The following is a 57671-nucleotide window of genomic DNA, read 5'->3' on the forward strand; positions in this document are numbered from 1 at the left end:
TTAATAACAGTAGTTTTACCTAAAAGTAAAAATACATTTTCTACTACTTGAGGTTTAAAACCTAAATAACTAAATGTTACTTTATAAGGCCCACCTACTCTTAAATTAATAACAGTAAATCTACCATTATCTTGGGCAGTTGTACCTGTTAATGTACCTGTAGGCTCATGTAAAACTGATATTGTTGCTCCTAAAAGCGGTTCACCAGCATTGTCTGTAACTAGTCCTTTAATTTTAGAGGTAGTAACTTGGGCACTTGAGTAACCAATTACTAATAAAATTAAAGATAACATTAAACGCAATCTTTTTTTCATTTTATGATTTTATTTGAATTTATCACAAAAATAAGCCATAAAAAAAACACCTGCTTAAAAGCAAGTGTTTATTTCTTAACAAATAGTTAACAAATTTGTAACTATTCTGCAACTACTTCAAAAGTAATATCTGCAACTACAGCTCTGTGTAATCTTACAGAAGCTTCGTATTTACCTAATCTTTTTACAGAACCACCAACAACTTTAATAAATTTTTTGTCTAATTCTGTACCAGCTTTTGTTAATGCAGCAGCTAAATCTATGTTGTTTACAGAACCAAATAATTTGTCTCCAGAACCAGTTTTAGATGCAATTTTAATTTCATATCCTTTAATTGTTTCTGCAATTGCGTTAGCGTCTTCAATTAATTTAGCTTCTTTATAAGCACGTTGTTTTAAATTCTCTGCTAAAACTTTCTTTGCAGATGAAGTTGCTAAAACAGCTTGCCCTGTTGGGATTAAAAAGTTTCTACCATAACCGTTTTTAACAGATACAACATCATCTTTAAATCCTAAATTTTCTACGTCTTGTCTTAATATCAATTCCATTTCTCTAGGTATTTATTATTTTAACATATCACCAACGTAAGGCATTAACGCTAAATGACGCGCTCTTTTAATTGCTTGCGCAACTTTACGTTGATATTTTAATGATGTTCCTGTTAAACGTCTTGGCAAAATTTTACCTTGTTCGTTTACTAAATACATTAAGAAATCTGCATCTTTATAATCGATATATTTGATACCTTTTTTCTTAAATCTACAGTATTTAGCTTCTTTTTTAGTTTCTATATCTAATGGCGTTAAATATCTAACGTCAGCAGATTTACCACCTTTTGCTTGTTGTTCTATTGATGCCATTTCTTATTTTTTTGAAGATTTAACTCTTTCACTTCTAACTTTAGCCCAAGCTGCAGCATGTTTGTCTAATCTAACAGAAAGGTAACGCATAACGCTATCATCTCTTCTAAATTCTAACTCAAATGCAGCAATCTCTTCACCAGCTACTTTGTACTCTAATAAGTGGTAAAAACCACTTTTTTTCTTTTGAATTGGATAAGCTAATTTTTTTAAGCCCCAATCTTCTTTAGAAATCATTTCGGCACCTTTAGAAACCAAATAGTCCTCGAACTTTTGTACTGTTTCCTTTATCTGAGTATCAGATAAAACGGGATTCAAAATGAAAACAGTTTCGTAATGATTCATAATTAAAAATTTATTGTTTAATTTTAAGGGTGCAAATATACTAACTTTTTTGTATTTATAGCATCTTTTTTATGTTTTAAAATTCTTATTTTTAAAACCTTAAATTACTCTCCTAATTTTTAAAAAATGGAAATACCAGAAATACCCGATTTAATTCATTACGCAATACCCTTTTTTGCTTTTACAGTTCTTTTAGAAATAATTTTAACTGTAAAGGTTAAACTCGAAGATTATGAATTTAAAGATGCAGGAACATCTATATTAATGGGTTTAGGTAATGTTTTTGTTGGTTTATTTACTAAAGGAATTATTTTAGCTTGCTTTATATTTTTATATAAATATAGACTTTTTACAATTCAATTTACTTGGTGGTCTTGGTTAATTATTTTATTTGCTGAAGATTTTTGTTATTATTGGAATCATAGAATTGCACATGAAAGCAGATTCTTTTGGGCTAGTCATGTGGTTCATCATTCATCAGAAAAATATAATTTAAGTACTGCTTTAAGACAAACTTGGACAGGTAGTTTTTATACATTTATCTTTTGGTTTCCTTTAGTTTTAATTGGTTTTCATCCTATAATGGTAATTGTACAGATGTCTATCAGTTTAATATATCAATATTGGATTCATACAGAAATGATTAATAAAATGCCAAAATGGTTCGAAGCCATTTTTAACACACCAAGTCATCATAGAGTACATCATGCTACAAATGCACAATATTTAGACAGAAATCATGCTGGTATTTTTATTATTTGGGATAAACTTTTTGGCACTTTTGAACCCGAAGTTGAAAAACCTATTTATGGTTTGGTTACAAACATTAACACTTATAATCCTATTAAAATTGCTTTTTTAGAATGGAAAAATATGTTTAAAGATTTTTATCAATCAAAAACATCACTTATAAATAAATTAAAATATTTGATAAAACCACCTGGATGGAAACATGATGGAACAGGAGTTTTATCTACAGATCTTAGAAAAGATTGGGAAGAAAATAGTGGAAAAAGAAAAAAGAGGTAAACATCACATAAACCTCTTTTTTACAATAAAAACCAAAAATAATTAATCAAAAATACCTTCTAATTCTTTATATACTATTTTACCATTTACAATATTTAATCCTTTGGCTAGGGTTTTGTCTGCTTCACAAGCTTTTTCCCAACCTAGATTTGCTATTTTTAAAATGTAAGTAAGTGTAACGTTTGTTAATGCCATTGTAGATGTATAAGGCACAGCTCCTGGCATATTTGCAACACAATAATGTACTACATCATCTATAATATATGTAGGATCTTCATGTGTTGTTGCTTTTGTGGTTTCGAAACAACCTCCTTGATCTACAGCTACATCTACAACTACTGTTCCTGGACGCATTTCTTTAAGCATATCTTTTGTGATTAGTTTAGGTGCTTTACCTCCTTTTACTAAAACACCACCCACAATTAAATCGTGTGTTTTTATATGTTCTCTTATACTATATTCGCTAGAAAAAGCAGTAACTACGTGGTTTGGTAATACATCATTTACATAACGTAAACGTTTCATATTAATATCCATAATAGTAACATGTGCACCTAAACCTGCTGCCATTTTTGCTGCTTGTACTCCAACAACTCCAGCTCCTAAAACTAATACTTTACCTGGTTTTACACCTGGTACACCACCTAATAAGATTCCACGACCTTTTATAGGTTTTTCTAAATATTTTGCTCCTTGTTGTATAGACATTCTACCTGCCACTTCTGACATTGGTGTTAACAAAGGCAAACTACCATCTTCATCTTCTACAGTTTCGTAAGCAATACAAGTAGCTTTACTTTTAAGCATTGCTTTTGTAAGTGGCTCACTTGATGCAAAATGAAAATAAGTGAAAACAATCTGATTTTCTTTTATTAAAGGATACTCTAAAGCAATTGGCTCTTTTACTTTAACAATCATATCACTTTGATTGTAGATATCTTCTATTGTTGGTAAAATTGTAGCACCTACTCTTACATAATCTTTATCAAAAAAACCACTACCTGCACCTGCATTAGATTGTACATATACTGTATGATTGTTTTTAGTCAATGAAAAAACTCCTGCAGGCGTCATTCCAACTCTGCTTTCGTTATTTTTAATTTCTGTAGGGATCCCTATTATCATCAAATTTTATAAAAATAATTATGGTGTAAATTTAAAACCTTTTTGTTTTATTTTAAACAAAAAGGTTTTAAAAAGTTATTTTTATGATAATGACATAATCTTAACATCAAAATAATAAAATGATAAAATTTACTTATATTTTTTAAAAATTATATGTTTTATAGTGAAAATATGTAATCAAAATAGATTATTATCATCGATATTAATTCAAATCTAAACGTATTCCCATAGAAAAGTTTCTTGTTTCGGTATTTTTAAACAACGGATTTAAATCATACTTTACATAAAAACTTGTATTTTTATAACCTATATAACTACTTAAACCGTAGTTAAAAACATTCATATTAAAATTATCGTATTGTAACTGTTCAACTTCTACATTAGTAATGTCTCTATACTCTAAATATTGTCTTGTACCTAGTTTAAAGCCAACAAAACCACCAACTCCTAAACGCACACCTCTATTTGTTCTATCTCTTACTCTGCCATCATCATAAGTTCTATTTTTAGAAAAATCTAATTCTAAATGCATAGGAAAGTTCATTTGTACGTGACGTAATCTACTTTCTGATAATTGATTACTGAAGTTTTCAATTTCTGTAACATCTCCGTTTTTAACGTGAATTTTATTATCTTTTAAACGTAAGTTGTTCCAAAGAAAAGAGAAACCGTATTTAAAATATAATTTTGATGGTTGTCTAGAAAATCGGGTTTTCCAAGTCCACCCTAATTCGTAAAAATGCGATTGCCATAATTTATATTCTGAATCATCTAAAGAAGACAAATCGTTATCATTTAAAACATTATTTAATCCCATTGCAAAAACAAATTGAGTTGTGGTACTTCTTTGTTTCTTATTTTTAGTTTTCCATCTTTCTTTTCTTCTATTATTGCGTTCTTCTAAATCGCCCTCAGAAATATTAAGCCTAAAAACTTTACTACCAATAGTAAAAACATTGTCTTCATCTTCGTCTGTAATTGATTCTTCTACATCTTCTGAAGTAGCAATTTTACCATTCGTTTTATCTTGCACTAAAAGTTGTAATAAACGCTCTTGCTCACCAACTAATTTTTCAATTCGTCTTGCATGATAAGCAGCAACTTCTTTCTTAAGCGTTTCTGCAGTGGTTTTTGTGATTTCTCCTTTTTCTAACTTTTTATCAATATCGATAACTTTTACTTTTAAAGAATCTTTTTGTTGTTTGGTAATTCTTTCTATTCTTTTTGATATTTTACTTACTTCTTTCTCGAATGTTTTTTCTTGAGATTGGGCAATAGTTGTACATAACAACACTAGTATTAGTAGTATTCTTTTCATTTTTAATGGGTTTTAAAGATTTTGTTTTTTTCTGTTTTTGTTAAATGAAGTTATAATAAAGTAATCTGTTAATTAATTATTAGATTGCTTATTAAACTCACATTGATAAACTATTTAATCGTTTCTACTGGCAATTGCTGATGCAATATCTGTAACTCTTCTTTTTAATGATTTCATAAAGTTATTCTGAAAATCATCATCATCTATTGTGCGTTCTACTTCTGCTAAAATAGTATTCGGATTTACTTTTATGTTCGATTTTTTGAGCTCATTTTTAATCGTTCTAAGTACATCTTCTCTATTCACATTGTATTTTGCATAATATTCTTTTACTTCTCTTGGGCTGTGTGTAACTGCATATAATAAATCGTCTGCGTTTATTTTTATAGTGCTATTTGGGTCTTGTTCTAAGATTTTTATTTTATTTATTGAAGATTTTTCTATTTCTGTAGAATTTACATCCTTATTTTCAATATCAACTTTTGCAATAACTGTTTGTTCTTTTTTAGTATTGCTATTTTTTTTATGTTGATATTTTTCTCTCTTAACAATTACCTTTTCAGTATTTTTTTTGTTATCAAATTCTACCTCTTTTTGTTTTACTAAAGCTTCTTCAACAGGAATTTCATTAATAAATTTCTCTATTTTTTTATCAATCAAATTAGTATCAATAGGTGATATTACAATTTCCTCTTTTGGTATAATTTCTTCTGTATCATCAGAAAACATTTTAATACCTATTGTAACCAATAACAAAATACTTGCTGCTGCACCTATATAAAAAAACCAGCCTATTTTCTTTTGTTTTGGTTGTTCGTCTAATTGTACAGACAAACGTTCCCAAGCAGAAGCTGATGGCTTAAAAGTTCTGTTCTCGAACTTTTGTTTTACGTCTTTATCTATTTTATTTGTCTTCATTAATTACTTTATTCATTTTAATATAATTCTGTTGCAATAATTTACGTGCTTTAAATAATTGCGATTTTGATGTACTAACAGAAATACCTAATTGCACTGCTATTTCTGAATGTTTAAAACCTTCTATGGCGAATAAATTAAACACCATTTTATAACCTTCTGGTAATTGATCTATCAGTTTTTGAATATCTTCTACAGAAGTATTTTCTAAACTTTCTGTGGCTGCATCATTAAAAACATAATCTTCATCAGATAAATCGATTCTATTTTTTTTTCTGAGATAAGAAATACATGTATTTACCATAATTCTTCTTACCCAACCTTCAAAACTACCTTCGTGTTTAAATCTGTGTAAGTTTGTAAAAACTTTTAAAAAGCCTTGTAACATTAAATCTTCTGCGTGATGTAAATCTTTTACATACTGCCTACAAACACCTAACATTTTAGGCGAATGCTGCTCAAACAATTGTTGCTGCGCTTCTCTGTTATTATTAACCGCTTTTTTTATGAGCGATTTTTCTTGATTATGCAATTTTATAATTTTCAAGCCTCTTCAGTTAGTTTTTATTGCCTTACAAATATAAAGACTACAAAGTTTTTAAAAAGGTTGCTTTGGGTGTTAAAAAAAATCATTTTTTTTCAGATTATTTAAAATGGGTATAAAATTTGATACATTTATAACCAATAAGTAATTACAACTATGAAAAACAAACTTACCTTATTATTACTCCTAGTTCCTTTTTATTTTTTTGCACAAACAACCAATAATACTAATTTTAAAACTATTTCTGGTTTTATAAAACATAAAGACAAGGCACTTTCTAATGTAACTATTTTTGTAGAAAACACAATGCGTTATGCAATTTCTGATACAAATGGTTTTTATACTATTAAAGCTAAAATTGGTGAAACCTTAAGTTATAGTTATTCAGGATATTTAAAAACTTACGTTATCGTTGAAGATGTTTCTGAAACGTTGAATATTAATATGATTATTGAAAACAAATCATCTAAACTTAGCTTTAATTCCAACCCAAAATTGGGTGATGTAAATATTGGAGAAAATGTTCCTGAATTTGGAGTTATTAAAATTGATGGAAAATCTTTAAACAAATATGCTACTTCATTAACAAGAGCTCTTGTAGAAAAACTAACTTTTTTTTACATAAAATTTAATAAATATGGAGAAGAAACACTCTATTTAAAAGGCAAGGAATTTAATGGTTCTGCTGTTTGGTTGATTGATAATTATGAATTTGATATTCCTTTTCCTATTCTAATATCAGAAGTAAAAGAAATTATTGTAATGAACTCTGAAAAAAACAATCCAGTAATTAGAGTTAGTACGAACATAGATTACAAAAAGTTAAAGAATATCGATTTTAACAATTATTTTTTTACTGAGGATGATTTTTATAGTTATGATGCTAAAAAAGTCAAGAAATTAAAAAACATATATCCTTTTTTAGATAAATACAAGAAAATTTCTAAAGAAAAAGAAGCACTAGAATTATTTGAAAACACTTATAAAAAGGACAAAAATAATAAAGATTATTTCTTAAATCTTTACAAATATTTTAAAGATAAAAAATTCGATAATACATTTTTATCAGAAATACTATCAACGTATGAAGAGGAAGCTAATAATAATCCAGAAACTCTAAAGGCAATTGCTTATAAATATCAAGAAATAAATGAAGATAAAAAAGCTATTGAAGTTTATAAAAAAATTATAAAACTAAGACCTAACTACTTACAATCTTTTAGAGATTTAGCGAATGCATTTTTAGAACAAAAAGAATATAATGAGTTTTGGAAAACCTATCATTACTTTTTGAATAAAGGCTATAAAGTTAAAGAAGATGATATAGGTGAAATTATTGCATCAGAAATTATAACTGTATATAATTTGGATATCGAAAACGATAATAATCGTAAGAAAATTAAGATTGAAAACCCAAATAAGAATGTAAAAAGTGATGTTAGACTTGTTTTTGAATGGAATACAACTGAAGCTGAATTTATAATAGAATTTGTGAACCCCTATTTAGCAACTTATAAAATTGAAAATTCCTTTAAAGAAAATCAAAGTTTGATAAAAGATCAAAAAATAAAAGGATATACTTCTAAAGAAATTTTTATTGATAAATTAATTCCAGGATTTTACTTAGTAAACCTAACTTATTTAGGCAATAAACAAGAAAAACCTACTACTTTTAAAATTACAACTTATTATAATTGGGGAAAAGAAAATCAATCTAAAAAGATTAAAGTATTTGATTTTTCAAATTACAATGTAAAACATCAGCTAATAAAATTAAGTAGAAAATACTTATAAAGTATTACTGAAACCAATATTAATTACTAAGCTAACATTCTATAATTAGTTAAAAAAAACAATTATTAATTGCAACTTTTAGAGCTTTAAGATAAAAATTTTCTAGTAAGCATCAACATCCATAATAAAACGAATTGGTCTAAAATCTTTAACAGCTTCGAACGTGTTTTTAATTTTTGCAACTTGATTTTTAGTGTTTGCTAAACTTTGTTTTGGCGGAATTTTGATTACAATATTTTTAATATACTGATTTCTAATTCTAGAAACTGCTGGCGCTGTTGGTCCTAAAACGTGCTCACCAAAAGAAGCATACAAAGCTTTAAAAAGCCAATTTACTCCACTTTCTACTTTATTATAATCTCTATGTTTTAGGGTTATTTTTATCAATCTATAATAAGGAGGATATTTAAACTGCCAACGTTCTTGCAATTGTTCTTTATACATTTCTGTATAATTTGTGGTTGAAACTTGCTGTAATATTTGATGATAAGGATTGTAGGTTTGTATAGCCACATTTCCTTGTTTTTTATATCTACCAGCTCTACCAGAAACTTGTACCATCATTTGATAGGCTCTTTCATGGGCTCTAAAATCTGGGAAATTTAGCATAGTATCAGCATTTAAAACTCCAACAAGGGTTACATTATCAAAATCTAATCCTTTAGATAACATTTGTGTACCCACTAAAACATCAATTTCTCGAGCTTCGAAAGCACCAATTATTTTTTGATAACCGAATTTACCACGAGTTGTATCTAAATCCATTCTTCCTATTTTGTAATCAGGAAACAATTCTTTTAATTCTAATTCAATTTGCTCTGTACCAAAACCTTTGGTGTCTAAAGTATTACTACCACAAGCAGAACAAGAATTTGGCATTGCTCTTTGATAACTACAATAATGGCAACGTAACTCGTGTCTGAATTTATGAAATGTTAAACTAACATCACAATTTGGGCATTGAGGAGCCACTCCACAAGTTTTACATTCTACAATTGGTGAATATCCACGTCTATTTTGAAATAAGATTACTTGTTCTTTTTCGTCTAAAGCCCCTTGAATTAATTTTAACAAACGATCAGAAAAATGACCTGTCATTTCCTTTTTCTTCTGTTTATCTTTTACGTCAATCAATTCAATTTTTGGTAATTGTACATTTCCATGACGTCTATTTAATTCTACAAAACCATATTTGTTTTGTTGAGCATTAAAATAACTTTCTAAAGAAGGTGTTGCTGAGCCTAATAAAATTTTTGCTTGATGCATTTTTGCCAAAACAATAGCTGCATCTCTAGCATTATATCTTGGTGATGGCTCAAATTGTTTATAAGAAGTTTCATGTTCTTCATCAACAACAATTAATCCTAAATTAGAAAAAGGTAGAAAAATAGATGATCTTGCTCCTAAAATAATTTGCGCTTTTGATTTATTTTCAAGCACGTTATTCCACACTTCTACTCTTTCGTTCATAGAATATTTAGAATGAAAAACAGAAATTTGTTCTCCGAAATAAAATTGCAAACGTGTTATAATTTGGGTAGTTAAAGCAATTTCTGGCAATAAAAACAAAACCTGTTTGCCATTATCTATAACTTCTTGAATTAATTTTGTGTAAATCTCAGTTTTACCAGAACTCGTAATTCCATGTAAAAGTGTAACATCTTTTTTTATAAAAGTTTCTTTTATCTCTAAATAGGCTTTTTCTTGAAACTCATTTAAAGTTTTAAGTGAATTAGTATCACCTTTAAAACTAATTCTATCTGTTTGAATTTGGTAAAACTCAAAGATATTTTTATCTACTAAAGATTTTAAAACTGCTGATGAAACGTTTGCTTTTGTTTCTAAATCTTTAGCTTTTATTGGCTTTTTTGTAGTTGATAATTGAAAGAACGTTAAGACTGCTTCTCTCTGTTTTTTGGCTCTCGATAATTCTTCTAATAAAGAATTTAAGGAATTATCAGAAGTATAAGCTGCATGTAAACGAACATATTTCACCAATTTAGGTTTGTACTGTTCGTAAATTTTTTCTTGAATATAAATCGCCGATTTTTTAATCAACTCATTAACAATTGGCATTACTTTTTTCTTACCTAAAATATCTGCAACTTGATGAATTGTTAATTGAGATTGATGTTGCAAAGCTTCAAAAATTAAAAACTCATCATCCCCTAATTCATTTTCATTAATAAAAGCCTCGTTTTTATAAACAATGGTTTCGCTTTCTAATAAAAAAGCAGAAGGTAAAGAAGCTCTATAAACATCACCTAAAGCACACATATAATAATTAGCAATCCATTGCCAGTGTTTTAATTGATGTTCGTTTACCAAAGGTTTATCATCTAAAATTTGATGAATATCTTTAGCTTCGTATAATATTGGTGCTTTTTGATGAATATTAAAAACTAAACCCGTAAAAAGCTTCGTTTTACCAAAAGAAACAGCAACTCGCATTCCTTTTTTTAAAAAGTTATATTCTTCATCAGTAACAGAATACGTAAAAGTCTTCTGAATTGGTATAGGTAATATGACGTCTATATAATTGATATTGTAAAATCTTTAACATTTAAAAAATCAAAATTAAATAAAAAATAGTACCTTTATACAAAATAATTTAGCAATTAATCCCCCAAAAACATGACTGCTGAAAACTGGAAAAATAAAGGTAAATTCGTTACCATAGAAAACAAAAAAGTATTTGTAATAGATGAAGGTGATAAACCTGGTACTCTTGCTATACTTCATGGATATCCAACTTCTTCTTACGATTATCATAGAATAATACCTGAACTTGCAAAGTATTTTAGGATTGTGGTGCACGACCATTTAGGTTTTGGTTTTTCTGATAAACCAGATTCTTTAACCTATTCTTTAATAGATCAAGCTGATATCGCCTTACAACTTTGGAACAAATTAGGCTTAAAAAGTGTAACTATTTTAGCACATGATTATGGTACATCTATAGCTAAAGAAATTTTGGCTCGTAAAAACCATAATTTAATTCCTATTAGAATTAACAAAATGTATTTGTGTAGTAGCAGTATGAGACTAGAGCATTTACATTTAAGAAACATAGACAAACTACTTAAAGACAGAAAATTAGGTAGATACATTTCTAGACTTACAAGTTATGGTTATCGTAAAATAAAAAGAAAGTTTAAGAAAGATAACATCAATTATCAAATTCAAAAAGATTACGATATAAAAGATATGTGGAATCAATTAAATTCTACTGAAGGACAAAAAGAAGTTCATTTTTTAAGTAATTTTATTAACGAACGTTATACTTATTGGCACAGATGGACAAATGCTTTAAAAGAAGCTAAAATACCAGTTAAAATTTTCTGGGAAAAAACTGATCCTGTTGCTATTAAAGAAATTGCTATTGTTTTAGCTACTGAAGATGTTAGCAAATATTTAGTTTGGATAGAAAATGTGAAACATTATTCTATTATAGAAACACCAAATAGTTGGATTAAATTAGTCTTTGATTATCAAAATATAGATAAACCTGTTTTTTAAATTTTATAAAATATTTTAATGGAAACAAAAGAATGGGCTCAGAAAGGTAAAATGGTTTCTGTACTTAATACAAAGGTATTTGTTATTGATGAAGGTAATAGCGAAGAAACTTTAGTATTACAGCATGGCTATGCAACTTCATCTATAGATTATTATAAAGTTTTACCAGAATTAAGTAAGCATTATAGAGTAGTAATACAAGATTTTGTAGGATTTGGCTTTTCTGATAAACCTTCAAATTATTATTTTAATATTTTACAACAAACAGATATTTGCTTAGAGTTATGGAGAATTTTAGATCTTAAAAACATAACTCTTGTTGGGCATAATTATAGTACACAAATTGCTTTAGAGGTGTTAACCAGACAAAGAACAAAACTTATACAAATTGAAGTAAAAAAAGTTGTAATTTTAAATAGTATAATCTCTTTTGATCATAATAATTTAGATAAAGTAAGCTTACATCCTTTAGAACAATTTTCTAATAAAATATTATTAATGCTAAATTCGTTTTCGTTTTACAAAATGAAAATTAAAGATTTCTTTTATGAAAATGATAGTATTTCTGATGAAGAAATTAAAGCTAAATGGGTATTAATAGAACATAAAAACGGAAGAGAAATCATAGATTATTTACCCAGTTATATAACAGAAAGTAAATTATTATGGCGCAGATGGTTTAATACCTTACAAGTAAACACAACACCTGCAAAGATAATTTCTGGTAAAAATGATATAATTTTTAATGAAAATGAAGCAACTCGTTTTTCTGAAGAGTTTAAAAATAGTACTTTACATTTTATTGATAATTGTGGGCACTACCCTATGTTAGAAAAACCACAGGATTTTATACAATCAATAATATCTTAAAATAACTTAATTTACGCTATTAAATTGAATAAGTTATAGAGAGATAGGTAAAGATTATTTTTATAAAAAAAAGCTCAAGAAAATAAATTCTTGAGCTTATATTTTACTAAATAAAAAACATTATTTACAATCTACTTAACAAATCATTCTTTTTAGAAGTAAATTCATCTTCAGATAAAATTCCTTTGTCTTTTAAACTAGCTAATTTTTCTATTTTACCAAAAATATCTTCCTCAAAGAAACTATTGTCTTCTTCTAAATTTGATATTTGCTGATTATTAGGTTTAACGATATCTTCTTCAACTAATAAAGGTAATGGTTCTGATTGTTTAACCGTTTCTTGAACACCAGAAACAATTGGCAAAGTACTTAAATCTACTGTACCAAATTGACTAGTAAAGGTTACTGAATAATTACCTCCTTGTTGTTGACCTACTCCACCAATATTGTTGTTTAAAGTATCGAAAATAGTAACTTTTCCATTTTGCTGAATTGCCAAACGATTAATATTGTTAAAAATAGCATAACTAGTTCCGTTTTGACTACCTGTTGAATTAGGGTAACCTAAATCTCCCCACCAATTTCCAGAAAAACCACCTTGCTGATTTTCTAATCTTGGTAAAGGTTTATATTGTATTGCTCCTTGCTGAATAAAGTTCGATAATTCTGCACAAAGTCCGTCTACAGTATATTTAAGTTGGTTATTAAACATATCACCAACCATAGTCATACCTCCTAACATCCATTGGCCACCACCACCTAATTCTTGTATATTAAATTGCGCCATTGTTCCATTACTATTCATTAAACAATGAGTTAGATCTGTAACTGCGTTTGAACTAATTCCGTATTTATTTGCAACGTTTAACATGTTTTGAAAACTTGCGTCTGTGAAAATTGCATTCATTTTTTATGAGATTTTATTTCTTTTTTTTTATTAAAAATTGCTTCACAATTTTAGTGACAAAGGTAGACTATAGTATTTGTATAAGTCATTAAAATACATTAAGTTTTTAAAATATTTGTTTGATTTTAAACTAGTTAAGACAAAGTAAAACTAATTAAAATGTATTGTAAACAGTCTAATAAATAAGTAATTCTATACTTTTTAGGGTAATATTGAACATATATTATATTTTATAAAATTTTGTTCTTAACATCCATAAAAAAAGCTCAAGTTTTAACTTGAGCTTTTTAATATATTATAAAATATTTTATTAGTAAAACTGCTTACTAAAAAAATGTTTTTAACTTATGCTTTAAAATTAATCTTACGCATACGTAAGCTTTCTGGAGTAACTTCTAAATACTCATCAGCTTTAATGTATTCCATATTTTCTTCTAAAGAGAAATCAATTTTCGGAGCAATTTTCATAGCATCATCTGTACCAGATTTACGCATGTTTGTTAATTGCTTTCCTTTAATTAAGTTTACAGCCATATCATCTGATTTAGAGTTTTCTCCAATAACCTGACCAACATAAATTTCTTGGTTAATATCAATAAAGAAAACACCTCTATCTTGTAAACGGTTTAATGCATAAGCTGTTGCTTTACCTGCTGCAGAAGAAACGATTGCTCCTTTTACTTCTTCAGTAAAATCTCCTTTATAGGGACCATATTCACTAAATCTATGGTTAATAATAGCTGTACCACCAGTAGCAGTTAAAATTTTATTTCTTAAACCAATTAAACCTCTAGAAGGAATTGAAAATTCTAAATGTTGTAAATCTCCTTTTGGTTCCATTACTAACATATCTCCTTTTCTAAGAGATACTAAGTTAATTGCTTTAGAAGCCATTTCTTCTGGTACATCAATAGACAATGTTTCCATTGGCTCATGTTTCTTACCATCTATTTCTTTTAAAATTACTTGTGGTCTACCCACTTGCAATTCATAACCTTCTCTACGCATTGTTTCAATCAATACAGATAAGTGTAAAACTCCACGTCCAAAAACGTTAAATTTATCTTCACTATCAGTAGTTTCTACTTTTAATGCAAGGTTTTTTTCTAATTCTTTAAATAAACGATCTCTTAAGTGACGAGATGTTACAAATTTACCTTCTTTACCAAAGAAAGGAGAGTTGTTAATTGTAAACAACATACTCATAGTAGGTTGATCTATTTCTGTTCTTGGTAATGCTTCTGGGTTTTCTAAATCAGCAATTGTATCACCAATTTCAAAACCTTCAACACCTGTAATTGCACAAATATCTCCACAAGGTACTTTATCTACTTGAACTTTACCCATTCCTTCGAATACGTGTAATTCTTTAATTCTTACTTTTTTAGTAGAACCGTCAGCTTTACATAACATGTAATCTTTACCAACTTCTAAGTCTCCTCTAAAAATACGTCCAATTGCAATCCTTCCTGTAAATTTAGAAAAATCTAAAGAAGTAATTTGCATTTGTGCAGTACCTTCATTGTATTTAGTTGCAGGAATAGATTCTAATACAGCATCTAATAAAGGTACAATATCTGTAGTTTCGTTTTGCCAATCTGTACTCATCCAATTGTTCTTTGCAGAACCATAAATTGTAGTAAAGTCTAATTGCTCTTCTGTAGCTTCTAAAGCAAACATTAAGTCAAAAACTTTTTCATGAACGATATCAGGAGTACAGTTTTCTTTATCTACTTTATTTACTACAACAATAGGAGTTAATCCTAATTCTAAGGCTTTACCTAATACAAAACGAGTTTGTGGCATTGGTCCTTCAAATGCATCAACTAATAACAAAACACCATCAGCCATTTTTAATACACGCTCTACTTCTCCACCAAAATCGGCGTGACCAGGAGTATCAATTACGTTAATTTTTGTGTTTTTATAATTTACAGAAACGTTTTTAGAAAGAATAGTAATTCCTCTTTCTCTTTCTAAATCATTGTTATCTAACAATAAATCTGTACGTTCTTTACGTTCGTCTAAAATTTTTGCTTGATCTATAATTTTATCTACTAACGTTGTTTTTCCGTGATCAACGTGTGCAATAATTGCGATGTTTCTGATTTGCATGCTTAAATTCTTAAATTTCGTGCAAAAGTAGTTGATTAAATGTAATTTATTACTATTCTAGATGTTATTTTTGAGTTGTTATATTTTAAAGACTAAAAATAGTAGTGAATAATTAGGATAAATTTTAAAAACATCCATTTTTTAAGTTATAAAATGTACTTTTTTTATCATTTTTCCCTAAAATATCGATTGCTTTTTTACTTCTAATTCCAGATGCACAATAAACAACAGTTGGTTTTTGAGTATCAATCTCATCTAATCTATCATCCAATTCGCTTAATGGAATATTTTTACCTCCAATATTATAGTCTTCGTGTTCGTATTCTTCACGTACATCTAATAAATTGTAGTTTTCTAAATTATTCTCAACCTCATCTAAATTAATTTCATTTTCTATTGATTTTATTCCACAGAAAAAATCATAATCTTCTTCTAATTTAGTGATGTTGGCATTTTCTGATTTCTCAAATTTTAATTTTAACTGACGCATTGTTAACGTGTCATAAATAAGAACTTTGTTTGTTAACACCTCTCCTATTTCACAAATCATTTTAATGACTTCGTTTGCCTGAAAACTACCTATAATTCCTGGTAAAACTCCTAAAACTCCTATTTCTGAACAGTTTGGAGATTCATTTGGTTTTGGTGGAGTTGGATACAAACATCTATAACTTGCACTTTCTTTATAATTAAATACACTCACTTGACCTTCGAACTTAAAAATAGCTCCGTAAACCAAAGGTTTTTTAGTGATAATTGATGCATCATTTGTTAAATATCGAGTAGAAAAATTATCACTTCCATCTACAATAATATCAAATTTTTCAAATAAAGAAATTGCATTTTCTCTTGTTAACTTTTCTTGATATACATCGAATTTTACAAACGGATTTAATTTTGATAATCTTTTTGAAGCAGTTACTGCCTTAGAAAATCCAATATCATCAATAGTATATAAAATTTGACGTTGTAAATTACTTTGATCAACAACATCATCATCTATAATTCCGATTGTTCCTACTCCTGCAGCAGTTAAATATTGTAAAACTGGACAACCTAAACCACCAGCTCCAATCACCAAAACTTTTGCTTTTTTAAGTTTTAATTGTCCTTTCTCTCCTATTTTATCTAAAATAAGATGACGATTGTATTGCTTTTTTTCTTCGGATGTTAGCATTTCTATTTTGATTAAAACTCGTAATTTATAATTTGATATCAGTAATTAAGAACTAAAATGTTCCCAATCTTTCCAAACCACTTCTAAACCTCTGCTTTTTAACATTTCTACTACTTTTTCTGTACTTCTTTCATCCGAAATTTCGAATTGCTCTAAAGATTGTGGTTCTACTGCATAACCCCCAGGATTTGTTTTAGACTCTGCACTGATGGATGTAATGCCCAAATTAACAATATTATTTCTAAAAATTTCACTTTCTCTGGTAGACATTGATAATTCTACATCTTCATCTAACAAACGAAAAGCACAAATTAATTGTACCAAATCTGAATCTGTCATTTCAACTTTTGGATCTAAACCTCCTGAATGTGGACGTAATCTGGGAAAAGAAATCGAATACTTAGTTTTCCAATATGTTTTTTGCAAATATTGTAAATGCAAAGCTGTAAAAAAACTATCTGCTCTCCAATCTTCCAATCCAAATAAAGCGCCTAAACCAATTTTATGCACTCCAGCCTTTCCTAAACGATCTGGAGTGTCTAAACGATAATCAAAATTCGATTTTTTTCCTTTTGGATGATGTTTTTTATACTCATCTCTATGATAGGTTTCTTGATACACCAAAACCGCATACAAACCATTTTGTATTAAAAGTTCATATTCATCTTGATCTAAAGGCTGAACTTCTATAGTAATATTAGAAAAATGAGAACGGATTAATCTAATTGCGTTATTAATATAATCTACACCCACTTTTTGATTGGCTTCTCCAGTAACTAATAAAATATGATCGTAACCTTTGTGCTTTAAAAATGAAACTTCCTTTAAAATTTCTGCATCTGTTAACGTTCTTCTCGGAATTTTATTTGTCAAACTAAAACCACAATAAGTGCAAATATTCTGACACTCGTTACTCAAATACATTGGTGCATACATTTGCATCGTATTTCCGAATCTTTTTTTGGTTAAAACCTTACTTTTATAAGCCATTTCTTCTAAAAAAGGTTTGGCTGCAGGAGAAATTAATGCTTTAAAATCTTCTAAATCTCGCTTCTCTTTTGCTAAAGCTTGTTTTACCTCAACTTCTGTTTTATTAAAAATACTTTGTAATATAAAATCCCAATTGTAAGTATCAAAAAGTGTTTTAAAATGACTCATCTTTTAATTTAAAAAACTAGTTAATGGACTACTGGCTTCTGCTTGCTCTTTAATTGGTGCTAGTTTTGCTTCAAAAGCCATTCTACCAGATTCAACAGCCATTTTAAATGATTTTGCCATCGAAATCGGATTTTGAGAAACCGCAATTGCAGTATTTACTAAAACTGCATCTGCACCAATTTCCATAGCGTGAGCTGCGTGAGAAGGCGAACCAATACCAGCATCTACAATAACTGGCACATTAGATTGTTCTATAATTATCTCTAAAAAATCTTGTGTTTTTAAACCTTTATTACTCCCAATTGGTGCACCTAAAGGCATCACACATTGCACACCTACTTCTTCTAATCGCTTACACAAAACAGGATCTGCGTGAATGTATGGCATAACCACAAACCCCAACTTCACCAATTCTTCTGCTGCTTTTAAAGTTTCTATAGCATCTGGTAATAAATATCTTGGGTCTGGATGAATTTCTAATTTTACCCAATTTGTTTCTAAAGCTTCTCTTGATAATTCAGCTGCAAAAACAGCTTCGTTAGCAGTTCTAACTCCAGATGTATTTGGCAATAAATTGATGTGCTTATGATTTAAATGTGTTAAAATATCATCTTCATTATTTGTAACATCTACTCGTTTTAAAGCAACTGTTATCAATTCACTTTCAGATGCTAATAAAGACTCCCTCATTAATTGAGAAGAACTAAATTTTCCTGTTCCTGTAAACAAACGAGATGTAAATTCTTTATCGGCTATTTTTAATTTTTGATTCATATTTTTATTTTTTTATCAATCATCTAGCAAACTTCTTTTTGCTCTTTTTGATTATTTATAATTTGATAAAATTTTGAAATTGTATGGATATCTTTTGTAATTGCTCCAGACACAGCAACACCATAAATACCTGTTTTTATAATTTCTGAAACATCTTTTAGTTCAATTCCTCCAATAGCAATTATGGGTGTTTTTGTTTGCAGTTTGTCTAATATCTTTTGATATCCTAAAACACCTAAAACCGGACTTAATTTTTCTTTTGTTTTGGTAAATTGATAAGGACCTAAACCTATATAATCTACTTTTTTATCTAATAAAATTTTACAATCTTCAACTGTATTTGCGGTTCCGCCAATTATAAAAGAGCTTCCTAAAAACTCACGAACTTTTAACGAACATTCATCATTTTTACCCAAATGAACTCCGTCTGCATTTACTGCTTTTGCAATTTTGTAATAATCGTTAATAATTAATTTTGTTTGATATTTTGATGTTATTTCTCTCGCTTTTTTGGCAGTTTCTAAAATAACATCAACTTCCATATTCTTTAATCGTAATTGCACCCAATCTGCACCAGCAATACACGCTTTTTCTAGATTACTTAAATGTTCTTCTGATGTTTTTCCTTGAGTGATATAGTGTAATTTACTAATCATTAATTTTGATAATTATGTATTCCTAATAAAGTTTTATTTGAACTTAAAAACTGTTCTGTATATAATTTTGCATTTTTACAAGCATCTTCTAAAGGAATATCTTTCGATAAATTTGCAGCTAAAGCTGATGATAAAACACAACCACTACCGTGTTTTTCGAATTTAGAATCCGTAGTTATTGGTGGAATATTTAGTTTTACAATTTTACTGTAATACACTTCATCCCAACCGACTTTATCTTTTCTATGACCACCTTTTAAATAAATATTTGTTTTTTCTGATATAAAATCGATGGTTTCTTCTATTGATTTATCAGGAAATAAATCTTTTATTTCGTTGTAATTTGGCGTAATAAAATGACAGTTTTGTAATACTTTTTCAAAAACCAGTAAATCTTGTTTTGAATGAAAACTAAACCCTGCACTTGCCTTTAAGATTGGATCTAAAACTATTTTTATTTCAGAATTATTCTTCTTTAAGAGCAATACAACTTCTAATAAAATTTCCCAAGATTGAATGATTCCTATTTTTACTATTGAAATTGAAAACCGTTCGAAAAGCAATTCAATTTGATTTAAAATAACTTGTTTATCTATCCAAATACAGTTTTTAAATTCAATGTCATTTTGAACTGTAACTGCTGTACAAACAGACAATCCGTATACATTGTGTGCTTCAAATGTTTTTATATCTGAAGTGATTCCAGCTCCACTTGATGGGTCTAAACCTGCAATGGTTAATATGTAGTTTTTTTGATTCAAATTTTTAAGCTTTTAGTTTTTAATTTTTAATCCTGAAATAGATTATTGTTTTGTAAATATGTTCTCGATACATTTTTATTTCGTTTTAACTCAATAAAAACACTCGAACTGACAGATCAAAATCATACTAACGAGTAAAACTTTTCTTTTATACTTTTAAAACTCTCTACAGGATTTTCTACATTCCAAACGCCACCTAAAACTCCTATACCATTAAAACCTAATTGTATAGTTTCTTGGATGGTTTCTGTATTAATTCCGCCCATACCAACAATTGTTTTATTAATATGATTGACATCAAAACCTCTACCTTGATAACCAACTTTTGAAATTGAAGAAAAAACAGGACTCAATAAATGATAATCGAAAATTAAATTACAAGCTTCTAAATCTTCTGGTTCGTGAAAAGAGCTGCTTATTGTTTTACCATTCATATTTAAACCTTTAAAATATCCAATTCCTTTTTCTAAACAATCTCTCCTTTTTTGCTCTTGAAAATGAATACCTTTTAAATTGAAATCATTAATTAATTCATGATAAAAATGCACTACAATTCTATTGTGATATTGTTTGTCTATTTGATGTAAATATGCACAATGTTCTTCGTAATTTTTATCTGGTTTTCTAAAATGATAACATTGTAAACCCTCTTTAAATAATTGATGTACTAATTCAATTTCATTCGGAATGTCTTGTTCTGGAGTAATTAGAATTATCATAACTGTTTTGTTTTGAGTTAGGGATTGAAGTGGCATCCTTTTTTGTTTTTTCTACAAAAAAGATATAACGTAAAGCCCGACCACGCTTTTTTTTCAAAAGCGTGGGAACTTCCTAAAAATTTTACAAATACACTTCTGATCCTTTTTCTTTAAATTCTCTCGATTTTTCTTCCATTCCTTTTTGAAAAATTTCGTTGTTCTCATCAATTTCATTTTCAGCTGCAAAATCACGCACTTCTTGCGATATTTTCATAGAACAAAATTTTGGTCCGCACATAGAACAGAAATGCGCAATTTTTGCGCCAGCAGCTGGTAAAGTTTCATCATGGTATTCGCGAGCACGCTCTGGATCTAATCCTAAATTGAATTGATCTTCCCAACGAAACTCAAAACGCGCCATACTTAATGCATTGTCTCTGTGCTGAGCTCCTGGATGCCCTTTTGCCAAATCTGCAGCGTGCGCTGCTAGTTTATAAGTAACAACTCCCACACGAACATCTTCTTTATTTGGCAAACCTAAATGTTCTTTTGGTGTTACGTAACACAACATTGCGCAACCATACCAACCAATCATTGCTGCTCCTATTCCAGATGTTATATGATCGTAACCTGGTGCAATATCAGTTGTTAAAGGCCCTAAAGTGTAAAAAGGAGCTTCGTCACAAACTTCGATTTGCTTTTCCATATTTTCTTTAATCATATGCATTGGCACGTGACCTGGACCTTCTATAAAACACTGAACTTCGTGCTTACGAGCAATTTGTGTTAATTCTCCTAAAGTTTCTAATTCAGCAAACTGCGCTTCGTCATTAGCATCTGCTACAGAACCTGGTCGTAAACCATCACCTAAAGAAAAAGCAACATCATATTGTTTTAAAATTTCGCAAATATCTTCGAAATGCGTATATAAAAAGCTCTCTTTATGATGTGCCAAACACCATTTTGCCATAATAGAACCTCCTCTAGAAACAATACCTGTTACACGTTTTGCTGTCATTGGCACATAGCGCAATAAAACGCCTGCATGAATTGTAAAATAATCCACTCCTTGTTCTGCTTGCTCTATTAAAGTGTCTTTAAAAATTTCCCAAGTTAAATCTTCTGCAACTCCGTTTACTTTTTCTAAAGCTTGATAAATAGGAACTGTACCCACAGGAACAGGCGAATTGCGAACAATCCACTCACGAGTTTCATGAATATTTTGTCCTGTAGATAGATCCATAATATTATCTGCACCCCATCTGCAAGCCCAAACTGCTTTTTCTACTTCTTCTTCTATGGATGATGTAGTTGCTGAATTACCAATATTTGCATTAATTTTCACCAAAAAGTTTCTACCTAAAATCATAGGTTCTGCTTCTGGATGATTGATGTTTGATGGAATAACTGCACGACCTCTTGCAACTTCACTTCTTACAAATTCTGGTGTTATTTTCTCAGGAATTGATGCTCCAAAATGTTCTCCTTTGTGTTGTTTTCTAATTTCAGTCATTTCATCAATTCGTTGATTTTCACGAATTGCAATGTATTCCATTTCTGGAGTAATAATTCCTTTTTTAGCGTAATGTAATTGTGTTACATTTTGTCCTTTTTTAGCACGCATTGGCTTTTTTAAATGACCAAAACGCATGTGATCTAGACTTTTATCATTTAAACGTTCATTGCAATATTTTGATGAAAATGCATCTAATTGTTCAACATCATTTCTATCTAAAATCCATTGTTCTCTAATTCTTTCTATTCCATTATGAACATTGATTTCTTTACTTGGGTCTGTGTATGGCCCAGAAGTATCGTAAACGGTAACAGGTTCGTTTGGGGTTTTCTTTTTCGTCATAGAATCTGTGGTATCGCTCAAGGAAATTTCTCGCATTGCCACGTTAATTTGTGGATGTAATTTTCCTTGAACATAGATTTTTTTCGAATTCGGAAACGGATTTCTTGTTACTTGTCCTTTTTTTGGAGCAGTGTCTTTATTCTTCATATTATATTTTAAAAGGTGTTGTTTGTTTTATATTGAAACCATTCTACATTATTTTAATTTTGTTCAGCTCTTGTGAATTTTGCGATTTCAAAAAGTTCTCGATACAATTTTTCGTACCTCAAAATCACTCGAACTGACATTTTCGAATATTTAATTATCAGTAGATTTATCCACCTTGGGTAGATTTAATAATTAAAACAACATCTTCTTGTTGAAGAATTTTAGCACTCCAATCTATTTTTTTCACAACACTATTATTTATAGCAATAGCAATGCCATTGGTAGTGATTTTTAAATCATCAACCAGTTTTTGTAATGTAGTTTTGTTGGAAATTTCGTGACGTTCGTTGTTTACTTTTATATACATCGTACTTGATTTTTAAAGTAAACTCTAGAAGAAAGATAGATACATAACTGTACAACAAAATGTACAAGCACGCATTTAAGAATGACTTTTTCCTACGTTGGTATTAACCAAATCAGGTTCTAAGGATATTTCTCAAACTAGATAACTAGCTACTCCTAAAGTTTAATAATTCAAATATATTATATTATTATGATATATTTTATAAAGTTGATTTTTTATTTTTATCTCCAGGTAAATCATCTTGAAATGCAGAAGGTAAAATATCTGGAATTAATTTGATTAAAAGCGGTAATAATAATGCACCTCCTGGTAATAAAAATACAGCCAAAGCAGGTATTGCTTTACAAATATCTAACAACTGAATTCTAATTTTTTCTTTTTCTTCTGATGACAAATTAGAGTGCGTAGATTTTTTTATAAGCGCAACAGCTTCTTTGCTTTGTCTTAATTCTTGATCAAGTCTAAGCTTATTTCTAATAAGTAACTGTTTTAACTCTTCTATGCTAGTCATTATAATTTTCTTCTCTTTCTTTCTGTTTTAAGTAAATTTAATTCTCTGCTGGTTTGCCCAGCTACAGAAGTATTTTCTTCTGCTCTTCTAATTAAATACGGCATCACATCTCTAACAGGACCAAAAGGTAGGTATTTTGCCACATTATAACCTTGATTTGCCAAATTATAACTGATATGATCGCTCATACCAAAAAGCTGTCCAAACCAAAGACGATTGTCATTAACTTTTATATCATATTTTTTTGCCAAATCCATTAATAAATAAGAACTTTCTTCATTATGTGTACCTGCAAAAACAGCCATTTTCGAGTGTTCTATCATATATTTTATGGCAGCATCATAATTAATATCTGTTGTATCTTTATCTTTACAAATTGGTGATGGATATCCTTTTTCTTGAGCTCTTTCTCGCTCTTTTTCCATGTAAGCACCACGCACTACTTTCATACCAATGTAAAAACCTTTCTCTTGTGCTTTTTTATGCAGCGCTTTAAGATAATCCATTCTATCATGCCTGTACATTTGTAAAGTATTAAAAACAATGGCTTTTTCTTTATTATAAGTAGCCATTAATTCTTCAATCAACTCATCAGCAGCTTTTTGCATCCAGCTTTCTTCTGCATCAATTAATAAAGGCACATCTTTTTCTACAGCAATTTTACATACTTTATGAAAACGATCTTCTACTCTTTTCCATTCTTCTTTTTCTTCGGATGTTAAATCGATACCTTCTGATATTTTTTGATACAATCCAAATCTTCCAAAACCTGATGGTTTAAATACAGCATAAGGAATGGATTTTTTTTCTTCACAAAAATTAATAATTCTAAGAATTTTATTCAAAGCACCATCAAAACTAACCTCTTCGTCTTTACCTTCTACAGAATAATCTAACACACTATGCACTTTTCCATTATCGAACATATTATCGATAATTGGCAAACAATCGTCTTCTGTTACACCTCCACAAAAATGATCAAAAACTGTAGAACGAATTAAACCTTCAATAGGTAAATGGGCTTTTAATGCAAAATTTGTAACTGCACTACCAATTCTTACCATTGGCTGACTTTGTATCATTCTAAATAAAAAATAAGCACGCTCTAATTGAGAATCTGATTTTAAAGCGAAAGCAACTTCTGTGTTGTCGAAAAGTTTCATAATTTGAATTTTACTGAAAACAAAGATAGTTGAAGAGTGCAAATAATTCAATTATTTATTTTTAATTTGCATACTTAATAAATATACCAATGCAAACCATACAAGCAGTTTCCTATCCTGTTCATTTTCAAGAAGAAAGTTACAACGCACTTTCTAATTTAATCGAAAAAAATAATTATTCTACGATCTTTATTTTGGTTGATGAAAATACTTTAGAGCATTGTTATCCGAAGTTTATCCCCAATTTAACTACGGATAAAAAGATTGAATTGATTGAAATTGAGTCTGGAGAAATCAACAAAAATTTAGAAACTTGCATTGGTGTTTGGAATGCAATTACAGATTTAGGTGGAGATCGAAAAAGTTTATTGATTACTTTAGGTGGTGGAGTTATTACAGACTTAGGTGGTTTTGTGGCTTCTTGTTTTAAACGCGGAATCGATTTTGTAAACATACCAACAACCTTATTATCTATGGTTGATGCTTCTGTAGGTGGCAAAACTGGTGTAGATTTAGGTGTTTTAAAAAACCAGATTGGCTTGTTTGCAAATCCGGAAATGGTTATTGTTGATAATGTATATTTAGAAACGGTTGCACCAAGAGAAATAAAATCAGGTACTGCAGAAATTATTAAATATGGTGTAACTTATGACATCAACTTATTTAATCAAATAAAAGATAACAAAGACTTAAATATTAGCGATTTAATTTTTAGATCTGTAGAAATTAAAAATGAAGTTGTTTTACAAGATCCTAAAGAAAAAAACTTAAGAAAAATCTTAAATTTCGGGCATACTTTAGGGCATGCAATAGAATCTTTTTACCTTGAATCTGAAGACAAAGAAAACTTAACTCATGGTGAGGCCATTGCAATTGGTATGGTTTGCGAATGCTACATGTCTTCTAAATTATTAGGTTTATCAGAAGAAAAAGTGAATGATGTTAAAGAAGTTGTTGTTTCTATTTATGATAAAATAATGTTGTTAAAAGAAGATTTTTCATCAATCTTAGATTTATTAAAACACGATAAGAAAAACGTAAACGGACAAGTAAACTTTGTGCTTTTAAACGATTTTGAAGACTTTAAAATTGATTGTAAAGTGCCTGAAGAATTAATTATTGAGAGTATGGAATTTTATAATCAATAATACTTTTGATTAAAAATTTTGAATTTTATAACATACAAAAAGACCTTTCAATTATACAATTGAAAGGTCTTTTTAATTTAACCAACTAAATTTTTAAAACTCTCGTTTACCAAATTCGCTATCAATAAACTTCGATTTATTTTTAGCAGCATTAAATGTATAAGACAGATTTAGTGTAACCATATCTACTTCATAAACATAATTTGTGCTTGTGTAAAATTGATTAGCTCTCGATGTTGTAATACGTTGTTCGTTTGTATTTAACAAGCCCATATCTATATTTTGCCATTGTAAAGTAGCTGTTAATCGATCGTCCATAAACTTTTTTCGAAAAGTTAAATTTGGTGAGTAAAAACGAGAATCTTCACCCATTGCTGTATTTCTATCCGATAAATAATTAAAGGTGAATTGCAAAGATGCATTTTCCCAGAAATTATAAGTTGAGTTTAAATTGATAGAATAAATTGTTGATTTAGAATCGATATCATAATTTCTTTCTATACCATCTCTGTGTCTAAAATTTAGAACGCCATCAATATCATAATTATACACATTTACGCCTATAAAATTAGTCCAATTGTCAGTTGGTTTTAAAGTTGCACCCACTTCTAAACCTAACGAATTGCTTTTACCAACATTAGAATAAACTCGGTTGATAATGCTATCTATAACTTGTCCATTTTCCTCGTAAGCCAAAGTATTTACACGATTTATAACATTATCTACATGTCTAAAATAAGCAGTTGCATACACAGAATTACCGCCTTTTAATTTTTTAGTTACACCTAATTCAACCAAATCTATAAACTCTGGTAATAAAGTATTATCACCTTGTTCAAAAACTTCAGAATGTTCACGTTCTGCAAAACTATTCATTTTAAAAGTAGTGGTTCTTTCTACTCTTTTGCTGTAAGCCGTTTTAATATTTGTTTTTTCATCAATTTTATATTGTAAAGATGCAGAAGGAAAAAGTTTTACAAAATCGTAATTATAAACATTTTCTGTGGTTTCACTTTGCAAAGCTTCTTTATATTCTCTGTCCATAGATTCTACACGAACACCAGCAGCATAATCCCATTTGCTTTTAGAAGCAGAAACTTGTGCATAACCAGAATGAATACTTCTTTTTAAACTAACATCACTCGAAAATTCTGGTACTAAAACTCCATCTCTTTCATAAACAAATTTACCTGTATGATCTAAATCTCTGTATTGATAACCAGTTTCTAAAGTACCAAAAGAAAAAGGTTTCCATTTATAATCTAAATTAAAACGAGCTCCATACAAAGGATTATCATTGGTGTTGTATTCTCTTTGGTAAACGATTTCATTATCTGGATGCCCTAAATTGTCATTCTCTGTTGGACCACCTAAAAAAGTATATTCGTATAAAATTGATGTAGAAATTTTAGATTGATTATCAAATTGATGTGCATAATCAAAACTACCTAAAGCAAAATCACCTTTTCGAATCCTTAAATTATGATTGTAATACGCAAAAGTATAATCTCTTGTAGATCCGCCAATTGGTGAAATGGAATGATTATCATAATACACAATATCTGCCAAACGTTCTTTTGTACGTTTTCCTGCAAAAAATCCTAAAGAATAACTATCAGATGTGTTGGGTGTATAATCAATATTAAAACGACCATTGTATGTAACTTCATCAAAACTACGCTCGCCATCAGAAGGCAAAAATGTAGTTTTATTTTCTGCTGCATTTACAATGAACATATCTCCTTCTCTTCTACCAGCTTTATCATTTCTCTGGTAACTAGCACCAACAGAAACATTAAAATGATCTGTTCTGTTATTTACAGTTATGTCAATTCCATATCTTTTTGCAGCAACTTTTGTATCGTAATCTTCTATTGATGGGAAACCACCTTTTACATTTACTTGTGCAAAAGTTCCGTTAATTGCCCCTTTTTTAGTGATGATATTTAAAATACCTCCTTTACCTTCAGGATCGTATTTTGCAGAAGGAGCTGTAATTAACTCAACAGTTTCTAATGCATTTGCTGGTAATTGTGCTAAAATAGCACTGGTATCTCCTTGCGTTGGCTTACCATTTATTAAAACTGTAAAACCTTTACTACCTCTTACACTTATTTCGCCTAAACCATCAATAGTTACAGAAGGTAGATTTTTAACAACATCTACTGCATTACCACCCACTGTATTTTGAAACTTTTTAGTATCAAAAACCTGTCTGTCAATTTTGTGTAAAACTGCTTTTTTTTCTGATTTTATAACCACTTCATTCAACTGATTGCTAGCACCTAAAGATAATTTAATTACCCCTAAATCTTTCTTTTCTCCTTTTTTATTGATGTTGATTGATGCTATTGTTTTTAATTGATAACCGATAAATGAAGCTTCTATATAATAATTACCTGGTTTTATATTATCAATAGAAAAAAGACCATCAAAATCTGTTACAACACCATTTACTAATGTTTTTGTAGTTGAATTATACAGTGCTATTGTTGCGTATTCTAGTGGATAATTTTCATCATTTTCAATAACCTTACCAGTTATTTGTGCAGTTGCAATCTGACTCAGCAATAAAGTCAGAAATAAAAACATACATTTTGTTAATCTCATTGTTTTACTTTTTAGTTAATTTTATTTGATTTGTTTCCATTATTAAGTGATTAGACTAACTCTTAACATAACATTTAATTGATTGATTTGTTAGTTATCAATTAAAATTTGAGTTCTAAATTATATCCTTAACAATATTAAACAAATGTAATTTTGAAACCAATAGCAAAATGGTGTATTTGAAAAACAAATGGTCTATGAAGTAATATTTACTATTCTAAATTGCTTTGGGGTTAAATGTGTATACCTTTTAAAGTATTTTGTGAAGTGAGATGTGTCTTTAAAATCTAAGCTAAAAGCAATTTCACTAATCGATTCATTAGAATAAATTAAACGTCTTTTAACTTCTTTAATAATATGCTCAGCAACAACATCTGATGCAGTTTTATTAAACTCTTTTCTACAAATAGCATTTAAATTCTGAGGAGAAGTATTTAATCTGTCTGCGTAAAATTGTACATTATTTTTTAAATTTTGAGATAATAAATCTGTAAACAAAATCAATAAATCTGTTCTTTCTACTTTTTCTAACTGAGCGTAGTTTACTAGTTTGGCAAAAAGAGCTTTTAAACCACCCTCTACTGCTTCACTGTTTATTATATCTTGCTTTTTTTCCCAAGCTAAAGAAGTAAAAAGTGCATTAAAAGAAAGATCTTCTTTTGAAACTTTTATTTTTGATTTATGTTGTAATTTTAAAAGCTGATTATTTAAAAGTTTATCTAGAGTTTTTTCTAAAAACGTTTCTTTTATAATAATTACGTAACCTTTGGGTTTTGTAGTAATTTCCCAATGATGTACTTCGTCTTTTTTAACAATAAAAACAGTTGCTGGTTTTATTTGATAACTTTTTAGATCTAAATGATGATAACCACTACCCTTTATAAAATATACAATTTCTAAATACTTATTATGTTTATGAGGCTTGGTGTAACGTTTATTTACATCAAACTCTTCAATTTTAATGTCTTTATAATCTGATATTTTATTGTAGGTATTGATGTTATTTTTCATCAAATAAATTTAAATTGATTAAATACTGTCAATAAAAAAAAGCCTTTTTAATTAAAAGGCTTTTTTTATTTGTTTTTAAACAAAAAATTAAATTTTCTTAACTTTTACAGCATTCATACCACGCATTCCTTTTTCAAGTTCGAAAGAAACTTTATCATTTTCTGCAATAGTATCAATTAAACCACTAACGTGAGTAAAATATTTTTCACCATTGTCAGAATCTATAATAAAACCAAAACCTTTAGAGCTATCAAAGAAATTTACTTTTCCTTTTCTTACTGGGTCTTCTTCTGGTAAATCTTCTTTTTTAGTTACAGATATCTGAATATCTTCTAACTCGTATTCTACTTTTAATTCTGGATCTGGTGGAGTATCTGTTAAATTTCCATTATGATCTACATAAGCAAACTGTATCCCTGAAGTTCCATTTTCTTCTTTGTTCGCTTTTCTTGCCTCCATTTTTTTACGCTTATCTGCTCTTTTCTTTAAGCGTTTTTTTTCTTTTTCACTTTTACTAAATGTTTGTTGCGATTTTGCCATTAACTATATAAATGTTTTTATTATGATTTAACCTATACTCGTTTGAGAAATTTTCTTTTTCTAAGAATATAAGCTTTAGAAATTGTCTTAAACCTAAAATTATAAAGACAATATAGCTAAGTAGGTAATTTTAAGAAATCTCTCTGTTTTACAAAGGTATTATAAAAAAAAAGGTTTTCAAAATTGAAAGCAATATTAAATTAATTCTAAGCTATAAATGTTAAAAAATGTTAAAAAATCATTTTTCAAAAACCATAGTTTAAAACCTCTCGTAAGTAACTGTATAATCTAAATTAAAATACAATGACAACATTTAAAACTTTAGCATTTATAGGTGCAATTACAATCGGGTTAACATCTTGTACAGAAAGTAATAATGAATTAACTACTGAACTAGACACAAAAATTTTATTTACATCTAATAATGGAGATGGTAACGTAAATATATACGATGTAAGTTCTATAAATGCAGTAACACAATCTACACTTACTACAAATACTACAAAAGCAGACGGAATATATTATGATGGAGATGAAGATTTAATTGTACAAGCAAATAGAACAACTTTTGGTTTAGAAGGTTATTCAGATATTTCAATTTTAACTTCTTCAATATCTACAACAGTAAACGCAAGTGTAACTGGTAGTTTAGACATGTCTAGCCCAAGAGAATTAGCAGTAAATGATAACTTTTATGTAGTTGCAGATAATGCTGATGCAGATGGCAATGAAACTACTGCTGATGGTAGATTATTTGTATATGCAAAAAACGGTGATAGTTTTACTTTAAGAAATACAATAACAACAGATATTAAACTTTGGGGAATTACATTTATTGGCAATGATTTATATGCAATTGCAGATACTACAAACGAATTAGCTGTTTATTCAAACTTTTTAAGTAATTCATCTACATCTACTTTATCAGCAACAAAGCAAATTGCTATTGAAGGTATTATTAGAACACATGGTTTAACTTATGATGCTATGACAGACACTATGATTTTAACTGATATTGGTGAAGCCAGCAATGGTCAAGATGATGGAGGGTTTCATGTAATAGAAAACTTTACTAGTAAATTTAGCAGTACAGCAGATGGTGCTACACTTGCTGCATCTGAACAAATTAGAATTGCTGGTTCAAATACGTTATTAGGTAACCCTGTTGATGTTGCTTATGATGGTGAATCTAAAACAGTATTTATTGCTGAAGCTGGTAATGGTGGAGGAAGAATTTTAGCTTACAATAACATTAGTAATGGTGGTAACATTACACCAGTTTATAATGCGAGTTTAGCATCTGCATCTGCAGTATACTTGCATAATGAATAAGATTTGTTTATTTGAATTATTTATAAAAGACCTTTTGATTTCTTCAAAAGGTCTTTTTTTATGATTAATAAGCAATGTTAAAAAATCATTAAAAAATAAATTAATTTCATATTTAATAGTAATACTATTATATTTGCACTTTTAATTATCAAGTATGAAAGATTTATTATCAGTTTTAAAAATATCTGTACCCAATAAAATTTTTATAAAAGATCCAGAAACCTCAGAATTAGGCAAAAGAATTATAGAAAATAGCATTATTTTAATTAATGATATTGGTTTTGAAAGTTTTACTTTTAAAAAATTAGGTGTTAAAATTAAATCGAACGAAAGTTCTATTTACAGGTATTTTGAAAGCAAACATAAACTTCTACTCTACTTATCTTCTTGGTATTGGGCTTGGTTAGAATACCAACTTGTATTAGAAACTTTTAGTATTTCTGATAAAAAAGAAAAATTGAACAAAGCAATACATATTGTTACAAAAACTGTTGAAAAAGACAGTAATTTTTCGCATATCAACGAAACCATATTATATAAAATAATAGTGAACGAAAGTTCTAAATCTTTTTTAACTAAAAAAGTAGACAAAGACAATAAAGAAGGCTATTTTGAAGTCTACAAACGTTTAATATTAAGATTAAAAAATATGATTGCTGATGTAAACCCTAACTATAAATTCCCTTTAAGTTTGGCAAGTACCATTATTGAAGGTGGTTTACATCAACATTTTTTACACGAACATTTTCCCAAAATTACCAATGCTAAAAAAGGAAAAACACCAACAAAATTTTTTACAAACCTCATTCATCAAACTTTAAACTAATTCAATGGAAAACAAACAACTAACTCCTTGGCAACGTTTTATTGGATTGTTAAGATTAGAAAAAAAGGATATTTTTCAGATATTTTATTACGCTATTTTTGGCGGATTTGTAGCACTAACATTACCTCTTGGTATACAAGCTATTATCAATTTAATACAAGGTGCACAAGTATCTACTTCATGGGTAGTTTTGGTAGTTGTAGTTACAATTGGAGTACTTTTTTCTGGAGCTCTACAGCTAATGCAATTAAGAATTATAGAAACAATTCAACAAAGAATTTTTACAAGAGCTTCTTTTGAATTGAGCTATCGTTTTCCGAAAATAAAAATGAACGAATTGCACAATTATTATCCACCAGAATTAGCAAATCGTTTTTTCGATACAATTACAATTCAAAAAGGTTTATCTAAAATTTTAATTGATGTACCAACTGCAATTCTACAAATTATTTTTGCATTAATTTTATTGTCATTCTATCATCCCTTTTTTATCATTTTTGGTATTCTTTTATTATTCTTAATTTTCATAGTTTTTAAGTTTACTGCACAAAGAGGTTTAGAAACCAGTTTATTAGAGTCTAAAATTAAATACAAAGTAGCACATTGGATACAAGAAGTAGCTAGAACTGTGGTAAGTTTTAAACTTTCTGGTAATACCAATTTAGCCATGACAAAAAATGATGATCTGGTTAACAAATATTTAGAAGCAAGAGAAAATCATTTTAAAGTTTTACTCTTACAATTCAGTCAAATGATTGGTTTTAAAGTAATTGTTACTGCAAGTTTATTATTAATTGGTGGGGCTTTAGTATTGAGCCAAGAGATGAATATTGGTCAATTTGTTGCTGCAGAAATTATTATACTTTTAGTAATTGGTTCTGTAGAAAAATTAATTATTGGTTTAGAATCTTTTTATGACGTGTTAACATCCATCGAAAAAATAGGACAAGTTGTAGACAAAGAGCTAGAGTCTCAAATTGGTGAAAAACCAATATTTAAAAACGGATTAAACTTAGAGCTAGATGAAGTTTTTTACGATGTAGAAGACAGAGAAAAATCAATCATTAAAAATATTTCATTAACCTTAAAACCAGAAAGTAGAATTTTAGTAATGGGAGAAAGTGGTGCTGGTAAATCTAGTTTACTACGTTTAATTTCTGGAATTATAGAACCTACTTCTGGTAACATTTATGTAAACAACTTATCTTTAAGCAGCTTACATAGAAACCATTACAGATCTCAACTAGGTTTATCTCTTTCAGAGGAAACACCTTTTGAAGGTACAATTAGAGAAAACTTAATTTTTGGTAATGACAAAGTTAAAGACAATGAAATCTTTGAAATTTTAGAAGTTGTAGGTTTAGCACAATTTTTAAAAGAGCAACCTAGTGGTTTAGACACTATTTTATATCCAGAAGGTAAACAAATGTCTTATACAATTGCTAAAAAAATAATTTTAGCAAGAGCCATTATAAAGCAACCTAAAATAATGATTTTAGAAGATCCTTTAGATCAATTTAATCTAGAAGAAACAGTAAGAATTATTGATTATTTAACCAATGTAAAAAAACCTTGGTCTCTAATTGTGGTGAGTAGTAAAAAGAGTTGGAGAACGAAATGTAATCAGGTTATTACTTTAGAAAAAGGAGAAATTAAATCTATAAATTAAGAAAAAGTCATGTTAAACATTTCTAACAACCAATTAAATAAGACTGTAGATTTAAAAAAGTTTAAATCTGGTAAAAATATTTTTGCTAAAAATTATTACAAGTCTTTTAATAAATTTTTACTTGCAGCAGCAATCTTCGGGTTTATTACCCTCTTTTTACCTTGGACACAGAATATTACTGGTAATGGTTTGGTAACTACATTAACACCAGATCAAAGACCACAAACTATTCAATCTCAAATTCCTGGAAGAATAGAACAATGGCTGGTAAAAGAAGGAGATACTGTAAAAAAAGGTGACGTTATTTTAAGAATATCCGAAGTAAAAAGCGATTATTTTGATAACAAATTAATAGAAAGAACCAATGAGCAGATTAATGCAAAAACCTCTTCTGTAAATGCTTATCAATTTAAAGTAGAAGCTTTAGACAGACAAATAATTGCTTTAAAAGAAGAACGAAAACTAAAACTAGAACAAGCCCAAAACAAATTACTACAATCAAAATTAAAAGTAAAAAGTGATAGTATAGATTTTGAGGCAGCAAAAACAAATATTAAAATTGCTGAAAGACAATTTACCAGAACTCAAACCTTACAAAACGAAGGTTTAAAAGCTGTAAAAGATGTTGAAGAAAAACGTTTAAAATTACAAGAAACTCAAGCGAAATTAGTTGGAAAAGAAAACAAATTATTAGCTACAAAAAATGATGTTTTAAATGCTAAAGTTGAAATATCTAGAGTAAAAGCAAGCTATGCTGATAAAATTTCGAAAGCAGAAAGCAATCGTTTTACAGCACAATCTAGTGGTTATGATGCTAAAGCACAGGTTTCTAAATTAGAAAATAGTAATAGTAATTACAAAGCAAGAAATAGTTTATTAAATGTTACTGCTCCTTTTGATGCGATTATTAACAAGGCTTTAAAAGGCGGAATTGGAGGTACCTTTAAAGAAGGTGAAGGTTTAGTGGGTATTATGCCAATTAAATACGATTTAGCTGTAGAAACTTTTGTAAGACCAATAGATTTACCTCTTTTACATATTGGTGAAGAAGTTCGTGTTCAGTTTGATGGTTGGCCAGCAATTGTATTTTCTGGTTGGCCAAATGTTTCTTACGGAACTTATGGAGCAAAAGTAGTTGCCATAGAAAATTTTATAAGCGATAATGGAAAATATAGAGTGCTTTTAGCACCAGACGAAACAGATCATAACTGGCCAGGTGCAATTAGAGTTGGTTCTGGTGCAAAAACAATTGCTCTTTTAGAAGATGTACCAATTTGGTTTGAACTTTGGAGACAATTAAACAGCTTTCCTCCTAATTATTATCAACCTGATACCAATAACAAAGGAAAAACGGACAGCAAAAAGAAAAAATAACAGCAATTCATTTTTAGATTTTAAATCGATGAAAAATTACATTTTAACACTGTTTTTATTGATGTTCGCTACATTTTCTGCACAAGAAAAAGTAACGTCTGTGATGAGCTTATCAGAATATTTAAGCTATGTAAAAAAATATCACCCAATTGTAAAACAAGCAAATTTAGTAATTAATAATAGCGAAGCTAAATTACTGAAAGCAAGAGGTGCTTTTGATCCTAAAATTGAGATTGATTTTAATCAAAAGAAATTTAAAGAAAAAGAATATTATAATAAATTAAATGGCGCTTTTAAAATACCAACTTATTATGGATTAGAGTTTAAAGCTAACTTTGAAGATAATGAAGGCGAATACCTAAATCCAGAATATACAGTGCCTACAGATGGTTTATATGCTGTTGGTGTTTCTGCTTCTTTATTAAACGGTTTGCTAATTAATAAAAGAATGGCAGCTTTAAAACAAGCAAAATTCTATATAAATCAAGCAAAAGAAGAGCAACAAATATTGGTAAATGAAATTTTATACAATGCAGCTCTCTCCTATTTTAACTGGTTAAAAAACTATAATGATAAATTGGTTTATGATGATTTTTTAGAAAATGCAAACATCCGTTTTAAGACTACAAAAAGAGCTTTTCAAGAAGGTGAAAAACCTGCTATAGATACTTTAGAAGCTGGCATTAATTTAAACAATAGAAAACTAAATTTAGAAAAAGCACGTATTAAATTAGTGAAAGCATCATTAGAATTGTCTAATTTTCTTTGGATAAATGATAATACACCTGTTGAACTACAAGACCATATAATTCCTGATGTTTCTACTTTAGATAAAGTGGATACCACTTTTAATATTGCGCTTTTTAACAATGCTAATTTTGATATTAACAATCATCCAAAAATTAAATCTTTAGAATTTAAAATACAGAGTTTAAATATTGATAAAAAACTAAAAAAAAACAACTTATTACCAAAATTAGATGTTCAGTATAATTTTTTAACAGAAACTCCAGAACTATCTAATTCTTTAAATATTAACAATTACAAAGCTGGTCTAAATTTTAAATTACCTATTTTTTTAAGAAAAGAACGTGGAGATTTAAAACTTGCAAAAACCAAATTACAAGATGCTAAACTAGAAAATGAAGCCACTAAAATATCCATCAAAAATAAAATAAATGGTTTACAACAAGAATTAGAATCTTACATTATCCAAAGTGAATATATTACCAATATTGTAAGAGATTACGACACTTTGTTAAAAGCAGAAGAACGTAAATTCTTTTTAGGAGAAAGTTCTTTGTTCTTAGTGAATTACAGAGAATCTAAATTGATAGAAACCAAATTAAAAGCTAATGAATTAGAAAATTCTTTCTTTAAATCTAAAGCCAATTTGTTTAAAGCAGCAGTAATTTCTTTTGTTGAATAGATTTTAATTAAAATTATAAATTTTCTTAATTTTTGTTATTAGTAATAAAGATAATTTTATACTTTTATTTTTATATAAAACTATCCCCCAAACAAAATGCTAAAAAGAAAATTTACTTTTTTTATTATTTTATCTTCCTTATTTTTTTCAAATACTATTATTGGGCAACAATCTATTGCAAAACAATGGAATGAACAACTACTAGAAGCTATTAGAAACGATTTTGCAAGACCAACAGTACATGCAAGAAATCTATTTCATTCTTCGATTTTAATGTACGATGCTTGGGCTATTTTCGATGATATTGCAGAACCTTTTTTTTTAGGCAAAACATTTGGCGGTTTTACAACAAATTACACACCTATTGCAACACCTACTAACAAAGAAGATGCTACTAAAATAGTATTAAGCTATGCCGTTTTAAGACTACTTTTACATCGATTTTTAAACTCGCCAAATAATACTGAAACACAAACAAAATTAGAAGTTTTTTTTGATAGTCTAGGCTATGATAAAAACTTTGTTTCTACAGATTACAGCACTGGTTCTTATGCAGCATTAGGCAATTATATGGCAGAAAAGATGATTGAATTTGGGCTACAAGATGGTTCAAATGAAATAAATGAATATGAAAATAAATACTACAGTCCTGTAAATGATGTTTTAGATTTAGAATTTTATAGAGATAATTCACATATAAATCCTAACAGGTGGCAACCATTATCTTTTAGCACTTTTGTAGATCAATCTGGTAATTTTTTTGAAAGTTTTACTCCAGAATTTTTAAGTCCAGAATGGGGTGAGGTTACACCTTTTTCTTTAAAAAGTGAAGATCTAGAAATTTTAAATAATGGTTTTAATTCTTATGTTTACAACAATCCTGGTGCACCAGTTTATATACAAAATTCTAATGAAAATGGGATAAACGATCCTTATAAATGGAATTTTGCATTAGTTATTGCTTGGTCTGCACATTTAAATCCGCTTTCTGAAGATTATATAAATATTTCGCCTAATACTATTGGTAATATAGATTTTTCAAGCTTCCCTTCTACTTTTTCAGAATACAAAGATTTTTACAATTTTACTGATGGTGGAGATATAGGAAAAGGCCATTTACTTAACCCCAAAACAAATTTGCCTTACGAAGATAATTTTGTTAAAAAAGGAGATTATACAAGAGTTTTAGCAGAATTTTGGGCAGATGGTCCAGATTCAGAAACACCTCCTGGTCATTGGTTTACTATTTTAAATTATGTAAGTGATCATCCAGAATCAAAAAAAACATTTGGTTCTTCTTCAAGAGAATTATCTGCTTTAGAATGGGATGTAAAAAGTTACTTTACGTTAGCTGGTGCAATGCACGATGCTGCAATAAATACTTGGGGAATTAAAGGTTATTACGATTATGTAAGACCCATTTCTGCAATAAGATATATGGCTTCTAAAGGGCAAAGCACAAACTCAAATTTACCAAATTACAATCCACATGGTCTACCACTTATTAATGATTTAATAGAAATTATAGAAACAGGTGATGCTCTTGCAGGTTTTAGCAATGAAAATCTTGGTAAAATAAAAGTGAAATCTTGGAAAGGTCCAGATTATATTACAAACCCTGAAACAGATTTAGCTGGTGTAGATTGGATTTTGGGCACAAATTGGTGGCCATATCAACGTCCTTCTTTTGTTTCTCCTCCTTTTGCTGGATATCTTTCTGGGCATTCAACTTTTTCTAGAGCAGCAGCAGAAATTTTAACTCTCATTACCAATGATGCTTTTTTCCCTGGTGGAATAGGTACTTTTGATGTTACAAAAAATGAATTTTTAGTTTTTGAAGAAGGACCATCAGAAAGTTTCACCTTACAATGGGCAACATACAGAGACGCATCAGACCAAACAAGTTTATCTAGAATTTGGGGTGGAATTCATCCACCAATAGATGATATTAAAGGAAGAATTATTGGTAATAAAATTGGAATAGACGCTTTTAATTATGCTTCTGGTTTTTTTAATGAAACTCTAAGCAGTAACTCAGAAAAAATTACAAATAACTTTAATATTTTTCCTAATCCTATTGTAAATGATATTACAATAAAAACCAATTATAGTAATAGTTTTAATATTGATGTTCTTGATATTTTAGGTAAAAATATTTTAAATAAAAAAAACATTAAATCAAACGAAAAAATAGAAATTAAAAATATAAAATCGGGTATTTATTTTTTAAAAATTAGTGATAACAATAATAAAGTATTACTCACAAAAAAAATTATAAAATAAACTAAGATCAATGTAATTTTAATCATCGTCATCCAAAGTAAAAAAATCATTTACAGAAATTTTAAAAACAGCCGATAATTTTAGTGCTAAAACAGTAGAAGGCACATACCTGTTTTTTTCAATAGAGTTAATCGTTTGTCTAGAAACACCAATTTTTTTTGCCAAATCATCTTGAGTTAAATCTAAAATGGCACGTTGTACTTTTAAAGTATTTTTCATATTAACGATTCATTCTTTTTAGTTGCCAAAAGAACATCAATTGTACAATCAACATAAAAAATAATACCTGAAAATAATTAAATCCTTTTAGGGTTTCATTTTCATCGAACAATAATCCTACTCCATAATTAATTAAAGGTTGCACCAAAGAATACACAATGGCTAACAGAAAAGCTAACCTGTAAGATTGCGATCTTAAACTATCTATAAATTCATCTTCTTCTTTACTTTTTGATAAAGAAATTATCAATAAACCAACCAACAAAAAGGCTTGTAATACTGGTCTTATCCATTCTGAATTGTCTATAAACTTTCTACCAAGCATTAAAACAAAAGCAGAAATTGCAATTATTAATCCGATTTTTTTATACTGATAACCCAATTGAAACTTGTTCATTTTCTCTAACTGACTTCGTTCTCTTTCACAAATTGACTGTTTAGACATCTTATTTATTTTACAAATTGACAAATATATTTATTATAATGACAAATATACTTTACATTTTAAAATTACACAAATATTTTTATTACATTTATAACATCAACTAACCAAACTTTTAAATTATGGCAACAACTACAAAACCTTCTAAATCTTTCTGGATAATTACTGTTTTAGCACTTATCTGGAATGCAATGGGTGTGCTTGTGTATTTAGGACAAGCTTTTATGACTGATGATATGAAAGCGCTAATTCCTGCAGATCAATTAAAATTAATAGAAAATACTCCTTCTTGGGTAACAGCTGCTTTTGCTATTGCTGTTTGGTTTGGTTTACTAGGGTGTATTTTACTTTTAGTACGCAAAAAAACAGCACATAAAGTATTAATCATTTCTTTATTAGGTGTATTAGTACAAACAGCTTATTCATTTTTTATGACAAATGCTTTAGAAGTTTATGGCAATACAGGTTTAATTCAGCCAATTATAACTATTTTAATTAGCTTTTACTTAGTATTTTTTGCTAAAAAAGCAGAAAATTCCGGAATTTTAGCATAGCAACAAACAAATTTATTTATTCGAATAAAGCCACCAAAAATTCAGCAACACAAGCTGGTTTTTGTTGGTTTTTTATTTCTATAGTACAAGAAAAAGTTATTTTAATTCCGTTGTTTTTTAAATCTTCTATATCTTTAATTGAAGAATGCATTCTTAACTGACTATTTACAATTACAGGATTTGGAAAACGGACTTTATTTAAACCATAATTTAAGCCCATTTTTACAGATTTAATTACAAAAGTTTCTTCTAACATTCTAGAAATCATAGCTACAGACATAAAACCATGAGCTACAGTACTTTTAAAAGGGCTCTCTTTCTCTGCCCTTTTTTCATCAATATGAATCCATTGTTTATCTAAAGTTGCATTTGCAAAATCATTAATCATGGTTTGAGAAATTGTATACCAATTTCCAACAGGCAACTCCTTACCTATCATCATTTTAAAATTCTTAAAATTTGTAAATTCTAATGGCTTCATATTAGTTTTTTTTTAACTTTTTTATCATTATAATGCTATTTCAATTGATTAAATTAGACAAATTTTTTCAACTATGAGACCAATCCTACTTTTTCTTACATTTTTATCAATTTCAATTTACGGCCAAGACAATCCAAAATGGATGAGACATTCCTCAATTTCTCCTGATGGAACACAAATAGCTTTTACATATAAAGGCGATTTGTATAAAGTGAATGCTAATGGAGGAACTGCAAAACAACTTACTTATCATAATGCGCACGATTACAAGGCAATTTGGAGCAAGGACGGTTCTAAAATCGCTTTTGCATCCAATAGATATGGTAATTTTGATATTTATGTAATGAATGCTGATGGTGGAGCTGCAACAAGATTAACTTTCCATTCTAATGATGAAATTCCGTTTTCTTTTTCTTCGGATGACAAAAATGTAGTTTTTGGAGCTTTAAGACAAGATGATGTAAATCATAGACAATATCCACATCGTTCACAATCTGAATTGTATAGTGTTCCTGTAAATTCTGGAAGAGTGTCTCAAATATTTACAATTCCTGCAGAATATATACAGTATTCTAAAGATGGAAAAACAATGTTATATCATGATAAAAAAGGAGGCGAAAATGAATGGAGAAAACATCATACATCTTCTATAACTAGAGACATTTGGTTGTATGATGCAAAAACAGACAGTCATAAAATGATAACTTCTAACAATGCAGAAGACAGACATCCATTTTTTACTACTGATGAAAAAAGCATGTATTATTTAAGTGAAAGAAGTGGTTCTTTTAATATTCATAAAATGAATTTAGCATCTAAATCTGATGAAAAACTAACCAACTTTAGTTTACATCCTGTTCGTTTTTTAAGTGTAGCAAATGGAGTAATTTCTTTTGGTTATGATGGAGAGTTGTATACTATGAAAGAAGGTACATCACCAGAAAAAGTAGACGTAAAAATTATTACTCAAGATAAAGAAAATACAGATAAGTTTGTTTCTGTAAATGGCGGAATTCAAGAAATGTCAGTTTCGCCAAATGGTAAAGAAATTGCTTTTATTGCCAGAGGTGAAGTTTTTGTAACTTCTGTAGACAAATCTTTTACTAAAAGATTAACAAATACTCCCGAAAACGAACGTTTTGTTTCATGGGGACCAAAAGGAACATCAGTAATTTACAGTAGCGAAAGAAATGGAAAATGGAGTGTTTTTAAATCTGAAAAAATCAGAAAAGAAGAGCCTTTTTTCTACGCTGCAACTTTAGTAAAAGAATCTTCTTTAATAGAAAACAAGCTAGATAATTACTTGGCAGAATATTCACCAGATGGAAAAAAAATAGCTTTTATAGAAGGCAGAAGAACACTTAAAATAGTAGATATTGCTTCTAAAAAAGAAACTACACTTTTAACTCCAAAAGACTTATTTCATATGAGAGATGGAGACAAATACTTTACTTGGAGTCCAGATAGTAAATGGTTGTTGGTAGATTGGAGCAAAACTTTAAGCAATAGTGAAGTACTTTTAATGGCAGCTGATGGCTCTAAAAGAATCAATTTAAACGAAAGTGGGTATTATGATTATTATCCTAAGTGGGTAAATGGAGGAAAACAAATGTTGTGGTTTAGCAATAGAAACGGATTAAAATCTTATGCAACTAGTGGTCGTTCTCAATCTGACGTATATAGTATGTTTTTTACACAAGATGCTTGGGATGAATTTAATTTAAGTGATGAGGATTACAAATTAATGCAAGCCATTAAAGAAGTAGAGAAAAAGAAAAAAGAAGAAGAAAAGAAAGATAAAAAAGACGACAAAAAATCGAAGAAAAAAGATAGCAAATCAAAAGACGATAAAAAAGAAGACAAAACAAAAACACTTGAGTTTGATTGGGCAAATATGAAAGATAGAACCAAAAGATTAACCATTCACTCTTCTAGTTTAGGTGATGCTGTGTTGTCTAAAAAAGGTGATTTTTTATATTATTTAGCAAGTTTTGAAGGTAAATCAAATCTTTGGAGCACTAATTTAAGAACCAAAGAAACAAAAATGTTAATGCCTCTAAACACACGTTCTGGAAGTTTACAATGGGATAAAGAAATGAAAAACCTTTATTTACTAAGTAGTGGAAGAATAACAAAATTAAATCCTGCAAGTAAAAAACGAGAAGGTGTTTCTATAAAAGGTGAAATTTTATTAGATGAATATGCAGAAAGAAAAGCTATGTTCGATCATGTCTGGATTCGTACAAATGCTATTTTTTATCACCCAGATTTTCACGGAATTAATTGGGGTAAAATGAAAGAAGAATATCAAAAATATTTACCACATATTTCTAATGGTTACGAATTTTCTGAAATGTTATCAGAAATGTTAGGAGAATTAAACGTTTCTCATGCAGGGGCAGGTTATAGTGGTAGCAACGTTTCTAACCCAGATGCAACAGCATCTTTAGGTATTTTTATGGATTACGATTTTAAAGAAGGTGGAATTTTAATTGATGAAATAATCTCTGGAGGACCTTTAGACAAAGCCAAACTTAAGATTGAAAAAGGAAATATCATCAAAAAAATAAACGGAATAACAATTGCAGATAACGAAGATTTAGCAAAATACCTGAATAGAAAATCAGGAAAATTTATGTTATTAGAAGTTTTAGATCCAAAGACAAAGAAAACTCAAACGATTACTGTTAAGCCAATTTCTTTAGGTGCAGAAAGTAGGTTATTGTACAATAGATGGGTAAAAATCAATGAAAAAGAAGTAGAAAAAGAAAGCAAAGGTCAATTAGGCTATGTTCATATTCCTGGTATGAGTGATGGCCCTTATAGAAGTATTTATCAAGATATGATGGGTAAATATGCTGATAAAAAAGGAGTAATTATAGATACTCGTTTTAATGGTGGTGGAGATTTAGTTGCAGATTTAGCAATGTTTTTTACTGGTGTTCCTTTTATTACTTATGCAACAGAAGCTAAAGTTGTGGGTGGTGAACCTACTTCTAGATGGACAAAACCAACACTATCTATTTTTAACGAAAGTATGTATTCTGATGGGCATTGTTATGCTTCTGGATATACTGATTTAAAAATAGGAAAGACAGTTGGTATGCCAGTTCCAGGAACTTGTAGTTTTGCAGGTTGGGAAGGTTTACAAAATGGTGGTTATTGGGGTGTTGTACCTGTAAGTGCTAAAAATAAAGCTGGTGAATGGATGGAAAACAACCAAACTGAACCCACAATTAAAGTTAAAAATATGCCTGGTAAAGTTGATAATGGAATTGATGAACAGCTGATTCGTTCTATTCAAGAGCTCTTAAAAGATGTGAAATAAATTTATAGATTTACATAAAAAAAAAGCGAAACTTTACAGTTTCGATTTTTTATTATTTTACAAATAAATCATCTTTAATTTTGGGCAATTCTAAATGAAATTTTACCGCAATTAATCTAATAATTACGATTATAGAAGCTGAAATGATAAAAACAATATTTTCAGAAAGTTCAAAGTAAGAAAGGCTTAAATAAAAAACTCCACCAATTAAACAGGCAGAAGCATAAATTTCTTTTTCAAAAATTAACGGAACTTTGTTTGTTAAAACATCTCTTAAAACGCCACCAAAAACGGCAGAAATCATCCCCATAATTATGGCTATAATTGGATGTAAATTAAAACTTAACCCTTTTTGTAAACCCAATAAAGTAAAAACGCTTAAACCAATAGTATCAAACAAAAAAAGAGTTTTACTTAAAAATGCAATTTTTCTTTTAAATAGAAAAGTTAAAACAACAGCAGTTAAAATTGTCCATAAATAATTTAAATCGCCAATCCAATTTATAGGATGTGCATCAATTAAAACATCACGCAACATACCACCACCAACAGCAGTTACAAAGGCAATAATAATTACACCAAATAAATCGAACTTTTTATTAGAAGCTACCAAAGCTCCACTAATTGCAAATGCAAAAGTTCCTAATATGTCTAAAACATAAATTAGTTCCATTTACACAGTAACTTCAGTAAACTTTATGTTTAATTCTTTCTGAAGTTGTTGCACTCTTTCTAATTCATAAGGCAAAACTAAAGCTAAAGAAACACCAGTTTTTCCTGCTCTTGCAGTTCTTCCAGATCTATGTGTATAATAATCTGTTTGCTCTGGTAATTGATGATGAATTACAAACTCTAACTCTTTTACATCAATTCCACGTGCAGAAACATCCGTAGAAATTAAATACTGTAAACTTTCATTTTTAAAAGCACGCATTACTTTATCACGTTCTTTTTGTTGCATATCTCCTTCTAGTGCTGCTGCAGAAAAACCTTCTTCTATTAATTGTTTGGCTAAATTTTGAGCACCAGCTTTAGTTCTACAAAAAATAATACCTCTTTGAGCCTCTCTTTTTTCTAGAAAAGTAATTATTAAATCTGTTTTTTCTTTAATGGTAGTTTTTACAAAATGATGTCTAATGTTTTCATTTACCAAAGATTTAGGGTTTATCTCTACTCTTGGTGCATTTCCATCCATATAAGTTTTAATAATCTTCTTAATTTCTTCTGGCATAGTAGCAGAAAATAACCAAGTTTTTCTATCTAACTTTGTTGTAAATTTTAAGATTCTATTTAAATCTTGCTTAAAACCCATACTTAACATTTCATCAGCTTCGTCTAAAATCACTGTTTTTACGTGGCTAATGTCTATTGCTCCTCTTTCAATCAAATCTATTAATCTACCAGGAGTTGCAACTACAATATGCGTTGTTCTTTTTAAATTATTCATTTGTCTGTCAATCTTTTCGCCACCAAAAACGGCTTCTAAAAAGATACGTTCATCAACGTATTTTGTAAACTTGAATAATTGTTTTTTTATCTGCTGTACTAATTCTCTTGTAGGCGATAAAATTAAGGCTTGAATATGCTCTGAACTAGCATCAATTTGATGTAAAACTGGCAAACCAAAAGCCGCAGTTTTCCCTGTTCCTGTTTGAGCTAAACCAATAAAATCTGTAGTTGATTTTAATAAAATTGGTATTGTTTTTTCTTGGATTTCAGTTGGCTTAGAAATCCCTATTTCTTTTATTGATTTTATATAATCTTTACGAATTCCGAGTGCAGAAAATGTTGACATTGTTTCTTAATTTTGTGCAAAGATACTTTTATTAATGTGTAATGACACAAATTACATAAATTGCTCAAAAAAATAGTCAAAATGAATTTTAGTTTTAGAAAGGTTTTATTGTAGGAATTTTTAAATTATAATAATTTAATTCTGTAATACTTTTAAAACATCTTCTCTAATTCTTGCTGGCTTAAAAGTTTTTGAATTTAACATTACCCATGTTGTTTTTGCTTTTACTAATAATACATCTTCTTTATAAAACTCCATTAAACGCACAGATGTTATTCCTCTGGTTTCACCTACCCAAGTTTTAACAGTAATTTCATCACCTAAACCAGCTTGTTTTAAGTAATCAATTTCGTGCCTCATTACAACCCAAACATATTGTGGCAAAGGATTCTCTTTAGTTAAAAAAGACCAATGAGTTGTAGCAATTTTATCCATCCATTTTACATAAACTAAGTTATTTACATGTTCTAGATTGTCTATGTCTTCTACAGAAACAGTAATATTTAATGTAAATATATTTTCCTTTTTATTCATTATACAAACATATATATTTTAATATATCTTTAACAATAATAAAACTTAGAATTCGCCTTAACCTTTAATTATTGATGATCTTTGTAAATTCTTATGGCAAAATTAGCAAACGAATTAGGTACAGAAAAAATAAATAGTTTATTGATAAAACAAGCAGTTCCTGCAACAATAGGGATTCTTGTAATGTCTTTAAATATGATTGTTGATACTATTTTTGTTGGGCAATGGGTAGGTGTTTTAGCAATTGCAGCCATAACTGTAGTTTTACCAATTGCCTTTTTAATTTCTTCTATAGGTATGGGAATTGGAATTGGAGGAAGCTCAATTATTTCTAGAGCTTTAGGAGCAGAAAACTCTGAAAAAGCTTTTTTAACTTTTGGTAATCAGATTTGTTTAACACTTATTTTAGCTATTGTCTTTGTACTTTTAGGTAACTTTTTTAGTGTACCTATTTTAAATTTATTTGGTGCAAAAGGAGATATTTTACCAATTGCATCAGAATATTTTGCAATGGTAATTTTTGGAGTGCCATTTTTGGCATTTGCAATGATGGGAAATCCTGTAATTAGAGCAGAAGGAAAACCTAAATTTGCAATGTATGCAATGATAATTCCAGCAATTTTAAACATTGTTTTAGATGTTGTTTTTATCAAGTTTTTTGATTGGGGAATGACTGGTGCTGGTTTAGCCACTTCTATTTCTTTTGCAAGTATTGGTTTGTATATTTTATATTTCTTTTTATCAAGCAAAAGTGAACTAAAAATTATACCGAAAAATTTTGCTTTAAATGGTAAAATTGTTCGAGAAATTGTAGAATTGGGTGGAGTTTCTGTGGTAAGACAAGGAGCCATTAGTGTGTTAATGATTGTTTTAAATTACTCTCTTTTTACGTATGGTGGAGAAATTTCAATCTCAATTTTCGGAATTATAAATCGTGTAATGATGTTTTCATTATCGCCAGTTATGGGAGTTTCTCAAGGTTTTTTACCAGTTGCAGGTTTTAATATTGGTGCTAAAAAGAATGATCGAGTTAAAGAAACCATTAAAAAATCCATTTATTTTGGATCGATATTAGGTACTATCATTTTTCTAGCAATTATTCTATTTAAAGAGCAAGTAATTCAAATTTTCACAAATGATATTACACTTTTACAAGAAACACCAAATGCAATGCTTATTGTATTTATTGCAACTCCAATTATAACCATGCAATTAATTGGTTCTGCCTATTTTCAGGCAGCAGGAAAAGCGATGCCAGCTTTATTTTTAACGCTTTTAAAACAAGGAATTTTCTTAATTCCTTTAGCGTATATTTTACCAAAATATTATGGGGTTGCTGGGGTTTGGTGGTCTTTTCCTATTGCTGATATTTTATCTACTTTAGTAACGGTTTTGGTTTTAAAAAGAGAGGTTGATAAAAATTTGATTTCTGCTTAATTATAAAATAGAATACTTTTAGGTAAAAACTTGGTGAAATTTGTTTTGTATCCGTTAACTAAATCAAAGACTCTCCATTTAAATTGGTAGTTAAAATATCGCTAAATAAATTAAAAAAAGGACGCAAAGCTTTAAAACTTTCATCTACTTGATCTATAAAATCTTCGGATAAAACTTCTGCATCTGTAAAGTTTTTAGTGGCAATAAAACCTTTTTTACGCAATAAATCTATATCTGGATGTGCTTTATCAAAACCTCTTGGTGCTGTTTTTAATTCGCTAAAACTATCAAATTTATTTCCAAAATGTTTTTGATAAGTTGCATCTTCCAAAATCTCTTTAATTTCTGATGCATCTTGTTCTATTTCTTTTCTAATTCTAAATAAATCGTCTTTGTTGGGTTCCCAAAATCCGCCAGCTAAAAAAGATTCTCCTGGTCTTATTCTTAAAAAATAACCTCCTCTTAATTCTTTGCCTAATCTTGAATATGAATTTGCAAAATGTGCTTTATAAGGTGTTTTATCATCAGAAAAGCGAACATCTCTGTAAATTCTCATCATCTTCGATTTTTCAATTTCATCATGTTCAGATAATCTATCATTTATAGCCAAAAAAACTGACTTAGCATTTTGTTGTGCTTCTGTATATTTTGGTTTATGCTCTGCAAACCAATCTCTATTATTGTTTATATGTAAATCTTTTAAAAATTGAAAAGTAGATTTTTCTAGTTGCATTCTAATTAAATTTAAAAACTCAAGTTACAAAATAGATTTGTAACTTCGATTTTGAAATGCATCAAAAAACAAAAGACATTCAAAAAAGGTATGATGGTTTTTTACAAACTGCTAGTTTGTGGAAAAGTAATGTTGTATTAGAATTGCATCAATTTAAAATTGAACCCAAATCAGTAAAAATTGATATTAATATTGATGAAAAACTAAGATTAGGTAAATATATAGAACGTTTTGTTTCGTATCAATTAGAACAAGAAAAAGATATTAATATACTTTGTGAGAACATTCAAATTCAGCAAAACAAAATAACTTTAGGTGAATTGGATTGTATCATCAAAAAAGATGAAAAACCAATTCATTTAGAAATTATTTATAAGTTTTATTTGTTTGATGACTCTGTTGGAACTACTGAAATTGAACATTTTATTGGCCCAAACAGAAAAGATACTTTGGTTGAAAAACTAATTAAACTGAAAGAAAAACAATTGCCACTACTCTACTCTAATGAATGTAAAAGTTATTTAGAGAGTATCAAATTATCATCAGAAAAAATAACTCAACAAGTGTATTTTAAAGCACAATTGTTTGTGCCTTACTCGTATAAAAATATACAATTAAAAACTTTAAATACTGATTGTATTGGTGGTTTTTACATCAACCAAAAAGAACTAAAAGCATTTAATGATTGTAAGTTTTTTATCCCAAGTAAAAAAGATTGGTTGGTAAATCCTCATCAAAATGTAAAATGGTTAAATTTTACTGATTTTAAAGAAGAATCTGCAGAATATTTAGTCAGAAATTTCTCTCCTCTTTGTTGGATTAAAAAAGAAAATGGAGAAATTTTTAAATTTTTTCTGGTTTGGTGGAACTGATTTTAACATCAGCAATAAAATTTATTTCATAAAAAAAAAGGAACTCAAAAAATGAGTTCCTTTTTTTATCCTTATTAAAGTTATAACTTAATTAGTTATTTCCTTCATTGTTGTCATCTTTAGAAACTTTGTTCCAAATTTTAATTTCGTCAGTTTCAGAAACTCCGTCTAAAATTTCTACGTTTACACCATCAGAGGTTCCTAGTTTTAAAGTTCTTTTTTCAAAAGTACCTTCACCAGTTTTTACTTCTACATAAGGCTCTTCAGTTTTCTTATCGAACTTTAATAATGCTTCTTTAATAGATAAAACACTGTCTTTTTTCTCTAAAACAATGTCTGCATTTGCACTATAACCAGCTCTAATAAAATAGTTATCATCTAAAGAAACATCCGCTTTAATTTTAAACTGAACTGCACCAGATTCTTCTGTACCTTTAGGCGCTATAAAGTTTAATTTTGCAGGAAACATTTTACCTTCTATAGCACCAATAGAAACTTCAATATCAGAACCACTTACTAATTTACCAACTTCAGATTCATCTACTTTACCCTCAAAAATCATTTTACTCATATCTGCAATAGATGCAATAGTTGTACCTGCATTAAAGTTGTTAGATTGTATTACTTGGTCTCCTTCTTTAACCGGAATTTCTAAAATTGTTCCAGACATTTGAGCCATAATATTTGTGTTTGCAGAACCACCAGAACCTGCAGAACCTTTCTTGATAATCATATAATCGTTTTGAGCATTTTTTAAATCTTGCTTTGCTTGATTATAAGTTAATTCTACATTTTCGAATTCTTGTCTAGAAATTACACCTTTATCGAATAAATTTTTATTTCTTTTGTAAGAAATTTCTGCATTACTCAAGCTAATTCTAATATTATCTACTCTACCTTTTGCACTAATTAAAGATTGCTCATTAGGTACAACTCTTACAGTTGCAATTAAATCACCTTTCTTTACTTTAGAACCTTCTAAAAGCATTATTTTATCGATAATACCTGTAATTTGTGGTTTAATTTCAATTTCTTCTAAAGGAGTTACTTTACCAGTAGCTACCGTTTTTTTAACAATTGTAGTTTTAAAAGGCGTTTCTGTTTCGTATTCTACAATACTGGTTTTGTTCTTTTTTCCGAACCAAATTAACGCTGCAATAAAACCTATTGCTATGATAATTAAAATAATTTTTGCTCTTTTACTCATGATGTAGTTAATTGATTTTTTTTATTCTTCTCTTAATGCTTCTATTGGTTTTACTACTGTTGCCATATGTGCAGGTATTAAGCCTATCATAGTACCTAATACAATTAATGTGGCAAATGCTATAAATATAATTGGTATGTTTACTGTTGGGTTTATTAATATGGCATCATCTCCTTGCCCTAAAAAGTTATCTATTAAAAATAAAATAAAACCACCAAATACAATACCTAACATACCAGCTATTGTTGTTAGAAAAACTGATTCTAATATTATTTGCTGACGAATACTTTTTGGTGTTGCACCCAAAGCACGTCGAATTCCGATTTCTTTTGTACGTTCTTTTACTGTTATTAAAAGGATGTTACCAATTGCAAAAACCCCAGCAATTAAAGTTGCAATACCTACAAACCAAGTTAAAAACTGCATACCTGTTAAAAAACCAGTTACTTTACCTATTTCTTTACCCAAATTAACACTACCAAATGCTCTTTTATCTTCTGGATGTACTTTATGTAAACCTTTTAAAGTTAAAAGAATATCAGTTTCCATTTGCTCAATATCTGTACCTTCATGAGCAGTAATCATCATCCAATCTACTTTATTAGCAGTGTTATATACTTTTCTAAATGTTGTAAAAGGTATGTATGCTGTGTCACCATCAAAATCTATAGTATTTGATGGTTTATAAACCCCAATAACTTTATAATTTATACTGTTTATTTTAATGTACTCTCCTATTGGCATTTCTCCTTTATCAAACAATTGTTTGTACATATCTTCGGATATAACAGTTACTTTTGAATTTAAAAGGATATCATTTCCATTTAAAAAGCGTCCAAATATCAATTGTTTTTTTTGGATTTGATCTAAAACAGGATAATCTCCACTAACTCTAAAATCACCAGATTTAAAATTGTGTACAAGTAAATTATTAGTTTGATTTCTGGGTGCTAATAATTGAATTTCATCTGAAAATTCTGATTTTAAAACTTCAATATCATTCATTGTTAAACGAAATCTTCTACCTTCTTGAAAACCTTTAAAAGGTGTATCTGTAGACTGTGTCCAAACAAAAACACTATTAGTTGCAAAGTTACCAAACAGTTTATTAAAACCATTTTCCATTCCTCTTGCTGCACCTAAAAGCACAACTAAAAGAAAAATACCCCAAAGCACACCAATAATTGTAATTACGGTTCTCATTTTGTTTTTACGAATGCTTCCGTAAATTTCTTGCCAAGTATCTGAATCAAATAAAAACTTCATAATTAGTCTGCTCTTAATGCTACAATTGGTTTAATATTTGCTGCTCTTTTTGCTGGCACATAACCTGCAATTAATCCTGATAGTACTAAAATAATTGTTGCTCCTATTACAATACCAGGACTTACACTTGGGTCTTTAATAAAGTAGTCATCTTCTAAACTATCACCAATTAAAGACAATATATAGGTACCTAAAGACAAGCCTAAATAACCAGCAATTGTTGTAATTAAAACAGATTCTTGAACAACCATACCTACAATAGATGATGGTTTTGCACCTAATGCTTTTCTTATCCCAAATTCTTTGGTTCTCTCTTTTATTACAAAAATCATAATGTTAGAAATACCTATAATACCTGCAACTAAAGTACCAGAACCAATTAAAATTACAATTGCATATAAAGCACCCATAAATTGACCAACGCCTTTATTTGCTTCTGCCATATTTCTAACAGAAAGTGCACTTTGATCATCTGGATGAATACTTAATTTTTTACGTAAATCACGCTCCATTTTATTACCAAAAGCAACTGCAGCATCTAAGCTTAAGTTTGGGTCATAACCCAATGCCATTTGACTAATATAGTCGTTATTACCGTAAATCATTTGTGCTGTGGTTAAAGGTATAAATGCTTTTCTTTCTTCATTATCTCCTCCTTCATCAGAAAAAATACCAATAATTAAATATGAACTTCCGTTTACATTTAAACGTTTTCCTAAAGCAGGTCTTTCTCCAAATAGATCTTCTTTTAACAATCTACCAATAACAATTACTTTAGATTTTTCTTTAATATCTCTTTCATTTACATACCTACCTTCATCAATAATAGTTTTCTCTAAAAATTGATGATCAGGATGTATAGCCATAACACTGTAATTATCAGCGTTATTTTTATATTTTAATACAAAGTTTTTATATATTCTTGCAGATTGATATTGTAATTTGTCGCCAAATTCATCTTTTACAAAATCATAATCATCGTTCTTTAATTGAACTCTTCTACCAGTTTGTAATCCTTTATAAGGTTTTGATGTTTTCCAAACACGAACAAACATTGCATTTTGAGCATCATCTGCAAAAGCACCTTTAAAAGTGTTACTTAAACCACTAACTATACCAAAAAGCAGAGTGAATAATAAAATGGCAAAAGCTACAGTAAAACCAGACATTACAGAACGTAATCTGTTTTTATTGATACTTTGAAAAATTTCTCTCCATCTGTCTAAATCAAACATAATTATACTGCTTTAGACGCTTTGGTTAATTCATCACTAATTATAAGACCATCTTTTAAACGTACAATTCTTTTGGTTTGTTCTGCAACTTCTTCTTCGTGTGTAATTACAAAAACCGTCATTCCTTCATCATTAATGTCTTTTAACAAGTCCATTACAGAATCTGTAGTTGTAGAATCTAATGCTCCAGTTGGCTCATCTGCTAAAACTACTTTTGGTTTGGTTACTAAAGCTCTTGCAATGGCAACACGTTGTTTTTGCCCTCCAGAAAGCTCGTTTGGTAAATGGTTTGCCCAATCTTTTAAACCTACTTTTTCTAAATAATCTAAAGCAATTTTTAAACGATCTTTTCTATTCATACCTTTATAATACAAAGGTAAAGCAACATTTTCTAATGCTGTTTTGTATGAGATAAGGTTAAAAGATTGAAAAATAAATCCTAAGAATTTGTTTCTTAAAAGAGCGGCTTTTTTCTCATTCATATCCTTAATAAGCTGACCATTTAAATAATAATCACCTTCGTCATGAATATCTAATAAACCAACAATATTTAATAATGTAGATTTTCCTGAACCAGAAGAACCCATAATAGAAACAAACTCGCCTTCTTTTATGTGTAAATCAATTCCTTTAAGTACGTGCAAAGAATCTTTTCCTATCGGATAAGATTTGTGTAGTTTTTCTATTCTAATCATTTGGTTTGGTTAATTTAACTACTAAAGTATTGAATGCTAATGATAGCCTTTATTAATATTATGTTAAAAGCTATTGCAAATTAACAATACAAACATAAGACGTTAGAATTAAAAAAATGTTACAAGGTTTTTTAAAAAAAGTTAAAGTAATTTTGTTTTTTTACTTTGTAAACTGATTTTATGGTTGATATTCCTTTAAATAAAAAATTAATTCTTTTTGATGGTGTTTGCAATCTGTGCAATAATTCCGTTTTAAAAGTAATAAAATACGATAAGAAAAATACTTTTATTTTTACTGCTTTACAATCTGAAACAGGCAAAAAAATTACAAGTCAATTAAATATAGATACTCAAAAAGTTGATTCAATTATCTTATACGAACCTGGCATTTCTTATGATATAAAATCTACAGCCGCTTTAAATATAATGAACGATTTTGGTGGAATTTGGAAAATAACCCAATTAGGTTTTCTTTTTCCTGAGTCTTTCAGAAATTTCATTTACGATTTTATTGCAAAAAACAGATACAAATGGTTTGGCAAAAAAGAAAGCTGTTTGATACCAACCATAGAATTAAAAGCTAAATTTTTAAATTAAAATGATAATACCAAAAGAAATTAAATGCGTTATTTTTGATATGGATGGAGTAATCATTGACTCAGAAGAAATCCATAAAAAAGCATATTATGAAACATTTACTTCTATTGGAGTTGATGTATCTCCAGAACTTTATAAAACGCTCACAGGATCATCAACAATAAATACTTTTCAGAGATTAATAGCGCATTATAATTTAGATTTAAAGCCAGAAGATTTAGTAATAGATAAAAGAAAAAGATACGTAAATTTCTTTGAAAACGACCCAACTTTACATTTAGTAAAAGGTGTAGAAGAACTTATAAAACATTGTTACAATAAAGGGTTAACTTTAGTTTTAGCCTCTTCTTCTGCTATGGTAAATATTGATAGAGTTTTTAATCGTTTCAATTTAAACTCTTATTTTAACGCTAAAATTAGTGGTGCAGATTTAACTGAATCTAAACCACATCCAGAAATCTTTGAAAAAGCAGCAATTTTAGGAAAAACACCTAAAGAAAACTGTATTGTTATTGAAGATTCTGATAACGGAATTAAAGCCGCAAATGATGCTGATATTTTCGTCTTCGGATTTAAAAACCCTATGGTTGCAGATCAATCTTTAAAAAATGCTGATTTTGTTATTGATGACTTTAATACTTTAAAAGCTCTTTTGTAACTTTATTTTTTTTCACCTAAATATTCTTCAATATCATTTATATGGTGTTGCAATGCCTTAGCAGAAATCTGAATTTCTTTTATCAGCAAAGCTAAAGAAATAAGTAACAGAATTAAACCAATACCAAAAGCCCAAACAGCAATGGTATAAAAACCAATGTAAATTAAAAACATTGTTAATACACAGAATAACAAACTTGTAATGCCGAAAATTTGCATATACCTTGTTAAATTTAATCTTGTTTTTAAATTTTTAATTTGCCTTAGCAAAGAATCATCTTTTTTTTCTAAATATCTATCATGTAAACTTCTAATGACAGATGCATAAGCCAAAAAACGATTTGTATAAGCAAGCATTATTAATGAGATTGCCGAAAACAATAATGCAGGTGTAGTTAATGTTAGTTGTTCCATATATAACATCAAAAATAAAGAATAATTTCTATTATAAGATAAGCTTTAAATTTTTCTCTATTTTTGAAATATGAAAAAATTTCTTTTAATAATAATTCTAAGTTTCAATTTTACTTTAAGTGCACAAAAACTACCAAAAGGCTTTGTATATTTAGCTGATGTTGATGCCAGTATTCAAAAAGAATTACGCTATTTAAGTAACAATAACTTTATAGGTAAACCTATTGATGGCTATATAAACAATTGCGTTATTGTTAGTAAAGAAACTGCAGAAGCTTTAAAAAAAGTGCAGACTATTTTAAACAAAAAAGGTTTAAGTCTTAAAATTTTTGACGCTTACAGACCACAACAAGCTGTAGATCATTTTGTAAGATGGGCAAAGGTTTTGAATGATACTTTAATGAAACAGCAATATTATCCTAAAGTACCAAAATCACAATTATTTAATTTGGGTTATATCGCATCAAAATCTGGACATACAAGAGGTAGTACAACAGATTTAACTATTGTTGATAAAAAAACAGGTGAAGAATTAGATATGGGAAGTCCATTTGATTTTTTTGGTATTGAATCTCATCCTTTCTATACAAATATCACAAAAAAACAAAAAGAAAACAGAATGCTATTAAGAAAAGTTATGCTAGCTAATGGTTTTAAACCTTACGATCATGAATGGTGGCATTTTACCTTAAAAAATGAACCTTTTCCTAAAACGTACTTTAATTTTCCTATTCAATAACAATTTTAACAAAACTGAAACAGCTTCAAAAAAAATCGGCATTATATTTGTGTTATTCTTGCCAGAAATTTAAAAATATGAAACTAATTTTAAAATATTTAACGATTATTTTTTGTGTATGTTTTACTACAAAAATAGCTGCTCAATTAGACACAAATAAAGGTACTGAAGAAAAAGGTAAAACTAAATCTATTGTTTTAAAAAACTCTAAAGAAATAAATAAACCAAAATCTATCGAAATAAATGGAACAGAAGGTTTTCAAAAAGCTTATGATGCAGAAAAAGAAAAGCTAAAAAAAGAACAAAAAAAAGACAATTTAAAAAATAAAGGAATTCTTTCTCAAGCAAAATTAAACGAGCAACGCTTTTTAAAATCTTTCCAAAAAATTAACGGTAAATATATAATACCAAAAATAGACCAAGATTTAGGTAGTTTTAGAACTAGTTCTAAAAGTGTAAATATTATTTGTAGAGATTTCCAATATCCTGATGGAGATAGAGTTACTATTTTTGTAAACGATGTTCCATTAATTTACAACATACTTTTAAAAACAAGTTATCAAAAATTTAATATTCCATTAAACGTAGGTATTAATAAAATTGCATTTAAAGCATTAAACCAAGGTTCTTCAGGACCAAATACAGCTGCTTTTAAGGTTTATAATGATGCTGGTATGCTAATTTCATCTAACGAATGGAATTTAGCTACAGGTGCTAAAGCAACTTTAGTTATAGCAAAAGACAAATAATCTATATTTCTTTAGTTTTTTGCTGTAAATTTTAAAACACAAGTTTTTTTATTCTTTATAAAACCATTATTTTTGTCATTAAGATTATTTACGTAAGTTTATAATCTAACAAAAAATAACAACAAACACTAAAGAATGAAAAAAATCACCAAACAAACCTATTTAGATTGGTACAAAGACATGCTTTTCTGGCGTAAGTTCGAAGACAAGTTAGCATCTGTTTACATTCAGCAAAAAGTAAGAGGATTCTTACACCTGTATAATGGACAGGAAGCTATTTTAGCAGGAGCATTACATGCAATGGATTTATCAAAAGATAAGATGATTACCGCTTACAGAAACCACGTACAACCAATTGGTATGGGAGAAGACCCTAAACGTGTTATGGCTGAATTGTATGGTAAAGCTACAGGTACCTCTAAAGGTATGGGTGGTTCTATGCACATTTTCTCTAAAGAATTTGGTTTTTATGGTGGTCATGGAATTGTTGGTGGTCAAATACCTTTAGGAGCAGGAATTGCTTTTGGAGACAAATATAAAGGTAGTGATGGTGTTACTTTAACTTGT

56 protein-coding genes and 1 riboswitch (2 of these 57 cut by a window edge) are annotated in these 57671 nt (G+C 28.7%); of the genes, 20 read left to right on the plus strand and 36 right to left on the minus strand.

The window, feature by feature from the left end:
- From ACJJVK_RS15315 to rpsF, 4 genes are all read right to left on the minus strand, one after another.
- Nucleotides 1–314: the beginning of a carboxypeptidase regulatory-like domain-containing protein gene (locus ACJJVK_RS15315; RefSeq protein WP_405567552.1), read on the minus strand. 2815 nt of this gene lie to the left of the window's left edge; only the first 314 of its 3129 coding nucleotides appear in the window; the start codon lies at nucleotides 312–314; its stop codon lies beyond the left edge, outside the window.
- Between the two features lie 101 nt (nucleotides 315–415).
- Complete coding sequence (rplI, locus tag ACJJVK_RS15320) at nucleotides 416–862, minus strand: 50S ribosomal protein L9 (RefSeq protein ID WP_405567554.1); 447 nt, start codon at nucleotides 860–862, stop codon at nucleotides 416–418.
- A gap of 15 nt (nucleotides 863–877) precedes the next feature.
- Nucleotides 878–1174, minus strand: a complete 297-nt coding sequence (rpsR, locus tag ACJJVK_RS15325; protein WP_015480245.1) for a 30S ribosomal protein S18 — start codon at nucleotides 1172–1174, stop codon at nucleotides 878–880.
- 3 nt (nucleotides 1175–1177) lie between these two features.
- The gene (gene rpsF, locus ACJJVK_RS15330; RefSeq protein WP_068358101.1) at nucleotides 1178–1519 is read right to left on the minus strand and encodes a 30S ribosomal protein S6; all 342 of its coding nucleotides are present in this window, start codon (nucleotides 1517–1519) and stop codon (nucleotides 1178–1180) included.
- 126 nt (nucleotides 1520–1645) lie between these two features.
- Between rpsF and ACJJVK_RS15335 the strand changes: the two genes are divergently transcribed.
- A complete protein-coding gene (locus tag ACJJVK_RS15335; protein WP_405567558.1) occupies nucleotides 1646–2548 on the plus strand; it encodes a sterol desaturase family protein in 903 nt (300 codons plus the stop codon).
- A gap of 42 nt (nucleotides 2549–2590) precedes the next feature.
- Here ACJJVK_RS15335 and ald read toward each other — a convergent pair whose 3' ends face one another.
- From ald to ACJJVK_RS15355, 4 genes are all read right to left on the minus strand, one after another.
- Nucleotides 2591–3673 carry an alanine dehydrogenase gene (ald, locus tag ACJJVK_RS15340; protein ID WP_215994768.1) on the minus strand — a complete coding sequence of 361 codons (1083 nt, stop codon included), beginning with the start codon at nucleotides 3671–3673 and terminating at the stop codon, nucleotides 2591–2593.
- 202 nt (nucleotides 3674–3875) lie between these two features.
- Nucleotides 3876–4991, minus strand: a complete 1116-nt coding sequence (locus tag ACJJVK_RS15345) for a hypothetical protein (RefSeq protein WP_405567561.1) — start codon at nucleotides 4989–4991, stop codon at nucleotides 3876–3878.
- A 114-nt stretch (nucleotides 4992–5105) separates the two neighbouring features.
- Complete coding sequence (locus ACJJVK_RS15350; protein WP_405567564.1) at nucleotides 5106–5909, minus strand: hypothetical protein; 804 nt, start codon at nucleotides 5907–5909, stop codon at nucleotides 5106–5108.
- On the minus strand, nucleotides 5896–6456 hold the full coding sequence (locus ACJJVK_RS15355) for an RNA polymerase sigma factor (RefSeq protein WP_405567566.1): 561 nt from the start codon (nucleotides 6454–6456) through the stop codon (nucleotides 5896–5898). Before ACJJVK_RS15355 ends, ACJJVK_RS15350 begins: the two co-directional genes overlap by 14 nt.
- Before the next feature lie 153 nt (nucleotides 6457–6609).
- Between ACJJVK_RS15355 and ACJJVK_RS15360 the strand changes: the two genes are divergently transcribed.
- Nucleotides 6610–8247 carry a hypothetical protein gene (locus tag ACJJVK_RS15360; protein ID WP_405567568.1) on the plus strand — a complete coding sequence of 546 codons (1638 nt, stop codon included), beginning with the start codon at nucleotides 6610–6612 and terminating at the stop codon, nucleotides 8245–8247.
- A 102-nt stretch (nucleotides 8248–8349) separates the two neighbouring features.
- Here ACJJVK_RS15360 and priA read toward each other — a convergent pair whose 3' ends face one another.
- A complete protein-coding gene (priA, locus tag ACJJVK_RS15365) occupies nucleotides 8350–10773 on the minus strand; it encodes a primosomal protein N' (protein WP_405568392.1) in 2424 nt (807 codons plus the stop codon).
- A gap of 108 nt (nucleotides 10774–10881) precedes the next feature.
- Between priA and ACJJVK_RS15370 the strand changes: the two genes are divergently transcribed.
- Nucleotides 10882–11766 (plus strand): alpha/beta hydrolase, encoded by an 885-nt coding sequence (locus tag ACJJVK_RS15370; protein ID WP_215994772.1) that lies wholly within the window; start codon nucleotides 10882–10884, stop codon nucleotides 11764–11766.
- An 18-nt stretch (nucleotides 11767–11784) separates the two neighbouring features.
- The gene (locus ACJJVK_RS15375; protein ID WP_405567570.1) at nucleotides 11785–12636 is read left to right on the plus strand and encodes an alpha/beta fold hydrolase; all 852 of its coding nucleotides are present in this window, start codon (nucleotides 11785–11787) and stop codon (nucleotides 12634–12636) included.
- A 124-nt stretch (nucleotides 12637–12760) separates the two neighbouring features.
- On the opposite strand, the gene ACJJVK_RS15380 is transcribed toward ACJJVK_RS15375, so the two are convergent.
- From ACJJVK_RS15380 to ACJJVK_RS15435, 12 genes are all read right to left on the minus strand, one after another.
- On the minus strand, nucleotides 12761–13543 hold the full coding sequence (locus ACJJVK_RS15380; protein WP_405567572.1) for an SHOCT domain-containing protein: 783 nt from the start codon (nucleotides 13541–13543) through the stop codon (nucleotides 12761–12763).
- A gap of 345 nt (nucleotides 13544–13888) precedes the next feature.
- Nucleotides 13889–15658, minus strand: coding sequence for a translational GTPase TypA (gene typA / locus ACJJVK_RS15385; RefSeq protein WP_405567575.1), 1770 nt, complete (start codon nucleotides 15656–15658; stop codon nucleotides 13889–13891).
- 124 nt (nucleotides 15659–15782) lie between these two features.
- A complete protein-coding gene (moeB, locus tag ACJJVK_RS15390) occupies nucleotides 15783–16835 on the minus strand; it encodes a molybdopterin-synthase adenylyltransferase MoeB (protein ID WP_405567578.1) in 1053 nt (350 codons plus the stop codon).
- Between the two features lie 45 nt (nucleotides 16836–16880).
- The gene (thiH, locus tag ACJJVK_RS15395) at nucleotides 16881–17993 is read right to left on the minus strand and encodes a 2-iminoacetate synthase ThiH (RefSeq protein ID WP_405567581.1); all 1113 of its coding nucleotides are present in this window, start codon (nucleotides 17991–17993) and stop codon (nucleotides 16881–16883) included.
- A 3-nt stretch (nucleotides 17994–17996) separates the two neighbouring features.
- Complete coding sequence (locus ACJJVK_RS15400; RefSeq protein WP_405567583.1) at nucleotides 17997–18767, minus strand: thiazole synthase; 771 nt, start codon at nucleotides 18765–18767, stop codon at nucleotides 17997–17999.
- 23 nt (nucleotides 18768–18790) lie between these two features.
- Nucleotides 18791–19423 (minus strand): thiamine phosphate synthase, encoded by a 633-nt coding sequence (gene thiE, locus ACJJVK_RS15405; protein WP_405567586.1) that lies wholly within the window; start codon nucleotides 19421–19423, stop codon nucleotides 18791–18793.
- Nucleotides 19423–20184, minus strand: a complete 762-nt coding sequence (locus tag ACJJVK_RS15410; RefSeq protein WP_405567588.1) for a hydroxymethylpyrimidine/phosphomethylpyrimidine kinase — start codon at nucleotides 20182–20184, stop codon at nucleotides 19423–19425. The genes thiE and ACJJVK_RS15410 overlap by 1 nt, the downstream gene beginning before the upstream one ends.
- 122 nt (nucleotides 20185–20306) lie before the next feature.
- Entirely contained in the window at nucleotides 20307–20903 is a 597-nt protein-coding gene (locus ACJJVK_RS15415; RefSeq protein WP_405567591.1) for a thiamine phosphate synthase, read from the minus strand.
- Between the two features lie 121 nt (nucleotides 20904–21024).
- On the minus strand, nucleotides 21025–22887 hold the full coding sequence (gene thiC, locus ACJJVK_RS15420; RefSeq protein WP_405567593.1) for a phosphomethylpyrimidine synthase ThiC: 1863 nt from the start codon (nucleotides 22885–22887) through the stop codon (nucleotides 21025–21027).
- A 166-nt stretch (nucleotides 22888–23053) separates the two neighbouring features.
- Nucleotides 23054–23254, minus strand: coding sequence for a sulfur carrier protein ThiS (thiS, locus tag ACJJVK_RS15425; RefSeq protein ID WP_405567596.1), 201 nt, complete (start codon nucleotides 23252–23254; stop codon nucleotides 23054–23056).
- A 72-nt stretch (nucleotides 23255–23326) separates the two neighbouring features.
- Nucleotides 23327–23421, minus strand: a riboswitch (TPP riboswitch).
- Between the two features lie 32 nt (nucleotides 23422–23453).
- Nucleotides 23454–23765 carry an LETM1 domain-containing protein gene (locus ACJJVK_RS15430; protein ID WP_405567599.1) on the minus strand — a complete coding sequence of 104 codons (312 nt, stop codon included), beginning with the start codon at nucleotides 23763–23765 and terminating at the stop codon, nucleotides 23454–23456.
- Nucleotides 23765–24928, minus strand: coding sequence for a proline dehydrogenase family protein (locus ACJJVK_RS15435; RefSeq protein ID WP_405567601.1), 1164 nt, complete (start codon nucleotides 24926–24928; stop codon nucleotides 23765–23767). The genes ACJJVK_RS15430 and ACJJVK_RS15435 overlap by 1 nt, the downstream gene beginning before the upstream one ends.
- A gap of 89 nt (nucleotides 24929–25017) precedes the next feature.
- On the opposite strand from ACJJVK_RS15435, the gene aroB reads away from it, so the two are divergent.
- The gene (gene aroB, locus ACJJVK_RS15440; RefSeq protein WP_405567603.1) at nucleotides 25018–26076 is read left to right on the plus strand and encodes a 3-dehydroquinate synthase; all 1059 of its coding nucleotides are present in this window, start codon (nucleotides 25018–25020) and stop codon (nucleotides 26074–26076) included.
- Nucleotides 26077–26169: 93 nt separating this feature from the next.
- Here the strand turns inward: aroB and ACJJVK_RS15445 are convergent, their stop codons facing one another.
- The 3 genes from ACJJVK_RS15445 to ACJJVK_RS15455 all read right to left on the minus strand — a co-directional run bounded on the left by ACJJVK_RS15445 (nucleotide 26170) and on the right by ACJJVK_RS15455 (nucleotide 30237).
- Nucleotides 26170–28686, minus strand: coding sequence for an outer membrane beta-barrel protein (locus ACJJVK_RS15445; protein WP_405567605.1), 2517 nt, complete (start codon nucleotides 28684–28686; stop codon nucleotides 26170–26172).
- Between the two features lie 195 nt (nucleotides 28687–28881).
- Nucleotides 28882–29697 carry an AraC family transcriptional regulator gene (locus tag ACJJVK_RS15450; protein ID WP_405567608.1) on the minus strand — a complete coding sequence of 272 codons (816 nt, stop codon included), beginning with the start codon at nucleotides 29695–29697 and terminating at the stop codon, nucleotides 28882–28884.
- Nucleotides 29698–29784: 87 nt separating this feature from the next.
- Nucleotides 29785–30237, minus strand: coding sequence for a cold-shock protein (locus tag ACJJVK_RS15455; protein WP_215994788.1), 453 nt, complete (start codon nucleotides 30235–30237; stop codon nucleotides 29785–29787).
- A 303-nt stretch (nucleotides 30238–30540) separates the two neighbouring features.
- On the opposite strand from ACJJVK_RS15455, the gene ACJJVK_RS15460 reads away from it, so the two are divergent.
- The 6 genes from ACJJVK_RS15460 to ACJJVK_RS15485 all read left to right on the plus strand — a co-directional run bounded on the left by ACJJVK_RS15460 (nucleotide 30541) and on the right by ACJJVK_RS15485 (nucleotide 39150).
- Nucleotides 30541–31569 carry a hypothetical protein gene (locus ACJJVK_RS15460; RefSeq protein WP_405567611.1) on the plus strand — a complete coding sequence of 343 codons (1029 nt, stop codon included), beginning with the start codon at nucleotides 30541–30543 and terminating at the stop codon, nucleotides 31567–31569.
- A gap of 154 nt (nucleotides 31570–31723) precedes the next feature.
- Nucleotides 31724–32395, plus strand: coding sequence for a TetR/AcrR family transcriptional regulator (locus ACJJVK_RS15465; RefSeq protein ID WP_215994790.1), 672 nt, complete (start codon nucleotides 31724–31726; stop codon nucleotides 32393–32395).
- A gap of 4 nt (nucleotides 32396–32399) precedes the next feature.
- Nucleotides 32400–34064, plus strand: coding sequence for a peptidase domain-containing ABC transporter (locus tag ACJJVK_RS15470; RefSeq protein ID WP_215994791.1), 1665 nt, complete (start codon nucleotides 32400–32402; stop codon nucleotides 34062–34064).
- Nucleotides 34065–34073: 9 nt separating this feature from the next.
- The gene (locus tag ACJJVK_RS15475) at nucleotides 34074–35438 is read left to right on the plus strand and encodes an HlyD family secretion protein (RefSeq protein WP_405567616.1); all 1365 of its coding nucleotides are present in this window, start codon (nucleotides 34074–34076) and stop codon (nucleotides 35436–35438) included.
- A gap of 28 nt (nucleotides 35439–35466) precedes the next feature.
- Nucleotides 35467–36867 (plus strand): TolC family protein, encoded by a 1401-nt coding sequence (locus ACJJVK_RS15480; RefSeq protein ID WP_405567619.1) that lies wholly within the window; start codon nucleotides 35467–35469, stop codon nucleotides 36865–36867.
- 96 nt (nucleotides 36868–36963) lie between these two features.
- Entirely contained in the window at nucleotides 36964–39150 is a 2187-nt protein-coding gene (locus tag ACJJVK_RS15485; protein WP_405567621.1) for a T9SS type A sorting domain-containing protein, read from the plus strand.
- A gap of 18 nt (nucleotides 39151–39168) precedes the next feature.
- Here ACJJVK_RS15485 and ACJJVK_RS15490 read toward each other — a convergent pair whose 3' ends face one another.
- Nucleotides 39169–39369 (minus strand): helix-turn-helix transcriptional regulator, encoded by a 201-nt coding sequence (locus ACJJVK_RS15490; protein WP_405567624.1) that lies wholly within the window; start codon nucleotides 39367–39369, stop codon nucleotides 39169–39171.
- A gap of 1 nt (nucleotide 39370) precedes the next feature.
- Nucleotides 39371–39814: a hypothetical protein gene (locus ACJJVK_RS15495; RefSeq protein WP_405567625.1), complete on the minus strand. Its 444-nt coding sequence runs from the start codon at nucleotides 39812–39814 to the stop codon at nucleotides 39371–39373.
- A 119-nt stretch (nucleotides 39815–39933) separates the two neighbouring features.
- Between ACJJVK_RS15495 and ACJJVK_RS15500 the strand changes: the two genes are divergently transcribed.
- The gene (locus ACJJVK_RS15500) at nucleotides 39934–40365 is read left to right on the plus strand and encodes a hypothetical protein (RefSeq protein WP_215994796.1); all 432 of its coding nucleotides are present in this window, start codon (nucleotides 39934–39936) and stop codon (nucleotides 40363–40365) included.
- A gap of 16 nt (nucleotides 40366–40381) precedes the next feature.
- Here ACJJVK_RS15500 and ACJJVK_RS15505 read toward each other — a convergent pair whose 3' ends face one another.
- Nucleotides 40382–40846, minus strand: a complete 465-nt coding sequence (locus ACJJVK_RS15505) for a MaoC family dehydratase (protein ID WP_405567627.1) — start codon at nucleotides 40844–40846, stop codon at nucleotides 40382–40384.
- A gap of 73 nt (nucleotides 40847–40919) precedes the next feature.
- Here ACJJVK_RS15505 and ACJJVK_RS15510 point away from each other — a divergent pair, with 73 nt between their 5' ends.
- Nucleotides 40920–44174 (plus strand): S41 family peptidase, encoded by a 3255-nt coding sequence (locus ACJJVK_RS15510; protein ID WP_405567629.1) that lies wholly within the window; start codon nucleotides 40920–40922, stop codon nucleotides 44172–44174.
- 52 nt (nucleotides 44175–44226) lie between these two features.
- On the opposite strand, the gene ACJJVK_RS15515 is transcribed toward ACJJVK_RS15510, so the two are convergent.
- From ACJJVK_RS15515 to ACJJVK_RS15525, 3 genes are all read right to left on the minus strand, one after another.
- Nucleotides 44227–44847 carry a trimeric intracellular cation channel family protein gene (locus tag ACJJVK_RS15515; protein ID WP_215994799.1) on the minus strand — a complete coding sequence of 207 codons (621 nt, stop codon included), beginning with the start codon at nucleotides 44845–44847 and terminating at the stop codon, nucleotides 44227–44229.
- Nucleotides 44848–45969 carry a DEAD/DEAH box helicase gene (locus tag ACJJVK_RS15520; RefSeq protein ID WP_405567632.1) on the minus strand — a complete coding sequence of 374 codons (1122 nt, stop codon included), beginning with the start codon at nucleotides 45967–45969 and terminating at the stop codon, nucleotides 44848–44850. It lies immediately after the preceding gene.
- A 135-nt stretch (nucleotides 45970–46104) separates the two neighbouring features.
- Nucleotides 46105–46503 carry an acyl-CoA thioesterase gene (locus ACJJVK_RS15525; RefSeq protein WP_405567635.1) on the minus strand — a complete coding sequence of 133 codons (399 nt, stop codon included), beginning with the start codon at nucleotides 46501–46503 and terminating at the stop codon, nucleotides 46105–46107.
- Between the two features lie 93 nt (nucleotides 46504–46596).
- Between ACJJVK_RS15525 and ACJJVK_RS15530 the strand changes: the two genes are divergently transcribed.
- Nucleotides 46597–47940, plus strand: a complete 1344-nt coding sequence (locus tag ACJJVK_RS15530; RefSeq protein WP_405567637.1) for an MATE family efflux transporter — start codon at nucleotides 46597–46599, stop codon at nucleotides 47938–47940.
- A gap of 58 nt (nucleotides 47941–47998) precedes the next feature.
- Here the strand turns inward: ACJJVK_RS15530 and ACJJVK_RS15535 are convergent, their stop codons facing one another.
- The gene (locus ACJJVK_RS15535) at nucleotides 47999–48673 is read right to left on the minus strand and encodes a DUF2461 domain-containing protein (RefSeq protein WP_405567640.1); all 675 of its coding nucleotides are present in this window, start codon (nucleotides 48671–48673) and stop codon (nucleotides 47999–48001) included.
- Nucleotides 48674–48729: 56 nt separating this feature from the next.
- On the opposite strand from ACJJVK_RS15535, the gene ACJJVK_RS15540 reads away from it, so the two are divergent.
- Complete coding sequence (locus ACJJVK_RS15540) at nucleotides 48730–49545, plus strand: DUF1853 family protein (protein ID WP_405567643.1); 816 nt, start codon at nucleotides 48730–48732, stop codon at nucleotides 49543–49545.
- Between the two features lie 91 nt (nucleotides 49546–49636).
- Here ACJJVK_RS15540 and ACJJVK_RS15545 read toward each other — a convergent pair whose 3' ends face one another.
- From ACJJVK_RS15545 to ACJJVK_RS15560, 4 genes are read right to left on the minus strand one after another with little or no spacing between them, the layout of a single operon-like run.
- A complete protein-coding gene (locus ACJJVK_RS15545; protein ID WP_405567646.1) occupies nucleotides 49637–50752 on the minus strand; it encodes an efflux RND transporter periplasmic adaptor subunit in 1116 nt (371 codons plus the stop codon).
- A 21-nt stretch (nucleotides 50753–50773) separates the two neighbouring features.
- Nucleotides 50774–52018 carry an ABC transporter permease gene (locus ACJJVK_RS15550; RefSeq protein ID WP_405567648.1) on the minus strand — a complete coding sequence of 415 codons (1245 nt, stop codon included), beginning with the start codon at nucleotides 52016–52018 and terminating at the stop codon, nucleotides 50774–50776.
- 2 nt (nucleotides 52019–52020) lie between these two features.
- A complete protein-coding gene (locus ACJJVK_RS15555) occupies nucleotides 52021–53253 on the minus strand; it encodes an ABC transporter permease (RefSeq protein WP_405567650.1) in 1233 nt (410 codons plus the stop codon).
- A 2-nt stretch (nucleotides 53254–53255) separates the two neighbouring features.
- Nucleotides 53256–53948 carry an ABC transporter ATP-binding protein gene (locus tag ACJJVK_RS15560; protein WP_405567653.1) on the minus strand — a complete coding sequence of 231 codons (693 nt, stop codon included), beginning with the start codon at nucleotides 53946–53948 and terminating at the stop codon, nucleotides 53256–53258.
- A 180-nt stretch (nucleotides 53949–54128) separates the two neighbouring features.
- On the opposite strand from ACJJVK_RS15560, the gene ACJJVK_RS15565 reads away from it, so the two are divergent.
- Nucleotides 54129–54545, plus strand: coding sequence for a thiol-disulfide oxidoreductase DCC family protein (locus ACJJVK_RS15565; RefSeq protein WP_405567654.1), 417 nt, complete (start codon nucleotides 54129–54131; stop codon nucleotides 54543–54545).
- A 1-nt stretch (nucleotide 54546) separates the two neighbouring features.
- Complete coding sequence (locus ACJJVK_RS15570; protein ID WP_405567657.1) at nucleotides 54547–55203, plus strand: HAD family hydrolase; 657 nt, start codon at nucleotides 54547–54549, stop codon at nucleotides 55201–55203.
- A gap of 2 nt (nucleotides 55204–55205) precedes the next feature.
- On the opposite strand, the gene ACJJVK_RS15575 is transcribed toward ACJJVK_RS15570, so the two are convergent.
- Entirely contained in the window at nucleotides 55206–55616 is a 411-nt protein-coding gene (locus ACJJVK_RS15575; RefSeq protein ID WP_215994811.1) for a DUF2721 domain-containing protein, read from the minus strand.
- A gap of 70 nt (nucleotides 55617–55686) precedes the next feature.
- Here ACJJVK_RS15575 and ACJJVK_RS15580 point away from each other — a divergent pair, with 70 nt between their 5' ends.
- From ACJJVK_RS15580 to pdhA, 3 genes are all read left to right on the plus strand, one after another.
- On the plus strand, nucleotides 55687–56355 hold the full coding sequence (locus ACJJVK_RS15580) for a M15 family metallopeptidase (protein WP_405567661.1): 669 nt from the start codon (nucleotides 55687–55689) through the stop codon (nucleotides 56353–56355).
- A 77-nt stretch (nucleotides 56356–56432) separates the two neighbouring features.
- Nucleotides 56433–57104 (plus strand): hypothetical protein, encoded by a 672-nt coding sequence (locus tag ACJJVK_RS15585; RefSeq protein WP_215994813.1) that lies wholly within the window; start codon nucleotides 56433–56435, stop codon nucleotides 57102–57104.
- A 135-nt stretch (nucleotides 57105–57239) separates the two neighbouring features.
- On the plus strand, nucleotides 57240–57671 hold the 5' end (the start) of the coding sequence (gene pdhA / locus ACJJVK_RS15590) for a pyruvate dehydrogenase (acetyl-transferring) E1 component subunit alpha (RefSeq protein ID WP_215994814.1). Its footprint extends 558 nt past the window's final position; the window shows 432 of its 990 coding nt (coding positions 1–432); the start codon lies at nucleotides 57240–57242; its stop codon lies off the right edge, out of view.

This window comes from Polaribacter sp. Asnod6-C07, from assembly GCF_045063625.1.
GTDB lineage: Bacteria > Bacteroidota > Bacteroidia > Flavobacteriales > Flavobacteriaceae > Polaribacter > Polaribacter vadi_A.

Bases quoted from the DNA above. Each gene is read 5' to 3' on its own strand.
- ACJJVK_RS15555 (WP_405567650.1), bottom strand. From the start codon at position 53,253: ATGTTTGATTTAGACAGATGGAGAGAAATTTTTCAAAGTATCAATAAA.
- ACJJVK_RS15580 (WP_405567661.1), top strand. From the start codon at position 55,687: ATGAAAAAATTTCTTTTAATAATAATTCTAAGTTTCAATTTTACTTTA.
- ACJJVK_RS15505 (WP_405567627.1), bottom strand. From the start codon at position 40,846: ATGAAGCCATTAGAATTTACAAATTTTAAGAATTTTAAAATGATGATA.
- ACJJVK_RS15480 (WP_405567619.1), top strand. From the start codon at position 35,467: ATGAAAAATTACATTTTAACACTGTTTTTATTGATGTTCGCTACATTT.
- ACJJVK_RS15335 (WP_405567558.1), top strand. From the start codon at position 1,646: ATGGAAATACCAGAAATACCCGATTTAATTCATTACGCAATACCCTTT.
- thiS (WP_405567596.1), bottom strand. From the start codon at position 23,254: ATGTATATAAAAGTAAACAACGAACGTCACGAAATTTCCAACAAAACT.
- ACJJVK_RS15465 (WP_215994790.1), top strand. From the start codon at position 31,724: ATGAAAGATTTATTATCAGTTTTAAAAATATCTGTACCCAATAAAATT.
- ACJJVK_RS15525 (WP_405567635.1), bottom strand. From the start codon at position 46,503: ATGAATAAAAAGGAAAATATATTTACATTAAATATTACTGTTTCTGTA.
- ACJJVK_RS15380 (WP_405567572.1), bottom strand. From the start codon at position 13,543: ATGAATGCAATTTTCACAGACGCAAGTTTTCAAAACATGTTAAACGTT.
- ACJJVK_RS15460 (WP_405567611.1), top strand. From the start codon at position 30,541: ATGACAACATTTAAAACTTTAGCATTTATAGGTGCAATTACAATCGGG.
- ACJJVK_RS15565 (WP_405567654.1), top strand. From the start codon at position 54,129: ATGGTTGATATTCCTTTAAATAAAAAATTAATTCTTTTTGATGGTGTT.
- ACJJVK_RS15495 (WP_405567625.1), bottom strand. From the start codon at position 39,814: ATGTCTAAACAGTCAATTTGTGAAAGAGAACGAAGTCAGTTAGAGAAA.
- ACJJVK_RS15490 (WP_405567624.1), bottom strand. From the start codon at position 39,369: ATGAAAAATACTTTAAAAGTACAACGTGCCATTTTAGATTTAACTCAA.
- ACJJVK_RS15520 (WP_405567632.1), bottom strand. From the start codon at position 45,969: ATGTCAACATTTTCTGCACTCGGAATTCGTAAAGATTATATAAAATCA.
- ACJJVK_RS15510 (WP_405567629.1), top strand. From the start codon at position 40,920: ATGAGACCAATCCTACTTTTTCTTACATTTTTATCAATTTCAATTTAC.
- ACJJVK_RS15485 (WP_405567621.1), top strand. From the start codon at position 36,964: ATGCTAAAAAGAAAATTTACTTTTTTTATTATTTTATCTTCCTTATTT.
- ACJJVK_RS15350 (WP_405567564.1), bottom strand. From the start codon at position 5,909: ATGAAGACAAATAAAATAGATAAAGACGTAAAACAAAAGTTCGAGAAC.
- rpsR (WP_015480245.1), bottom strand. From the start codon at position 1,174: ATGGCATCAATAGAACAACAAGCAAAAGGTGGTAAATCTGCTGACGTT.
- ACJJVK_RS15370 (WP_215994772.1), top strand. From the start codon at position 10,882: ATGACTGCTGAAAACTGGAAAAATAAAGGTAAATTCGTTACCATAGAA.
- ACJJVK_RS15570 (WP_405567657.1), top strand. From the start codon at position 54,547: ATGATAATACCAAAAGAAATTAAATGCGTTATTTTTGATATGGATGGA.
- ACJJVK_RS15535 (WP_405567640.1), bottom strand. From the start codon at position 48,673: ATGCAACTAGAAAAATCTACTTTTCAATTTTTAAAAGATTTACATATA.
- ACJJVK_RS15360 (WP_405567568.1), top strand. From the start codon at position 6,610: ATGAAAAACAAACTTACCTTATTATTACTCCTAGTTCCTTTTTATTTT.
- ACJJVK_RS15430 (WP_405567599.1), bottom strand. From the start codon at position 23,765: ATGACTAGCATAGAAGAGTTAAAACAGTTACTTATTAGAAATAAGCTT.
- ACJJVK_RS15400 (WP_405567583.1), bottom strand. From the start codon at position 18,767: ATGAATCAAAAATTAAAAATAGCCGATAAAGAATTTACATCTCGTTTG.
- rplI (WP_405567554.1), bottom strand. From the start codon at position 862: ATGGAATTGATATTAAGACAAGACGTAGAAAATTTAGGATTTAAAGAT.
- ACJJVK_RS15445 (WP_405567605.1), bottom strand. From the start codon at position 28,686: ATGAGATTAACAAAATGTATGTTTTTATTTCTGACTTTATTGCTGAGT.
- ACJJVK_RS15530 (WP_405567637.1), top strand. From the start codon at position 46,597: ATGGCAAAATTAGCAAACGAATTAGGTACAGAAAAAATAAATAGTTTA.
- ACJJVK_RS15475 (WP_405567616.1), top strand. From the start codon at position 34,074: ATGTTAAACATTTCTAACAACCAATTAAATAAGACTGTAGATTTAAAA.
- ACJJVK_RS15540 (WP_405567643.1), top strand. From the start codon at position 48,730: ATGCATCAAAAAACAAAAGACATTCAAAAAAGGTATGATGGTTTTTTA.
- thiC (WP_405567593.1), bottom strand. From the start codon at position 22,887: ATGAAGAATAAAGACACTGCTCCAAAAAAAGGACAAGTAACAAGAAAT.
- ACJJVK_RS15550 (WP_405567648.1), bottom strand. From the start codon at position 52,018: ATGAAGTTTTTATTTGATTCAGATACTTGGCAAGAAATTTACGGAAGC.
- ACJJVK_RS15345 (WP_405567561.1), bottom strand. From the start codon at position 4,991: ATGAAAAGAATACTACTAATACTAGTGTTGTTATGTACAACTATTGCC.
- aroB (WP_405567603.1), top strand. From the start codon at position 25,018: ATGCAAACCATACAAGCAGTTTCCTATCCTGTTCATTTTCAAGAAGAA.
- ACJJVK_RS15415 (WP_405567591.1), bottom strand. From the start codon at position 20,903: ATGATAATTCTAATTACTCCAGAACAAGACATTCCGAATGAAATTGAA.
- ACJJVK_RS15435 (WP_405567601.1), bottom strand. From the start codon at position 24,928: ATGAAACTTTTCGACAACACAGAAGTTGCTTTCGCTTTAAAATCAGAT.
- ACJJVK_RS15455 (WP_215994788.1), bottom strand. From the start codon at position 30,237: ATGGCAAAATCGCAACAAACATTTAGTAAAAGTGAAAAAGAAAAAAAA.
- ACJJVK_RS15500 (WP_215994796.1), top strand. From the start codon at position 39,934: ATGGCAACAACTACAAAACCTTCTAAATCTTTCTGGATAATTACTGTT.
- ACJJVK_RS15575 (WP_215994811.1), bottom strand. From the start codon at position 55,616: ATGGAACAACTAACATTAACTACACCTGCATTATTGTTTTCGGCAATC.
- ACJJVK_RS15470 (WP_215994791.1), top strand. From the start codon at position 32,400: ATGGAAAACAAACAACTAACTCCTTGGCAACGTTTTATTGGATTGTTA.
- ACJJVK_RS15450 (WP_405567608.1), bottom strand. From the start codon at position 29,697: ATGAAAAATAACATCAATACCTACAATAAAATATCAGATTATAAAGAC.
- ACJJVK_RS15515 (WP_215994799.1), bottom strand. From the start codon at position 44,847: ATGGAACTAATTTATGTTTTAGACATATTAGGAACTTTTGCATTTGCA.
- thiE (WP_405567586.1), bottom strand. From the start codon at position 19,423: ATGATTAGTAAATTACACTATATCACTCAAGGAAAAACATCAGAAGAA.
- moeB (WP_405567578.1), bottom strand. From the start codon at position 16,835: ATGCTAACATCCGAAGAAAAAAAGCAATACAATCGTCATCTTATTTTA.
- ACJJVK_RS15375 (WP_405567570.1), top strand. From the start codon at position 11,785: ATGGAAACAAAAGAATGGGCTCAGAAAGGTAAAATGGTTTCTGTACTT.
- ACJJVK_RS15545 (WP_405567646.1), bottom strand. From the start codon at position 50,752: ATGAGTAAAAGAGCAAAAATTATTTTAATTATCATAGCAATAGGTTTT.
- thiH (WP_405567581.1), bottom strand. From the start codon at position 17,993: ATGAGTCATTTTAAAACACTTTTTGATACTTACAATTGGGATTTTATA.
- ald (WP_215994768.1), bottom strand. From the start codon at position 3,673: ATGATAATAGGGATCCCTACAGAAATTAAAAATAACGAAAGCAGAGTT.
- ACJJVK_RS15560 (WP_405567653.1), bottom strand. From the start codon at position 53,948: ATGATTAGAATAGAAAAACTACACAAATCTTATCCGATAGGAAAAGAT.
- ACJJVK_RS15585 (WP_215994813.1), top strand. From the start codon at position 56,433: ATGAAACTAATTTTAAAATATTTAACGATTATTTTTTGTGTATGTTTT.
- rpsF (WP_068358101.1), bottom strand. From the start codon at position 1,519: ATGAATCATTACGAAACTGTTTTCATTTTGAATCCCGTTTTATCTGAT.
- typA (WP_405567575.1), bottom strand. From the start codon at position 15,658: ATGCAAATCAGAAACATCGCAATTATTGCACACGTTGATCACGGAAAA.